Source organism: Arthrobacter sp. UYEF20, assembly GCF_040546335.1.
In the GTDB taxonomy this organism is placed as follows: Bacteria; Actinomycetota; Actinomycetes; order Actinomycetales; family Micrococcaceae; genus Arthrobacter.
Window position 1 is genome coordinate 1 of record NZ_JBEPNP010000026.1, and the last position, 48095, is coordinate 48095.

The following is a 48095-nucleotide window of genomic DNA, read 5'->3' on the forward strand; positions in this document are numbered from 1 at the left end:
CAATCCATATAAATAAATTGGTATCAACAAACTTGGCACACTATTGAGTTCTCAAACAACAGACACATTCGAATACTTGCCGAAACAATCCATTTGAATTTCAATGAATTCCGTGTTTCGCTTTTCTTCGCTGCGATATCTAAAGCTTATTTCATTCATTTCCACTTTGCAAATCCGGGATATTCACTCGAAATTTACCAGTGGAACGAATCCGCCCAGCAAAAGGTGAAGCAATTCCTGATATCTGCGCCAATGCGTAGAAAAAATTGCTTCTCTATTTAGTGGGGGTTGGTCGCCACTCAGCGGCGGCGACTCAGAAAACAATACACGCTCCTCCCCTGCCTTGCAACTTGGCGGGGAAGGAGCGTGTAGGTGACATTTCAGGGCTCGGACTAGGAAGCGGAAACTTCCACGGTGGCCAGGTTCTTCTTACCACGGCGCAACAGCAGGTACCGGCCATGCAGCAACTGGCTGGCCTCAATGACAGCCTCGGGATCAGACACCTTGGTGTTGTTCACGTAAGCACCGCCTTCCCCCACCGTTCGACGGGCCGCCGACTTGCTCTCCGAGAGCCCCGACGCCACCAGCAGTTCGACGATCCCAAAGGAAGCGGCGTCGACGGTGGCGGAGGGCAGTTCAGAGGTGGCCGCCTTGAGCGTCGCCTCGTCCAGGACCGTGAGGTCGCCGTTGCCGAAGAGCGCAGCGGAGGCGGCGATAACCTTCTCCGTGGCGTCCACACCGTGGACGAGGGAGGTCACTTCGTACGCCAGCTTCCGCTGTCCCTCCCGGGCAAACGGCCGTTCCGCAACGGCAGCCTCCAGGGCTTCGATCCCGGAACGGCTCAGGAAGGTGAAGATCTTGAGGCGTGCCGCGACGTCGGCGTCCGCCGTGTTAAGCCAGAACTGGTAGAAGGCGTACGGGCTGCACATCGCCGGATCCAGCCAGATCGCGTTGCCCTCGCTCTTGCCGAACTTGGTGCCGTCCGAGTTGGTAATGAGGGGCGTGCCCAGTGCGTGGACATGCTTGCCCTCAACCTTGCGGATGAGCTCGGTGCCGCTGGTCAGGTTGCCCCACTGGTCCGAGCCGCCGGTCTGCAGCGCGCAGCCGTAGTCGCGGAACAGCTGGAGGTAGTCCATGCCCTGCAGGATCTGGTAACTGAACTCCGTGTAGCTGATGCCCTCGTCGGAGCCAAGGCGGGACGCGACGGCATCCTTACGCAGCATGGTGCCAACACGGAAGTGCTTGCCGATGTCGCGCAGGAAGTCGATGGCGCTCAGCGGCGCCGTCCAGTCCAGGTTGTTGACCATCCGGGCGGCGTTGTCGCCCTCGAAGCTCAGGAAACGACGGACCTGGGCCTGCAGGTACCCCACCCACTCCGAAACCGTGTCCTTGGTGTTGAGGGTGCGCTCCGCCGACGGGCGCGGGTCACCGATCAAACCGGTGGAACCACCCACGAGGCCCAGGGGCTTGTGGCCGGCCAGCTGGATCCGGCGCATGAGCAGCAGCTGCACCAGGTTGCCCAGGTGCAGGCTCGGCGCGGTGGGATCGAAGCCGCAGTAATAGGTGATCGGATCGCCGGCGAGCAGCTTTTCCAGCTCCGCCTCATCCGTGGAGACGTGGACGAGGCCGCGCCATTTCAGCTCCTGCCAGATATTGGCGAAGCTGGGGTCATTCTGCTGGGAACGGAGATCATTTAGCTGGGACACGCAATCTAAGGTAGCAGGATCAGGACCCGCCCAGCGCGTGTGACCGTCAGGCGACGCGGCGTCCCCTGCAGCGCCGCCCCCGCAGCGCCGCCTGCAAGGAGCGGCCGACGGCGGCAGGTTCAGTCCTCGATGCCGGCCGGGACACCGGCGGCGGCGATCAGCCGCAGCCGCTGGGTGGGCCGGGTCATAGCCACATAGAGGTCGCCGACGCGGCCGTGCTCATGGTTGAGCATGGCCGACGGCTCCAGCACCACCACGCCGTCGAACTCCAGGCCCTTGGCCTCGCGGGGGCTGATCACCACAATGTCCTGCACGTAGCTGCCGGCATCCGTGCCGACGCGGCGGCCATAGACCGCGCGCAGCGCGGCGGTGGCCTCCGGGAGGAGGTCCCCGTCGGCGATCACGGCCAGCAGACCGCCGTCGAGGGCGTCCAGTTCCTGCGGCAGCACCTCCACGAGCTTGCTGACGATCCGGCCCGGCTCCACACGGTCGATGATCGGCGACCAGCGTCCCTCCCGGACAGCCTTGGGCGCGGACACAACCAGCCCGGCCGCGTTGGCCATCCGGGCGGCCGCTTCGGCAATCTGGGACGGCGTCCGGTAGTTGACGGTGAGTTCCTCGAGCTGCCAGCGGTCCCCGAACATCGGGGCGAGGGCGCCCTGCCAGGAATTGGCGCCAGCCACGGAACTGGTCTGGGCAATGTCCCCCACGATCGTGAAGGACTTCAGCGGGCAACGGCGCACCAGCAGGCGCCACTGCATCGGCGAGAGCTCCTGCGCCTCGTCCACCACGATGTGCCCGAAGGCCCAGCTGCGGTCGGTCGTGGCGCGCTCCGCCGCGGTCAGCCGGGACTCGCGCTCCTGGTTCTGGTCCACGAGGTCCTCGGCGGAGATGAGGACGTCCACGCCGGCGGTTTCCATGTTGACCAGGGTCTGCTTGGCGTTGGCGAGATCGCGGGCCCGGTCGTGTTCCTGCTGTGCCAGTCCCCTGCCGGCTGCGGCGTCAAGCTCGCCGAGCAGCTCGGCGGCCTCATCCAGCAGCGGCACGTCGGCTTCGGTCCACGGTGAGTCGGCGGGCCGGAGCAGCAGGGCGCGCTCGGCCGGGCTGAGGTTCGGTGTGCATGCCGCCAGGATGGCCGGCTTGCTCAGGAGCTCCCCCACGAGCTTCTCGGGCGTCATCGGCATCCAGCACAGGTTCAGGGCGATGCGGACGTCCCGGGCGGAGCGGACGTCCTCGGCCAGGTAGGAGCGGTCGGCGTTGTTGCCGATGCTTCCGGCCTCCACCAGTTCGGTCAACTGTTCGGTCAGTTCGCGCAGCAGGATCTTCACGAACGAGACCCGGGCCTCGTTGTGCGGTTTGCCGGCGGCGCGTGCCTTGTCCCTGGCCCGGCGGACCTGCCGCGGGGTCAGGAGCAGCTTGCGCCCGTCGACTTCGAGGACCCTGTTCCCGGCGGGGATGCGCTGCCGGTTGGCCACGGCATTCGCGACCACCTGGGCCATCTCCAGCCGGCCTTTGATGGCGGCAACGGCGGATTCCGGCTCAGCGACGGCATGGATGCCCGGCATCAGCCGGCCCACACTGGCCATCACGACGCCGGTCTCGCCGAGGGAGGGCAGCACCCGCTCGATGTACTTCATGAACGACGACGACGGCCCCACCAGCAGCACGCCGGCGGTCTTGAGGCGGTCCCGGTGGGTGTACAGCAGGTAGGCGGCGCGGTGCAGGGCGACGGCGGTCTTGCCGGTGCCCGGGCCGCCCTGGACGACGAGGGCGCCGGAAATCGAGGAGCGGATGATCCGGTCCTGCTCGGACTGGATGGTCCCGACGATGTCCGACATCCGGCCGGTCCGCTTGGAGTTGAGGGCTGCCAGCAGGGCGCCCTCGCCCTGGAGCGATTCGTCGTCGGCGAGCAGGTCGGCGTCGAGCACGTCATCCTCGATCGCCTTGACCTCGCGGCCCTGCAGGATCAGGTGCCGGCGCCGGCGGACTCCCTGCCGGTCGAAAGCGGTGGCCTGGTAGAAGTGGCCGGCTTCCGGCGCGCGCCAGTCCACCATGAGGCGCTGGAGGTCCTCGGTGGCCAGGCCGATGCGGCCGATGTATTGCGCCTCCCCGGAATCGAGGTCCAGCCGGCCGAACACCAGGCGGTCGTCGACGGCGTCGAGCTGGGCGAGGCGGTCCTCGTACAGCGCCGCGAACGCGTCACGCTCGGAGACATTCTGCATGGTACCTACCGCACCGGCGCGGCGGACCTGGGCCAGCTGGGCGCGCTTTTCCGCCCGCAACTCATCGAGCCGGGCGTAGAGGCCGGCTACATAGTCGCGTTCATGGGCCAAATCAGCGTCGTGCATCGGGCGTTCCCCTATCGAAAAAGACAGACCAACCATTCTACAGCCATTCCGGTCTCCCGGCGGCATGCGTCCGTTTTTGCAGGCATTCTACCGAGAAGTCGGGAATCGTCCAGCTATGCGCGCAGCAGGAACCTGATCTGGTGGCCGTCCGGGGCCGAGCGACCCCGCCTTGCAGACCTGCCTACCTGATGGTCGCCGGAGGCTCGGCATCGTCTGTCGGTACACCTGGGGACCGCAAAAGGTCATTCGCGAGCCCGTACCTGACAACTTCAAGCGCCTTTCTGAGCGCGCGCTCCGCGTCGAACCGTCCGGCCGCTACGGCACTCATCCGGGCGTAGTCGCGGGCCCAGCCGGAACGGTGGAACCTGTCGGCGTCGCCATGCAGGAGCCGTCCATAGAGAACGTCCTCGAAAAGGTCGTGCTCATCAAATGGGGCAGGTCCCGACATCACCGCAGGACGGTCCAGAACCATCTCGTCGGTGAAGAGACTGGCCACTTCTTCGGCGCCGTCCGCCACTTTCCGGTCCCCCGTGTAGTTGCATCGGCGCAGGGCCCTCACCACCAGCTTGAGCGAAACGTGTTCATCACGAACGATGAATTTACGCAGCAGCGCCGCACGGAAGAGCTCCACCCAGTGTCTGCGCTCCCCCTCGACGGAGTTCGCGGCCACCGGTCCTCCACCAGGTTTGAACAGCTCGACCATTCGGAAGTACTCGGTGGCCAGCGGCTCAAAAATCTGGAGCCTTTCGAGCTCGCTGGCTGGTTTTCCGCGTTTACCCTCGCCCATAAGGCTTCATCATCCCCCAACGCCGGTGCTCAGGACCCAGGTTGCCCACTCAGCTACCCCGTCCGCGCCTTCGCGGCCTTGTAGCGGGAGACGGTCGGATCGCCGGTGAGCCAGAAGCGCCAGGGATAGTGGTGCGTGCCGCCGGCCCCGGACACGCCAACCCGCGGCCCGGAGCTGATGTCCGTGGCAGGGGTGTCCGGCAGCTCGAGCCGGAACGGGGCTTCAAGCGCATCGCGGCCGCTGTCCGCCGTCGTCAGTCCGAGCGCGGTGGCGAGCCGTGCGGGTCCGCTTGCCAGGTCCTTGGGGGACTTCGACGCCGGACGCCGGGCGAGTGCCAGCTCCTCCCCCTCGATGACTTCGCCGGCGCGCAGCAGCAGCGCCGAGGCCACGCCGTCCGGGCCGCAGACGATGTTGGCGCAATGGTGCATGCCGTAGGTGAAGTAGACGTAGAGGTGCCCGGCGGGGCCGAACATCGGTGCAGTGCGGGCAGTCGCGCCCCGGAAGGTGTGCGAACCGGGGTCGGGGTGCAGGGAGTCATGCGGGCCCATGTAGGCCTCCACCTCTGTGATCCGGACCGAGACCGTGCCGTCGCATCCCTCATGCGTCAGGACCGCGCCGAGCAGCAGCGGCGCCACCTGCCGGGCATCGGCGGACAGCAGCTCCCGCAGGCCCGCGGCAGGCACGGCACCGGCAGGCACGGCACTTCCAGGCGGCGGGTTGGACGTCATGGTCCGACTTTAACAAAAACCCCGCGCGCCGCTCCACGGCCGTGTCCGATTTCCGCTAGCAGCTGCACCGGGAAGCTGGCAGGATGAACTCATGGACTTCTGGCAGCGCTACCGGGCAATCGACGCCCGGGACACCCGTTTCGACGGGCAGTTCTATACCGCTGTCCGGACCACCGGCATCTACTGCCGCCCTTCCTGCCCCGCCCGGACGCCCAAAGCGGGCAATGTCACCTTCTACGAGACGTCCGCGGCGGCCCACGACGCGGGCTACCGGGCCTGTAAACGCTGCCTGCCGGAGGCAGTCCCCGGGACGCCGGCGTGGAACCTTCGCTCGGACCTCGCGGGCCGCGCCATGCGCCTCATCAACGACGGCGTGATCAACCGCGACGGCGTCGAAGGGCTCGCCGCCCGGCTGGGCTATTCCTCCCGACAGCTGAACCGGATCCTGAGCCACGAGCTCGGAGCCGGTCCGCTCTCGCTGGCCCGGGCGAGCCGTGCCCAGACGGCCCGGACCCTGCTCGTCTCCACATCCATGAAAGTGGCCGACATCGCCTTCGCCGCCGGCTTCAGTAGCGTGCGCCAGTTCAACGAGACCATCGGCGAGGTCTTCGCGATGACGCCCTCGGCGCTGCGGGCCACCGCCCGGCACCACCGGGCGCCAGCCTTGGCCGCGGTGTCGTCGACGGCGCTGACCCTGAACCTCCCCTACCGGGAACCGTTTGATCCGGGCGTCTTCGACTTCCTCGCCGTCCGCGCCATCCCCGGCATCGAGCAAGGAACGTCGCGTTCCTACGCCCGGACCCTGCGGCTGGCGAACGGGGACGCCCGGTTCCGGGTGGACTACGACGCCGGCGCCCCTGGCCGGCCGCTCGTGTTGACGATCGGGGCCGTTGACCTGCGGGACTTGCCCTCCCTGCTCAGCCGGGTCCGCCGCCTGCTGGATCTCGACGCCGACCCGGTCGCGATCGATACTGCACTGGCCGCGGATCTGCGGCTGGCCGCCAGCGTCGCCGACGCGCCCGGTATGCGGATGCCCGGGGCGGTGGACCCGCAGGAGCTGCTGGTCCGGGCCATGATCGGACAGCAGATCACCGTGGCTGCCGCCCGCACGGCCCTCGTCCAGCTGTCCCCGGCCGGGAGTGAAAGCCTGGTTCCCGCCGACGGCCTGCACCGGCTCTTTCCGACGGCGGCGCAGATTGCGGAGTCCGGTTTCGAACTGCTCCGGGGCCCGCAGCGCCGCATCGACTCCGTCCGCGGGGCGGCCGCGGCGATGGCCTCAGGGGACCTCGATTTCGGCTACGGCGACGACCTGCCCGGGCTCGAGGCCAAGCTGCTTCCGCTGGCCGGCGTCGGGCCGTGGACCGTCGGCTATGTCGGGATGCGCGTGATCGGCGCCCCGGATGTTTTCCTCGCCAACGATGCCGCCGTGCGGAACGGCATCCGGTCCCTCGCCCAAGGCAGGAATGGCCCGGAACTGAGCCCGGATTTCCGTGGGCTTAGCCCGTGGCGTTCCTACGCCACCATGCACCTCTGGCGCGCGGCCTCGGCTGCGCAGGCCGCCGCGCGCGCTGCAACGCTGTCCGTCTCGCGAACTGCAACACCGCCCGGCGCGCCGGCAAAGACCACCACCCTGAAGAAAGTGACGCAATGAAAGCCCAGCTGTTGACCATGTCCACCCCCGACGGCCCCTTCACCATCATTGCCCGGGAAGGGACGGTGCTGGCCTCGGGCTGGACCGCGGTTCCGGGGGAACTGACCGGCCAGATCCATCCGGAACTGCTCCCCGGCGAGTACCAGGCCGTCACGGAGCTCGGCGGGATCTCGGCCGCCGTCGAGGAGTTCTACGCGGGCAATCCGGCCCCCGCCATGGGCGTCCCGGTGTTGCAGAAGTCCGGCCCGTTCCGCAACCACGCGTGGGACATGCTCCGGACGGTGACGCCGGGGCACCCGGTGACCTACACGGAATACGCGGAGCTGTCCGGGAATGTGAAGGCGGTGCGGGCTGCGGCCAGTGCCTGCGCCTTCAACGCGGCGGCACTGTTCGTGCCCTGCCACCGCGTCATCCGGACCGATGGCAGCCTGGGCGGCTTCCGCTGGGGACTGGCCATCAAGGAAAGCCTGCTGGACCGGGAACACCAGGCGGCCCTGGCCCTCCCGCAGTCAGCGTCGAGGTGAGACTTCGCGCCCATGTCTGGAAGGATCATGGGCGCGAAGTCTCACCTCGCGTCAGTGTCAACGGGTGGTGTCAGCGGTCGACCGGGACCCCGGCGGGCCAGGGCAACAGTTCGGGGAGGTCGACGCCGTCGGCCGCGGCAGTGGCGCGCAGGCTGCCGAGGGTGGGGTTGCGGCCGGCGAGCCAGGCGGCAATGTCCGTCAGCATGCCGTTGATCACCGTCGATTTGCCGCCGGTGCCGATGGCCACCGGCGGGAGACCCAGCGGCTGGAGCACTAACCTTTCGCCCGCCGGCACCCGGGCGGCCAGGAAGTCGAAGAGGTGCTCGCAGAACGGCCGGCTCCAGGTCTCGGGACCACGTCCCGTGCCCAGGTCGGTGGCGTGGATGACGAGCTCGCGCCAGAGCGCCAGGCCGCCGTCGAACACCACTCCGCCGCGATAGGTAATCCGGGCCTGCCAGCCGGCGGCATCCAGTGCCCCGAAGGCGCGCAGGGCCCGCTCGAGGGCGGTCTCCACATCGGCGCGGTGTTCCTCGATGCCGTGGCCCGCGGCCATCTCGATGGCACGGGTGCGGCCTTCGAATCCGCCGTCGTAGAGCTCGGTGCTTTCGCCGCGGGCTGCGAATTCCAGCTGGCGGGCCATCGCGTTGGCGATGCCGGCGATATGCGCCAGCACGTGGCCGCGGGTCCAGCCCGGCAGCTCCGAGGGCGCCGGGACGTCCCGTTCGGTCAGTTTGGCGGTGACTCCGGCCACGACGTCGGCGGCGCGGCGGAGTTCTTCCAGAAGCTCTTGCGGGGTGATTTCGGTCATAGCGCCCATCCTAGCCGAGCTCCCGGATTAACCGGGATTAACTCAGCTGCTCCGGACCGAAGCGGTGGCGGATGTGCCGGCGGTCGTGCCGGGCCTGCCAGAATTCGATCTCGCGGGGCCGGACCGCGTAGAGCTGCCAGTCCGGATTGTCGCTGCCGTCCGCGCCGGGCCGGGCGTGCCAGTCCGCAGCGGAGGCCTCCGCGCCCAGCTCCGCCACCGGGCCCACGACGCGGACCTGCCGGCCCTGCTGCGGCCAGTAGAAGTTCAGCGCCGCGTGCGGGTTGGCCGTGAGCTCACGGCCTTTCCGGGAGGCCCGCGAGCTCGCAAAGTGCCAGCCGTCGTCGTCGATGTTCTTCAGGATCAGCATCCGGGCGGAGGGCCTGCCCTGCTCGTCGGCAGTGGCGAGGCTGCAGGCGTTGGGCTGCGGCACCCCGGCCTGCAGCGCCTCAGCCAGCCACTGGCGGAACAGCTCCGCCGGATCCGCGGGGGCCGCGGCCGGATCGAAGTCCGGGAGCTCCTCCGGGAAATCGGGCAGGGAGCGCAGGTACTGGCGGAAGGATTCGCTCATGGAACCACCTTAACCGCCGCGAGTTGGCATTTCACGGCAGTGTCGTTCGACAACATTGCCGCGAAATGCCATCTCGCGTGGGCTGTGGCGCCTCGGAGGCTGCTACCCCGCGTACGCACGCACGGCGGCGAGCTCGCCTTCGAGGAAGAGCAGCTGGCGCTCGACGGCGGCCGGGGCGGTGCCGCCCTGGGAGTTCCGGCTGTTGAGCGAGCCCTCGGTGCTCAGGACGGTGCGGACCTCCGGCGTCAGGTGCTCCGAGATGGCGGCGTATTCCGCATCCGTCAGGTCCCAGAGCTCGACGCCGCGGCTTTCGGCCTGCTTGACCGCGGCACCCGAGAGCTCGTGCGCCTCGCGGAACGGAACACCCTGCCGGACCAGCCATTCGGCGATGTCCGTGGCCAGCGCGAAGCCCTGCGGGGCCAGCGACTCCATCCGTTCGGTGTTGAACGTCAGCGTGGCGATCATGCCGGACACTGCCGGGAGCAGGACCTCCAGCGTGTCGGCGGCGTCGAACACCGGCTCCTTGTCCTCCTGCAGGTCGCGGTTGTACGCGAGCGGCAGGCCCTTCAGCGTGGCGAGGAGCCCGGTCAGGTTGCCGATCAGCCGGCCGGCCTTTCCACGCGCCAGCTCCGCCACATCCGGGTTCTTCTTCTGCGGCATGATCGAGGAGCCGGTGGAGTAGGAATCGTGAAGGGTGACAAAGGAGAATTCCTTGGTGGCCCACAGGATCACTTCCTCCGAGACCCGGGAGAGGTCCACGCCGATCATGGCCGTGATCCAGGCGAACTCGGCGAAGACATCGCGGGAGGCGGTGCCGTCGATCGAGTTGTGCGTGGCGGAGTAAAAGCCCAGCTCGGCGGCCACGGCTTCCGGATCCAGTCCCAGCGAGGAGCCCGCGAGGGCACCCGAACCGTAGGGCGAGACGCCCGCGCGCTTGTCCCAGTCCTGGAACCGCTGCACATCGCGCAGCAGCGCCCAGGCGTGGGCCAGCAGGTGGTGGCTGAGCAGGACCGGCTGGGCGTGCTGCAGGTGCGTGCGGCCGGGCATGGCCACCCCCCGGTGCGCCTTGGCCTGGTCCACCAGTGCGCCGATCGTGGCGAGCACGCCGCGCGCGATGATCCGGGCGTGGTCGCGCAGGAACATCCGTCCCAGCGTGGCCACCTGGTCGTTGCGGGACCGGCCGGCGCGGAGCTTGCCGCCGAGCTGGGTGCCGGCGCGCTCGATCAGGCCGCGCTCCAGCGATCCGTGGACGTCCTCATCCGACTCCGCCGGCAGGTAGGCGCCGGAGGCGACGTCCTCATCCAGCTGCGTCAGGGCGTCGAGCATGCCTTCGAGCTCGGCGTCGTCCAGCAGCCCGGCCTTGTGCAGCACGCGGGCGTGCGCCTTGGACCCGGCGATGTCGTAGCGGGCCAGCCGCCAGTCAAAGTGGGTGGACTTGCTCAGGGCCGCGAGGGCGTCCGCGGGGCCGCCGGCGAACCGGCCGCCCCACAGCGCACCTTCATTCGTCCCCGAGCGCACCCCCGGCTTCGTGGTTTCGGACTCAGCCACCGGGGCTACTTTCCGGCGACGCGGAGGTCACGGCTGGAGGCAACCTTGGCGGACATACCCCACAGCTCGATGAAGCCGCGCGCCATCGACTGGTCGAAGGTGTCGCCGGTGTCGTAGGTGGCGAGGTCGAAGTCGTAGAGCGAGGTTCCGGAGCGGCGTCCGTTGACGATCGCCTGGCCGCCGTGCAGCACCATGCGGATGTCGCCGGTGACGTACTTCTGGGTGTCTTCGATGAAGGCGTCGAGCGAGCGCTTGAGTGGGGAGAACCACTGGCCGTCGTAGACCAGCTCGGACCAGCGCTGGCCGACGGTCGCCTTGAAGCGGGCCTGCTCGCGTTCGATGGTGATGTCCTCGAGGTGCTTGTGCGCGGTGATGAGCGCCATGGCGCCCGGTGCCTCGTAGATCTCGCGGGACTTGATGCCCACGAGGCGGTCCTCGACGACGTCGATCCGGCCGACGCCCTGCGCGCCGGCGCGGCGGTTCAGTTCCTTGATGGCCTGCAGCGGGGTGACCTTGACGCCGTCGATCGCGACCGGGACGCCGGCTTCGAAGGAGATGGTGACCTCATCCGGGGCCGGCGGGAATTCCGGCGTGGCGGTGTAGTCGTAGATGTCCTTGGTGGGGGCGTTCCAGATGTCCTCGAGGTAGCCCGTTTCGACGGCGCGGCCCCAGACGTTCTGGTCGATCGAGTACGGGTTCTTCTTGGTGGTCTCGATCGGCAGTCCCTTTTCCTCGGCGAAGGCGATGGCCTTGTCGCGGGTCAGGGCGAGATCGCGGACCGGGGCGATGCACTTCAGGTCCGGGCCGAGGGTCTGGATGCCGACCTCGAAGCGGACCTGGTCGTTGCCCTTGCCGGTGCAGCCGTGGGCCACGGTGGTGGCGCCGAATTCGCGGGCTGCCTTGACCAGGTGCTTGACGATCACCGGGCGGGAGATCGCGGAGACCAGCGGGTAATGGCCCTGGTAGAGGGCGTTGGCCTTCAGTGTGGGCATGCAGTACTCATTGGCGAACTCGTCGCTCGCGTCGGCCACATAGGCTTCGACGGCGCCGCAGCCCAGGGCACGCTGGCGGATCGTCTCCAACGACTCGCCGCCCTGTCCGACGTCGACCGCCACGGCGATGACCTCGGCTCCGGTGGCTTCACCGATCCAGCCGATGGCTACGGAAGTATCCAGGCCACCGGAGTAGGCCAGCACAATACGCTCAGTCACTTCAAATGCTCCTTAGTTGTTTGGTGATGCTGTAAGTCGGGGAAAAATTTGTCTGCTGAAAGCCTGTCACAGGACGGCGGCAGGGCCAATCGTTGAAAGCCTGCGGGCTACTGGCTGGGGCCGGCTTCCTCGGCGAACTGGAGGAAGCGCGCCGCGAGGGCCGCACCACCGAGCGGATCGCGGGTGACCAGCAGGACGGTGTCGTCCCCGGCGATGGTGCCAAGGATCGAAGGCATCACCGAGTGGTCGATCGCGAGGGCCAGGAAATTGGCCGCGCCCGGCGGCGTCCGCAGGACCACGATGTTCGCGGAGGCTTCGGCCGTGACGAGGAGTTCCCCGCACAGCCGGGCCAACCGGGCGTCGAGGATTTCCTGGGTGACGCCGCTCCTGGCCGCACGTTCCCCGCCTTCCCCCGGCACCGCGTAGACCAGCACGCCGTCCTTGCCGCGGACCCGGACCGCGCCCAGTTCCACGAGGTCCCGGGACAGGGTGGCCTGGGTGACCTGGACGCCGTCGTCCGCCAACAATGCCGCCAGTTCCGCCTGCGAGCGGACCGACTCACCGGTGAGAATCGCAGTGATCCGCGCCTGCCGGGCCGTCTTGGTGGCCGGGCTGGCCCCCGGGGAGCTCGGCTGGACGGACACTAGCCGAGCCCGTCAACAACGGCCAGGCCGGAGCGGTGCATGAGCCAGGCCATCAGCGCCTTCTGGGCGTGCAGCCGGTTTTCGGCCTCGTCCCAGACCACGGACTGCGGGCCGTCGATGACCCCGGCGGCGATCTCGTAGCCCCGGTAGGCCGGCAGGCAATGGAGCACGACGGCGTCCGGCGCCGCGAGCTTCATCGCCGCTTCGTCCACGGCGTAGCCGCGGAACAGCCGCAGCCGGGCTTCCTTCTCGTCCTCCTGGCCCATCGACACCCAGGTGTCGGTGGCGACGACGTCGGCGCCCAGCAGCGCTTCGGCGGCGTCGACGGTGACGAGCACCGAGCCGCCGGTTTCCTCGGCGCGGTCCTCGGCGGCGGCGATGATCTCCGGGGACGGCAGGTAGCCCTCGGGGCCGGCGATACGCACGTGCATGCCCGCCGTGACGCCGGCGAGCAGGTAGGAGTTGGCCATGTTGTTGGCCGAGTCGCCGAGATAGCTCATGGTGAGGTCCTTGAGCCCGCCCTTGTGTTCCTTGATGGTCAGCAGGTCGGCGAGCAGCTGACAGGGGTGGTAGTCGTCGCACAGGGCATTGATCACCGGAACCTTGGAGTTTTCCGCCATGGCGACGAGTCCCGAGTGCGCGCCGGTGCGCCACACGATGGTGGAGACCATGCGCTCGAGCACCTTGGCGGTGTCCTCGACCGACTCCTTGTGCCCGATCTGCGCCTCGCCCGGGTTGATGATCAGGGCGTTGCCGCCCATATCCGCCACGCCGGTGGCGAAGGAGACCCGGGTCCGGGTGGAGGTCTTGTCGAAGATGACAGCGACGGTCTTGCGGCCGCTGCCTTCGGCCGCAAACGGCTGCACGCTGTAGGGGGCGGCTTTCATCCGGACGGCGAGCTCGAGGACTTCGGCCTGCTCGGCGGGGCTGAGGTCGGTGTCCTTGAGGAAGTGGCGGGTCTGGGCGGTGTTCTGGGAAGAGGTGCTCGGAGCGGTCACTGGGCGTCCTTTGCGGTCTGGAGGAGGGCGGGCAGCGCCGCGAGGAAGCGGTCGGCCTGGCCGGTGCTGAGGATCAGCGGCGGCGCGAGGCGGATGGTGTGCGGGCCGGGGCTGTTGACGATGAAGCCCGCCTCGAGACCGGCGGTGACAATGCCTGGGCCGACGTCGGCGTCGAGGTCGAAGCCGATCAGCAGGCCTTCGCCGCGGACTTCGGTCACGCCGTCGATCCCGGCCAGGCCGGCGCGCAGGTGCTCCCCCACCTCCCGGACGTGGGCCAGGACCTGCTGGTTTTCGAGGACATGCAGGGTGGCCAGCGCCGCGGCGGTGGCGACGGGGTTGCCGCCAAAGGTGGTGCCATGCTGGCCGGCGGACAGGAGCGATGAAACCTCGGGCCCGAACGTGACGAGGGCGCCGATCGGGAAGCCGCCGCCCAGGCCCTTGGCGAGCGTCACGGCGTCGGGCACTATCCCGGCGTCCTCGCTGGCGAGCCATTTGCCGGTGCGGCCGATCCCGGTCTGCACCTCGTCCAGGATCAGCAGCGCGCCGGCCGCGCTGGTGGCCTCCCGGGCCGCCTGCAGGTAGCCCGCGGGCAGCGGACGGACGCCCGCCTCGCCCTGGATCGGCTCGAGGAACACCGCGGCTGTGGTCTCGTCCACCGCGGCGCGGAGCGCGTCGATGTCGCCGAAGGGGATGTGCACGACGCCGGCCGGCAGCGGCGCGAACGGCGCCCGGTAGGCCTCTTTCGCGGTCAGCGCGAGGGCGCCCATGGTGCGGCCGTGGAAGGCCCCTTCGAGCGCGATGATCTTGGTGCGGGGCCGTTCGGTACCGTTCGGGCTGGCGCCCGTGTTGCGGCGCGCCAGCTTGAACGCGGCCTCGACGGCCTCGGTGCCGGAGTTGGCGAAGAACACCTTCGAACCGGCCGGCGCCTTGGACAGTTCCAGCAGCTTCTCGGCCAGGGCGATCTGGGTGGGGCTCGTGAAGAAGTTGGACACGTGGCCCAGGGTGGCGAGCTGGCTGGAGATCACCGAGGTGACGAAGGGGTGCGCGTGGCCCAGTGCGTTGACCGCGATCCCGCCGAGCAGATCCAGGTATTCCTTGCCGTCGGCGTCCCAGACGAGGCAGCCGGAGCCGCGGACCAGGACGCGCTGCGGGGTGCCGAAGACGCCCAGCAGCGCGGAGGAGTAGCGGGACAGCCACTGCGCGCCGGTGGCGTGGCCCTTGGTCTCGATGATTTCAGTAAGCTCTGGTGACTTTGCGATCTGGTTCATGCCTTTACTTCCTCGTCCGGGACGACCTGCGTGCCGATGCCCGCGGTCGTGAAGGTTTCCAGCAGCATCGAGTGCGGCAGCCGGCCGTCCACGATGTGCGCGCGTTCCACGCCGCCCTCGACGGCTTTGAGGCAGGCTTCCATCTTGGGGATCATGCCGGACTCCAGGCGCGGCAGCAGCTCGCGCAGCTCGGAGGCCGTGAGCGAGGAAATCAGCGAGGAGCGGTCCGGCCAGTTGGCGAAGAGGCCCTCGACGTCGGTCAGGATCACCAGTTTCGAGGCGCCGAGGGCTTCGGCGAGGGCCGCGGCGGCCGTGTCCGCGTTGACGTTGAGCACCTGGCCGGTGGTCTGCGCCTGCTTTGTTCCTGCGGCAAGACTTCCATCGTCAAAGATTTCCGGGGCAACCGTGGAGATCACGGGGATCCGGCCGGCCGCGATGATGTCCAGGATGCCTTCGGGGTTCACGCCGACGACTTCGCCGACGAGGCCCAGGTCCACTTCCTCGCCGTCGACGACCGTGCCGGTGCGGACGGCGCGGAGCAGGCCGCCGTCCTCGCCGGACATGCCCACGGCGTAGGGTCCGTGGGAGTTGATCAGGCCTACGAGTTCCCGGCCGACCTGGCCGGTGAGGACCATGCGGACCACGTCCATGGCCTCGGGCGTGGTGACGCGCAGGCCGCCCTTGAACTCGGATTCGATGCCGAGCCGGCTGAGCATGGCGTTGATCTGGGGGCCCCCGCCGTGCACCACGACGGGGTGGATGCCGACGTGGTGCAGGAAGACGACGTCCTCGGCGAACGCGCGCCGGAGTTCATCGTTGACCATGGCATTGCCGCCGTACTTGATCACCATGGTGCTGCCGGCGAAGCGCTGGATCCAGGGCAGTGCCTCGATCAGCGTGCCGGCCTTGCTCTGGGCGTCGGACATGGACGTGGTCTCGCGCGTCTGGGTGTTCATGCTGTTCGTCCTTCCAGGAAGGGCCTAGCTGGAGTAGGCGCTGTTTTCGTGGACGTAGTCGTGCGTGAGGTCGTTGGTCAGGATGGTGGCTTCGGCGTTGCCGGCCTGGAGGTCAATCTCGACGAGGACCTCGCGCGGTTCCAGGTCCACGAGGCTGCGGTCATCGCCGATGCTGCCGTTGCGGCAGATCTGGACGCCGTTCATGGAAACGTTCAGCTGCTCGGGTTCAAAAACGGCATCCGTGGTGCCGACTGCCGAGAGCACGCGGCCCCAGTTGGGGTCCTTGCCGAAAATGGCGGTCTTGAAGAGGTTGGAGCGGGCGACGGAGCGGCTGACGGTTTCCGCATCCCGCTCGCTGGCCGCGTTAAAGGTCCGGATCGCGATGTCATGGCTGGCGCCTTCGGCGTCCCCGATCAGCTTGCGGGCCAGCTCCGCGCAGACCTGCGTGAGGCCCTTGCCGAATTCGACGGCGGACGGCACGGCACCGGACGCACCGGACGCAAGCAGCACCACGGTGTCGTTCGTGGACATGCAGCCATCCGAGTCCGCCCGGTCAAAGGTGACCCTGGTGGCATCGCGGAGTTCCGCGTCGAGCATGTCCGGCTGGACGTCGGCGTCCGTCGTAATGACCACCAGCATGGTGGCGAGTCCGGGAGCGAGCATCCCGGCGCCCTTGGCCATGCCGCCGATCATGAATCCGGTTCCTTCAGCGTCCATGCCGCTGTACACAGCCTGCTTGGACACGGAATCGGTCGTCATGATCGCGGTGGCGGCGTTGGATCCGCCGTCGGCGTCTAGCGCTGACGAGGCGGCGCCGATCCCGGCAAGGATCTTCTCCATCGGCAGCTGTTCGCCGATCAGGCCGGTGGAGCAGACCACGACGTCCGTGGCGGAGACGCCGAGCGCTGCGGCGGTCTTCTCCGCGGTGGTGTGGGTGTTCTGGAAGCCCTGCGGACCGGTGCAGGCGTTCGCGCCGCCGGAGTTCAGGATGACCGCGTCCACGCGGCCGTCCTTGACCACCTCGCGGGACCAGTGCACCGGGGCGGCGGCCACCCGGTTGGAAGTGAAGACGGCCGCGGCGGCCTTGGAGGGTCCGTCGTTGACGACGAGGGCCAGGTCAGGGTTGCCGGAGGCCTTCAGGCCGGCGGTGACGCCGGCGGCACGGAATCCCTGGGAAGCGGTGATGCTCACGGTGCGACTCCCTGGAGGTCGAGGCCGGCGGTTTCCGCCAGGCCGAGGGCAATGTTCATGGACTGCACGGCGCCGCCGGCGGTCCCTTTGGTCAGGTTGTCGATGGCGCAGCACACGATCACGCGACCGGTGTGTTCGTCGAGTGCCAGCTGCATCACGGCGTGGTTGGATCCCTGCACCGACTTGGTGGAGGGCCATTGGCCTTCCGGCAGCAGGTGGACAAACGGCTCGTCGTCGTAGGCTTCGCTCCAGGCGCGGCGGAGTTCCCCGGCCGTCACACTGCGTCCTGGCTGGCGCCGGATCTTGGCCGTGGCCGTGGTGAGGATGCCGCGGCTCATGGGCGCCAGCGTGGGCGTAAAGGAGACGGTGACCGGACCGCCGGCGGCCTTGGACAGGCCCTGTTCGATCTCCGGCGTGTGCCGGTGGCCGCCGCCCACGCCGTACGGACTCATGGAGCCCATGACCTCAGCGCCGATCAGGTTGACCTTGGCGGCCTTGCCGGCCCCGGAGGTACCGGAGGCGGAGACGATCACGACGTCGTCCCTCTCCAGGAGGCCGTTGCTGAAGCCCGGGGTGAGGGCCAGCAGGGCCGACGTCGGGTAACAGCCGGGGACGGCGATCCGGGTGGCGCCGCGGAGCGCGTCGCGCTGGCCGGGCAGCTCCGGCAGGCCGTAGGGCCAGGTTCCGGCGTGCGAGGACCCGTAGAACTTCTCCCAGGCAGCCGGGTCCTCCAAACGGTGGTCGGCGCCGGCGTCGATCACCACCGTTCCGGCAGGCAGCTGGGCCGCGATCCCGGCGGAGGCGCCGTGCGGCAGGGCCAGGAACACGACGTCGTGTCCGGACAGGTTCTCCACCGTGGTGTCCTCCAGGATGCGGCTGGCCAGGCCATGGAGATGCGGCTGCAGTTCCCCTAGTCTGGAACCGGCGTTGCTGTGCGCCGTGATGGCGCCGATCGTAACGTCGGGATGACCGGCGAGGAGCCGCAGTACCTCGCCGCCGGCATAACCGCTCGCCCCTGAGACGGCAACAGAAATAGTCATAGCCACCACTATACAGCAAGAGTATGCATAGGTGCCGATATTTATGCATGCGCGGGAGTGTGCCCCGGCGTCATGCAGGCCGGTTCAGCCGAGAGCCGATCCCGTCCGGTCCGGGAGGCCGGCGAAGCCCCGGGCCGTATGCTTGGTAGAGGGTGATCCAGACCGTGCGGTCCGAGTGTCGGATGCAGCGTTACCCGAAACAGTTACGAGGCACGCCCTAGATGACCACTACCCTCCCCGCCGCTCCGACAACGCCGGAGCGGCCCAAATCGCGGGTCCGGCAGCCAAACGCCGTCGTTCTCAGCTATTCGGAGCTGCTCAAGAGCGTCAAGGCTGAAGGCCTCCTGGAACGCCGCGTCGGTTTCTACGTCACGGTCTTTTCCGTGCTGGTACTGCTGATGACCGCAACGTGGTTCGGTTTTGCGCTGATCGGTGACAGCTGGTTCCAGCTCCTGATCGCGGCCGCAGTGGGCATCCTCTGCACCCAGTTGAGCTTCCTGGCCCACGAGGCCGGGCACCGCCAGATCTTCGCGTCCCGCCGCGCCAACGACTGGTCCGCGAGACTGCTGGCCACCTCCGTGGCCGGCATGAGCTACTCCTGGTGGGAGCAGAAGCACGGCGCGCACCACAACCACCCCAACGTCATTTCCAAGGACCCGGACATCGCCACCGGCGCCATCGCGTTCCACCCCGAAGCGGCAGCCACCCGGCAGGGACGGTTTTCGTTCCTGACCCGCAAGCAGGGCTGGTTCTTCTTCCCGTTGCTGTTCCTCGTGGGCCTGGGACTTCAGATCGATTCGGTCAGGTTCGTCGTCCGCCGCGCCAAGGTCACGCACCGCTGGGTTGAAATCCCGATCCTCGCGGCACGGTTGGGCGCCCTCCCGGCACTGGCCTTCACCTTCCTGCCGCTGGGCATCGCGTTCGCCTTCATCGGCGTCCAGCTCGCCGTCTTCGGTTTCTACATGGGCGCCTCTTTCGCGCCGAACCACAAGGGCATGCCGGTCCTTCCCGCGGACAGCCGCGTTGACTTCTTCAGCCGGCAGGTCCTGACGTCCCGCAACATCTCCGGCGGCCGCTTCATGGACATCCTGCTGGGCGGCCTCAACCGCCAGGCCGAGCACCACCTCTTCCCGGACATGGCCCGCCCGCAGCTGGACAAGGCCGCCACGATCGTCCGCGAGTACTGCAAGAAGCACCAGGTTCCTTACACCGAAACCACGCTGCTGCAGTCCTACGGCATCATCGTCCGCTATCTCAATGACGTCGGGCTCGCAGCCGGGCGGCACTTCGAATGCCCGATGGCCACCGTGACGCGCCGCTTCTAGGCGGCACCAGGCGGCACTAGGCGGCCGTACCGCTACCGGCGTCCGCGCCGCTCCACGTGTTTGACCCGAAGTGACGGCCGGTTACCGGCCGTCACTTCGTCGCTGGCGCCGGTGTCCCTAGGATGGATCGAGGATCCGGACCAGGAAATCCCCGGCCGGAGAAGGAGACGCAATGATGCATGCAATCGTCGCCCGCCAAGCGGGGGGACCCGAGGTCCTGGAGCTGACCGAAGTGGAGCGTCCGGTACCCGGGCCCGGCCAGCTGCTGGTCAAGGTTTCCGCCGTCGGCGTGAACTTCATTGACACGTACAAGCGCAGCGGTGTGTACAAGGTGCCCTATCCCTTCACCCCCGGCTCCGAGGCGGCGGGCACCGTGGCGGAAGTGGGCGAGGGCGTCACGGGGTTTTCCCCCGGCGACCGGGTCGCCACGGCAGAGGGCGTCAACAGCTACGCCGGCTACGCCCTGGTGGACGAAGCCAAGGCGCTGCCGGTCCCGCCCGGCGTCGACGATTTCACCGCGGCCGCCCTTCCGCTGCAGGGCATCACCGCGCACTACCTGATCAACTCCTCCTTCCGGGTCGAGCCGGGCCACACCGTACTGCTCCACGCCGGAGCCGGCGGCGTCGGCCTGCTGCTGATCCAGCTGCTCAAGGCCAAGGGCGCCCGCGTCATCACCACTGTATCCACCGACGAGAAGGAACAGCTGGCCCGCGACGCCGGTGCCGACCACGTGCTGCGCTACGCAGACTTCTCCGCCAAGGTGCGCGAACTGACGGACGGAACGGGCGCGGATGTGGTGTACGACGGCGTCGGGAAGGACACGTTCGATGACTCCCTCGCCGCCCTGCGGATCCGGGGCACGCTGGTGCTCTTCGGCGCCGCCTCCGGCCCGGTCCCGCCGTTCGATCCGCAGCGGCTCAATGCCGGCGGCTCGCTGTACCTGACCCGGCCCACGATCAACCACTTCCTGCTCAACCCGCAGGAACGCCGCTGGCGCTCCGACGAGATCTTCGCGGCGGCCGCCAACGGGACCCTCAAGGTCCGGATCGGCGCCCGCTACGACCTCGCGGAGGCCGCCCAGGCCCACACGGACCTGGAGCAGCGCCGCACCACCGGCAAAGTCATCCTGGTCCCGTAGGGCCGGCAGGGATCCGGAAGGCCTGCCAGGGAACATCATGCGAACAGCGCGCCAACGGTGCAGGAAACGCTGCAGGAAAACACTGGACGAACAGCAGGCAAACCCTGACCCCTGCTGTTCATCTTGCCCGGAGACAATGCTCCCGTGACTGAGCAGCAACCGCACCGCAGCGATCTTCCGCCGTCCGCCGCAGGCGCCGCCGGCCCGGCCAGCCCGGTGTCCGTTCGTCAGGTTCATCGTGCACAGCTGCCGGGATCGCTGGCCGCGCCACCGGAGCGGACGCTGGTCGAGACCCTGCAGGAGACCGCCGCGCGTTTCCCGGACGCCTCGGCGCTCGACGACGGCCACGAATCGCTGAGCTACGCCCAGCTTCTGGCGGCAGTCCGGGCCAAGGCGCGGGAGCTGCACCGGGCCGGCCTCGGCGCGGGAGACAAGATTGGCGTCCGGATTCCGTCCGGCACCAACCAGCTCTACATCGCCATCCTGGCCGTGCTCATGGTCGGGGCGGCCTACGTTCCGGTGGACGCGGACGACCCCCACGAGCGAGCCAAGCTGGTGTTCGGTGAGGCGGCGGTGGCCGGAATATTGCGCGCCGGTGCAGAGATTGTGGTGGACCCCCGGCGGCCCCGGCCCTTTCCCGCCCCGAGGCTTCCCGGCCCGGACGACGACGCCTGGGTGATCTTCACCTCCGGCTCCACCGGGACGCCCAAAGGCGTCGCCGTGCAGCACCGCTCCGCGGCGGCCTTCGTCGACGCCGAGGCCCGGATCTTCCTGCAGGACGATCCGATCGGCCCGCAGGACCGGGTCCTGGCCGGCCTGTCGGTCGCCTTCGACGCCTCCTGCGAGGAAATGTGGCTGGCCTGGCGCCACGGCGCGTGCCTCGTCCCGGCTCCCCGCGCCCTGGTCCGGACCGGGATGGACCTTGGCCCGTGGCTGATCAGCCACGGCATCACGGTGGTCTCCACGGTGCCCACCCTGGCCGCCCTCTGGCCGGCGGAATCCCTGGAGAGCGTCCGGCTGCTGATTTTCGGCGGCGAAGCGTGCCCGCCGGAACTCGCGGACCGGCTCGCCGTCGAGGGCCGCGAGGTCTGGAACACCTACGGCCCCACCGAGGCCACCGTCGTGGCCTGCGCCGCACCGCTCGGCGGCCCGGGGCCGATCAGGATCGGGCTGCCGCTCGACGGCTGGGACCTCGCCGTCGTCGGCGCCAACAGCCTCCCCGTCGCCGAAGGCGAGGTGGGCGAGCTGATCATCGGCGGCGTCGGGCTGGCCCGCTACCTGGACCCGGCGAAGGACGCCGAAAAATACGCCCCGATGCCCTCCCTCGGCTGGGAGCGGGCCTACCGCTCGGGGGATCTGGTCCGCTACGAAGCCGCCGGGCTGATCTTCCAGGGCCGTGCCGACGAGCAGGTCAAGCTCGGCGGACGCCGGATCGAACTCGGCGAAATCGACGCTGCGCTGCAGGCCCTTCCCGGTGTTGCCGGCGCGGCCGCCACGGTGCAGACCACGGCCGCGGGCAACCAGATCCTTGTCGGCTATCTCGCGGCGGCCGCGGGCAAGCAGCTTGATCTGGCGGCCGCCCGGGAGCTGCTGGGCGCGAGCCTGCCGGCGCCGCTGATCCCCCTGCTCACGGTCGTTGACGCGCTTCCCACCAAGACCAGCGGCAAGGTGAACCGGCATGCGCTGCCCTGGCCGCTTGCCGGCGCCGGTGCCGCCGATGCGGCGAAGGCGCCATTGAACCTTCCCGAGGACGCCCAATGGATCGTGGCGCAGTGGACCGCGGTGCTGGGCAGCGCCGTCACCGACCTCGACGCCGATTTCTTCGCCTACGGCGGCGGTTCCCTCGCGGCCGCGCAGCTCGTCTCGGCCTTGCGCGTGCGCTACCCCACGATCACGGTGGCCGACATCTACGCGACCCCGCGGCTCGGCGCGCTCGCGGATGCCGCCCGCCAGTCGCTCCCCGAAGGCGGCGCCGGGCCCACCCCGGAACGCACCGTCCGCCCCACCGCCCGCAAGTCGCAGATCTTCCAGACCCTGATGGGTGTCCCGCTGCACGTCCTGGTGGGCATGCGCTGGCTGAGCTACCTGATGGCGGCGAACAACCTGCTCTCCGCCCTTGCCGGTTTCAGCGCCGCCCCCACGGTGTCCTGGTGGTGGGTGGGCGCCTCCTGGCTCGTCTTCGTCAGCCCCCCGGGCCGGATGCTGATCTCCGTGGCCGCCGCCCGCCTGCTGCTGCGAAGGGTAACGCCGGGAACGTATCCCCGCTCCGGCCGCGTGCATCTGCGCCTCTGGCTCGCCGAGCAGATCCAGGACCTCGCCGGCGCGATCAGCCTGGCGAGTGCCCCGTGGGTTCCCTACTACGCCAGGGCGCTCGGGGCGAAGATCGGCAGCAACGTCCAGCTCCACTCGCTCCCGCCCGTCACCGGCCTGCTCTCCCTCGGCAGCGGCTGCAACGTCGAGCCTGAAGTTGACCTCTCGGGCTGGTGGATCGACGGCGACCGGGTCCACATCGGCGCCATCCACATCGGCGCCGGCGCAACAATCGGCGCACGGAGCACCCTGATGCCCGGCGCCATGATCGGCGCCGGGGCCCAGGTGGAGCCGGGCTCGGCCGTGCTGGGCAAGGTCAAGGCCGGCCAGCTCGTGGCGGGATCCCCCGCGGAGCGGCGCGGCAAAGCGAAGCACTCCTGGCCGGACACTCCCCCGGAGCATCCCCTGACCGGCCGGCTCTGGTTTGCCGGCTTCGCTGCCGCGTCAGCGGTGCTGGCCCTGATCCCCCTGCTGTCCGCGGCCGCCGCCGCCCTCGTGGTGTTCCTCTTCATCCGCGGCAGCGCATCCCTCTCCGCCGCGCTGCCCCAGCTCCTGCTGTCCCTGCCGCTGGCCGCGCTGGTCTGGTTCCTGGCCAACCTCCTGCTGATCCTCCTCACCACGAGGCTCCTCGGCGTGGGGCTGGCCGAAGGCTATTACCGGGTGCGCAGCCGGATCGGCTGGCAGGTCTGGGCCACCGAACGCGTGCTGGACCTGGCCCGCGACGTGCTGTTCCCGATCTATGCCAGTCTTTTCACCCCGGTCTGGCTGCGCCTGCTCGGCGCCAAAATCGGCCGGAACGTCGAGGCCTCCACGGTCCTGCTGATCCCCAAGATGACCACCGTGGGCGAAGGCGCCTTCCTCGCCGACGACACCCTGGTGGCGTCCTACGAGCTCGACGGCGGCTGGCTGAGGATTGCCCCGGCGAAGATCGGCAAGCGTTCCTTCCTGGGGAATTCCGGCATGACGGGCGCGGGCCGCAACGTGCCCAAGAACTCCCTCGTCGCGGTGCTTTCGGCGACGCCGGCGAAGGCCAAATCCGGGACCTCGTGGCTGGGCAGCCCGCCGGTCAGGCTGCGGCGCACCGCGATCGCCTCCGACGACACGAGGACGTACCAGCCGCCGCTGAGGCTCAAGCTCGCCCGGACACTGTGGGAGCTGGGCCGCTTCGTGCCGGTGGTGGCGACCGTGGCGATCGCCGCTGGGGTCCTCCTCGCCCTTGACTGGCTGGCCGCGACGTTCAACTACGGGGTCGCCGCGGCACTGGGCGGCGTCGTGGTCCTGCTGGCCGGCGCCGTGGCCGCGGGCAGCGCCGTCGTGGCCAAATGGGTCCTGGTGGGGCGGATCCGCCCGGGCGAGCATCCCCTGTGGAGCTCGTTCATCTGGCGCAACGAGGTGGTGGACACCTTCATCGAGGTGGTCAGTGCCCCCTGGTTTGCCCGCGCGGCCACCGGGACGCCGGCGCTTCTTTGGTGGCTCCGCGCCCTCGGCGCGAAGATCGGCGCCGGCACCTGGTGCGAAAGCTACTGGCTCCCCGAGGCGGACCTCGTGACCCTGGGCCGGAACTCCACCGTCAACCGCGGCTGCGTGGTCCAGACGCACCTCTTCCACGACCGCGTCATGAGCATCGACACTGTTACGCTCGAAGACGGAGCCACCATGGGACCGCACGGGGTCATCCTCCCCCAGGCCCGGATCGGCAACGGCGGCACAGTGGGCCCGGCATCGCTCGTCATGAGGGGTGAAACGGTGCCGGCCGCGACATACTGGATGGGCAATCCCGTCAGCCCCTGGGGCGGACCGGGCCAGCCGGCCCCCAAGCCCAGGTAGCCACGCTCCGCACGGCCAGTCCCCCGCCCCCGCCATCCCGAAGGCCCGCTCCGATGACCCACAGCCGCATGAATCCCTGCGTATGAGTTCCACCCCCATGAGTCCCACTGCAGCTGCCGGCACCGGGCGTGCCCTGCCCTCGGGGGGAGCGGCCGGCGCACCGGATCCCTACCTGCCCGGCCACGGCACCAACGCGTACCGCGTCACGCGCTATGAACTCCAACTGGACTACAGGCTCAGCAGCAACCGCCTGACCGGTCGGGCGGTCCTGCATGCGGTCGCGCAGTATCCGACGTCGGCGATCGTGCTGGATCTGACCGGGCTGCGGGCCACCAAGGTGCAGTTAAGCGGCCGGAAGGTGCGCAAGTTCAGCCAGCGTGCCGATCAGCTCGTCGTCGTCCCGGATGCTGCCCTGCTGGCAGGCGAGCAATTCACCCTGGACATCCGGTACGAAGGCAACCCGGTTCCGCGCCGCGGCCTCTGGGGCGATGTGGGCTGGGAGGAACTCACCGACGGGGCGCTCGTGGCCGGCCAGCCCAACGGCGCGGCCTCCTGGTTCCCCTGCAACGATCACCCGCGGGACAAGGCCAGCTACCGGATGACCGTGACCACGGACGCCAACTACCGGGCCGTGTGCAACGGGGTGCTGCTCACGCACAGCAGCCGGTCCAGCCGCGAAACCTGGGTCTACGAGCAATCCGAGCCCATGTCCACCTACCTCGCGACCGTCCAGATCGGCCGCTATGAGCTCGTGGCCCTCACTCCGTCCCGCGCGACCGGACAGGTGCCGCAGTTCGTGGCGGTGCCGCCGGAACTGGCGGGCGCTGCCCGCGAGGGCCTGGCGCGACAGCCGGAGATGATGCGCACGTTTACGAACTGCTTCGGACCCTATCCGTTCCCGGAGTACACGGTGGTAGTGACGGAGGACGAGCTGGAGATCCCGCTCGAGGCACAGACCCTGTCCATCCTGGGCCGCAACCACCTGGGACCGGAGTGGGAGTCCCAGCGGATGATGGCCCATGAGCTCGCGCACCAGTGGTTCGGGAATTCGTTGACGGCTGCGTCCTGGAAGGACATCTGGCTGCATGAGGGATTCGCCTGCTATGCGGAATGGATCTGGTCCGAGGAAGCCGGCGTCCTGCCGCTCGAGGACCGCGCCGCGGCCGCCTGGCGGAGGCTCGACGCCGGCAGCCAGGATCTGCTGGTGGGTGATCCGGGGCCCGAGCTGATGTTTGATGACCGTGTCTACAAGCGCGGCGCCCTCGCGCTGCACGCGTTGCGGCTGCGCTGCGGCGACCTGGCCTTCTTCGCGCTGCTGCACGACTGGGCGGGCCGCTTCCGCCACGGCTCCGTGTCAACAGCCCAGTTCATCCTCGCCGCGAACCGGGCGACCGGCCTGGACACCGAGGCCCTGCTGCACCCCTGGCTGTACGAGGAAGCACTCCCGCCGCTGCCGGCCGGCGGTTCGTAGGCATTTTCGTTAGTTCGCCGGGGGTTCAGGTCCAGGCAGCGGGGTGGTCGGGCTCAAGCGCCCCGCGCACCCCTGCCGTGACGTTCCTCCCCGGTTGCTTAGGCGCCCCGCGCAAACCGCCCGCGGGAATCCGGGGTCCGCCACGGCCGGCAGGCGGTTCGGCGGCAAGCAACCGGGAAGGAGCGCCCCGCTTACTGCCCGCGTCCACGTGCCCGGCTTCCGGTCCCACTAGCCAGCGACGGCAAGCGCGGCGACAAAGCCTGCGGGAAGGCCCAGGGCAACCCTGTCCAGTTCAACGAGGACAACGCCCTCGGTGGGCTCCGCGAAGGCGTCGACCGAGGCCGGATTGACCCGCAGTCCGGTGCCGTGGGCCTTCAGTAGGGCTTCCTTGCGCGCCCACGCGGCTGTCCGCCACAGGGTAGCCTGATCCGGCGGCACGGCGGCGAGCAGCTGCCGTTCTGCAGGGGTGAGGGCGACGTCGTCGAACCCGGGGAACCCGACGCCGGAGCTGTGCTCCAGGTCGATTCCGACCGTTGCCTCAGGTTCCCGGGCGCCGCCGGCAGCCAGCAGGGCCCAGCCGCGGCTGCGGGAGAGGCTCAGGATAAGGCCGGCGGGGGCACCGTGAAGCCGGTAGCCGGGCCGGCCGTGGTCAAGCTCCGGTCCCGTTCCGCAGTCCGGGCACGAATAGGCGGCCGTCAGTTCCCCGGGGCGCACGCCGAGGATCCCGGCGGTGAAACCACGCAGCGCGATCCGGCCGGCCAGGAAGTCTCGCCGGTTTGCCGGATCCTTGATGCCCGCGGCGCGCACGCGTTCCGCGGGATCAAGGAAGGTCCCGCCGTCCGGTCCGACGTCGGCAAGACGAACGGACCGGACGGTGATTCCGGAAACGGCGAGTGTTCCCCCGAGGTCTACCGCTGGACCGCTCCGAAGCGCACGTGGGCAACCGCCACGGCGCTTTCGCGGGCGGCGGACGCTTCGTCAGCCGTCAGCGTGCGGTCCTCGGCACGGAACCGCAGGCTGAACGCCAGCGACTTCCTGCCTTCTTCGATGCCCTTGCCCGCGTACACGTCGAACAGGGCGACGTCTTCGAGGAGTTCGCCGGCACCCTCGCGCAGGGCGGCGAGCACCTCTTCAGCGGGAACCTCCTGCGGCACCACCAGGGCGACATCCTGGGTTGCCACCGGGTAGGTGGAGATGTGCCGGGCGACGATCACGTCCGCGGCGGCCTCGAAGAGGGCGTCCGCGTTGAACTCGACGGCTACCGAGCGCGCCGGCATGTCATGCGCGGCCAGCAGCTTCGGGTGCAGTTCGCCGGCGTAGCCCAGGACCTCGCCGGTGCGGAGCGCCAGCTGCGCGGCCCGTCCCGGGTGGAAGGCCTGGTGCTGGCCCTGGCTGATGACGATCTCGACGCCCAGCACGTCGCCGGCGAGCCGGGCGATGTCCAGTGCGTCCGCCCAGTCCCAGGCCCGGGGCGTGTGGCCCGCGGCAGCCGGTGAGTCATGTCCGGTCAGCACGGCGGCGAGATACAGCGGCTGGTTCGGGACGCCGTCGTACAGGGCATCCAGCACCTCATCGCTGGGCTTGGCGCCCAGCGGCGGGATCGTGGCGGTGCCGAGCGTGTCACCGGGCAGGAACACGAGTCCCGCCTCGAACAGTGCCAGGTCGCGGAATCCGCGGGAATGGTTGCGCTTGGCCACCTCGATCAGGCCCGGCAGGATCGAGGTCCGCAGGTAGCCCTGCTCCTCGCTGATGGGGTTGGCGAGCTTGAGCGCCTTGCGCGCCCCGCCGGCCGTGGCCACCCCGAAGGTGTCGTTGGCGGCCTTGGAGACGAACGGGTACGCGAGGACCTCGGTGAGGCCGGCCGCGGCCAGGGACTGGACCAGGCGCCGGCGCTGCTGCTGGACGCGGGTCAGGCCGCGGCCCGGCGGCGCCACCGGAAGGCTCGCGGGGATCTTGTCGTAACCGACCAGGCGCGCGATCTCCTCGGAGAGGTCTTCCTTCGTTTCCAGGTCGTTGCGCCAGCTCGGGGCCGTGACCGTCCAGCCGTCGTCGGATTTCACCACGACGGCGCCCAGGTCCTCGAGCGAGGTGACAATCTGCTCGTCGCCGAAGTTAATGCCGATCCGGGCGGCGGCAAAGCCGGCCGGAAGGGCGATGGTCACGGCGTCCGGCGCGGTGCCGACGTCGGTCCCGGCCTCGTCGGCCTTGCCCCCGGCAAGTTCCACCAGGAGGTCGACAACGCGCTGGGCTGCAACGTTGGCGACGTGCCAGTCGACGCCGCGTTCGAAGCGCTTGGACGCCTCGGACGGGAGCTTGTGCCGGCGGCGGGAGCGTCCGATGGACACCTCGTCGAAGTGCGCCGCTTCAACCAGGACGTTCGACGTCGAATCGCTGACCTCGGTGGCGGCACCGCCCATGACGCCGGCGATGCCGATCGCACCGGAGCCGTCGGTGATCAGGAGATCCTCGACGTCGAGCTTCCGCTCCTTGCCGTCCAGGGTGGTGATCTTCTCCCCCGCCACGGCGCGGCGGACCACGATGTCGCCGGACAGCGTGTCCAGGTCGTAGCAGTGCGTGGGCTGGCCGAGTTCCAGCATGACGTAGTTGGAGATGTCCACGGGCAGGGAGATGGAGCGGATGCCGGCAAGACGCAGCCGGGACGTCATCCACGGGGGCGTCGGCCGGGTGGCGTCGACGCCGCGGACGGTCCTGGCCACGAAGCGGTCGCAGCCGGGCTTGCCGTAGATGGGCGCGTCGTCGTTGAGCTTGACGCCGTGTCCGCCGGACAGTTCAGCCGGTGCCGTGACCTTGGACGCGGGGTCGGTGAAGGACGTGCCGGTGGCGTGCGCGTATTCGCGGGCGACGCCGCGGATCGAGAACGCATAGCCGCGGTCCGGGGTGACGTTGATCTCGGCGGCCTCGTCATGAAGGCCTAGGAGTTCCATGGCGTCGGTGCCGATTTCGGGATCGAGTCCGATCCTTGCGAGCACCAGGATGCCGTCGTGGTCCTCGCCGATGCCGAGTTCGCGCACGGAGGCGATCATGCCGGCGGACAGGTGCCCGTAGGTCTTCCGAGCCGAGATGTGGAAGTCTCCCGGCAGCACGGCGCCGGGAAGGGTGACCACCACCTTGTCGCCTTCAACGAAGTTGTGGGCTCCGCAGATGATGCCCTGCACGCCGGAGGGATCGATGCCGTCTCCGGTGAGGCTCTGCTGCTGGCCTTCGGGGACCACCCGCACCTGGCACCAGTTGATGGTCTTGCCGTTGGTCTGGGGTTCCTTGACGATGCTCAGCACCTGGCCCACCACGACGGGGCCCTTGAGGGTGTCCGCGGGGCGGTGGACCGCCTCTTCTTCAAAGCCGACCTTGACGAGCTCCGCCATGACGTCTTCGGCCGTTGCTCCGGCCGGTACCTGCGCGAATTCACGCAGCCAGGAAAGTGGGATACGCACGGTTAGATCTCCATCCCGAAGTGCTCGCTGAAACGTACATCGCCTTCGATCATGTCGCGCATGTCGCCGACCTCGTTGCGGAACATAAGCGCCCGCTCAATGCCCATGCCGAAGGCAAAACCTGAATAGATGTCCGGATCGATGCCGGCGGCCCGGAGCACGTTGGGGTTGACCATGCCGCAGCCGCCCCACTCGATCCAGCGCGGGCCGCCCTTGGCCCCCGGATGCCAGATGTCCAGCTCCGCGGAGGGTTCAGTGAACGGGAAGTAGTTGGGGCGCAGCCGGATCTGCGCCTCGTCGCCGAACATCTGCCGGGTGAAGTGCTCCAGGGTGCCCAGCAGGTCCGCCATGCTGAGCTTCTTGTCGATGGCCAGGCCCTCGAACTGGTGGAAGACCGGGGTGTGCGTCGCGTCCAGCTCGTCGGTGCGGAACACCTTGCCCGGGCACAGCACGTAGATGGGCAGCTCGCGTTCCAGCATCGAACGGACCTGCACCGGGGAGGTGTGGGTGCGCATCAGCAGGTGGGCCTCGGGCGGCTCCACGAAGAACGTGTCCTGCATTTCGCGGGCGGGGTGGTCCGGCTTGAAGTTCAGCGCATCGAAGTTGAACCACTCGGACTCGACCTCGGGGCCCTCGGCGATTTCCCAGCCCATGCCGACGAAAATGTCCGCCACCCGTTCCTGCAGGGTGGACAGCGGGTGGCGCGCACCGGCACGACGGCGGCGCGGGGCCACCGTGACGTCGACCGTCTCCTCGACCAGGATCCGCGCGTCGTTCTCGGCTTCGAGCTCGGCATTGCGGTCCGCGAGCGCCTTGTTGACGCGTCCGCGGGAAGCGCCCATGAGCTTGCCGGCCGCAGCCTTCTGGTCCTTCGGCAGTCCGCCGATCTCACGGTTGGCGAGGCTCAGCGCGGACTTTTCGCCGGTGTGCGCGAGACGCACTGCCTTCAGTTCATCGAGCGTGGAGGCGGCGGCTATGGCGGCAACGGCCTGGTCTACGGCGGCGGTGATGGCGGCTTCATCCAGGGGATTCGGGACGGCGCCCGGCAAAGTTTCAGTCATCTACTGTTCTTAGCTACGAGTCGGTTCATGCCAACGGCACGGAGCCATGAACAGTGTCATGTCACCGGGCATTGACAACGGGCTGTGACAACGGGCTTTGACAATGGGCATTGACAAAGGCTGTGACGAAGGGCAGGGCACGCCGAAATCGCTCCAGCGGGCACTCGCCTCCAGTCTAGTTGACGGCACCGACGTGCCCGAACGTGACGGTGCCGCTCTTTTCCTGAACTGCAGGGATCCCTGAACTGCACAGATCCCTGACCGGTAGGGATCCCCCCGGGCTAGCATGGCCTCATGACGTCCGGACAACGGCTGCGCCAGATCGCGAACGTGCTGAATGCTTCGACCCCGCTGGGGTTGCTCCTCGCCGCCTGCGCCCGCGCCTCCGTCCGCCGCGGACCCCGCGGCCTGCTGATCGCCACCGGCTACCGCTGGCGGCTGCCCTTCGCCGGCGCGTTCACGGTCGGCAATGTGGTGCTGTTCCGCGCCGGACCGGACGAGGCCCTCGGCAATCAGGTTCTGCTGGGCCACGAGGAGCGTCACAGCACCCAGTACGCCTGGTGCCTCGGTGTGCCCTTCCTGCCGCTGTATTTTCTCGCGGCGGGCTGGTCCCGCTGGCGGACCGGCAACCCCGCCTCCCGCAATGTCTTCGAACGGCACGCCGGGCTCCGGGCCGGCGGCTATCCGGAGCCCGGGTCCGCGGAGATACGCCCTTCACAGTCCACCGGCATCCCGGGCTCCCCGGCCCCCGAGCGGAACGAGGCATGACATGACGGACAGCCCCAGGACCATTTCAGTGACCGGCTCCGGCAGTGCGGAGGCCGAGCCGGATCTGCTGACCCTCTCGATCGGCGTCGAATGCCGCCGGGAAAACGTCGGCGCTGCCTACGGCGACGCCGGAGGTGCCTCGGCCGCTATCACGGCCGTGCTCCGCGAACACGGCATCCAGGACAGGGACATCACCACCTCGGGGCTCAATGTCCGCGCCGAGCTCAACTGGCAGGAGGGCCGTGGGCAGACGGTGTCCGGCTACCTGGCCTCCAGCATGCTGAGTGTCCGGATCCGCGAGCTGGCAGCGTCCTCGGAGATCATCGCCGCGGCCGTCGCCGCCGGCGGCGACGACGTCCGGCTCAACGGGCTGGAGTTCGGCTTCGCGGATCCCGCCGCCGTCGCCGCGCGCGCCCGGGAAGCCGCATGGGCCGACGCCCTCGTCACGGCCGGGCACTTCGCGTCCCTCGCCGGCGCCGAACTGGGCAAGGTTGTCTCGCTTGCCCAGCTGTCCGGTTTCCCGGCGCCCATCCCGGTGGCCAGGATGCAGCGCGCCGTAGCGGTGGAATCGCTCACCGTGGAAGCCGGCGAGTCCAGCGTCAGCGCGACGGTGGGTGTGGTCTGGGAATTGCTCGACTGATTTCCAGCTGGTCATCCGCCGCTCGTCAGCGCACCGGTGGCGGGTTGCGTGGTGACGCCCGCCGGCGGGAGGCTTGACTTAAACTCGAACATACATTCGAATGTAGGCATGAGATGGGACGCACAAGCACTCAGCCCGGCCGTCAACAAACCTGCCGTCAACAAAGCGCCTGGCAACGGAGCGCACGGTGGAAGCAGCGGATCCCCGGCCGCCCCAGTCACCGATGCGCTGCTCCCGCTGCTAGGGCTGGTGCGTTCCGTTTCAACCCCCGAGTTTGCCGGGGTCACTTTCCATGAGGTCACCGCCAAATCGGTGCTCAACAAGGTGGTCGCGGGTTCCCGGATGCCGTTCGAGTGGACCATCAACCCGTACCGTGGCTGCAGCCACGCCTGCGTCTACTGTTTCGCCCGCAAGAGCCACACGTACCTGGACTTCGACGCCGGTCTGGACTTTGACAGCCAGGTGGTGGTCAAGATCAACGCCGCGGAGGTCCTGCGCAAGGAGCTGGCGAAGCCCTCGTGGGGACGGCAGCATGTTGCCCTGGGCACCAACACCGATCCCTACCAGCGGGCCGAGGGCCGCTACCAGCTGATGCCGGGCATCATCGGCGCCCTCGCCGATTCCGGCACTCCCTTGTCCATCCTGACCAAGGGCACCCTCCTCGCCCGGGACATCCCGCTCCTGAAGCACGCCGCGGCCCAGGTCCCCGTGGGGGTGGGCATCTCGCTCGCGATGACCGATGAGCGGCTCTCGGAAGCCGTGGAGCCTGGCACCCCTGGTCCCCGGGCACGGCTCAAGCTGGTCTCGCGGCTGCGGGAGGCCGGGCTGCCCTGCGGGGTCATGGCCATGCCCATCCTGCCGTGGCTCTCGGACAGCGACGAGGCCCTGGATTCCCTGTTCGGTTCCCTCTCGGCGGCCGGTGCCACCGGCGTCACGGCCGGCGCCCTGTACCTCAAGCCCGGAACGCGTGAATGGTTCATGCAGTGGCTTGCGAGGGAGCATCCGCAGCTGGCCGGCAAATACCGGCGCCTATACGGCAGCGGCTCATATGCCTCGAAGGAGTACCGCGCCTGGCTGGCCGGACGCATCCGGTACTTCAAGGCCCGGCATGGCTTTTCCGGCTCGCAGGGCTTCAGCCACCGGGAGCTCAACGGTGATACCGATGACTTGGATCCCCGGGAGGAAGAGGCCCAGTATCCGGCCGGCAGCATCCCCGGGACGGCCGGCCACTCCGGCCGGCATGGAAGCCCGGCAAAGCAAGCCGCGCAGCCCACGTTGTTCTGAAGGCAACTTCCGGCACCCAGGTTTCCGGGCCCGCCCCGATGCCGACTTCCACTGGCGGCCCCGGGTCACGTACGTTCGTATTGCAAGCGCATGACGTGGCGGATGGCATGGCCTGGAGCACACCTCGGCCTCCGTCGATGGTCAGCCGCGCAGTTACACCCTGCGGGCCACACAGGTGTATCGCCGCGAAGGCGGCGAATGGAAGGTAGCCCATCGGCATGCCGACACTGTGACCGAATGACGCGTCCCACCTGGTCGCCGAAGGGGCGCTGCGGATAAGGTCGGTCGGGTTTCCTTGACGGTGTCGAAGCCCCCACTTACTCAGAACGTGGGGGCTCCGGGCTCGGCGAGCGGGTGCTCGCGCCGGATCTGTGCGACCGTCGGATCGTTCTCGTCGGCGCCGTAGTCCGAGCTGCGGGTGATGTCCTTCCCCTCGGGGAGCTTCATTGCATGGAAGATCAGAGACAGGCCTGCGGCAACGATAAGGTTTATCGCAAACGCGACGACAGCGATGTAGACCTGTATGTCGGTGCCGGGGATGGCCGCGATGGAGCCGCCAAAGTTGGCTTTGGTGGCGGGGTTGACCACGTTATAGGCCGCGACAGTGCCATAGATGATTCCGGTTGCCCAGCCCCCGAAAAGCGCCCACCGGTGGAACCAGCGGGTGTATAGCCCTGCCACGATCGCCGGGAAGGTCTGCAGGATCCAGATACCGCCGAGGAGCTGCATGTTAATTGCTGCCGACTGGTCCATGGCAATAACGAAAACCAGTGCACCGAATTTCACCACAAGCGATGCGATCTTGGAGACGTTTGCTTCCTGCCGCGGATTGGCGTCAGGCTTGATCAGATCGCGGTAAATGTTGCGGGTGAACAGGTTCGCCGCGGCTATTGACATGATGGCGGCAGGGACCAGAGCACCGATGGCGATGGCGGCCAGGGCGATACCGGCAAACCAGTCCGGGAAGTGATCGAGGAACAGCTGCGGCACTACCAGCTGCGGGTTGACGGCGCCGTTCAAGTCGATGGGCTTGGTACCGGCGTATATGGCCGCGTAGCCCAGCAGCGCCAGGAACCCCAGCATCAACGAGTACAGCGGCAGCACCGCGGCATTCTTACGGATCGTATTCCTGCTCTTGCTCGCCAGGACGCCCGTGATCGAGTGCGGGTACATAAACAGCGCCAAGGCCGAGCCCAGAGCAAGCGTCCAGTAAGCGGAGTAACTGCCCGCGCCCGGAATGAAGACTCCAGCGGGTTTACCGGTAGCCGGGTTGACCGCACCCAGTTTCGTCTCGGCGGCGTCGAAGATGGCGCCCCAGCCCCCGAACTTGATCGGCAGGTAGATTACCGCAACGATCACCGCCAGATAGATCAGCAGATCCTTCACGACGGCGATCAGGGCCGGAGCCCGCAGACCCGACGTGTACGTATAGGCGGCCAGGACCACGAACGCGATGATCAGCGGCAGGTCCGTCAGCAGCACGTTCTCCGCACTTCCCAGGCCCAGCACCGTGAGCACGGCCTTTATGCCGACCAGCTGCAGCGCGATGTAAGGCATGGTCGCGACGATGCCGGTGACGGCGACGGCAAGGGAAAGCGCCCTGCTGCCATAGCGGCCGCCAACGAAATCGGCCGGCGTGACGAACCCATGCCGGTGCGAGACGGACCACAACCGGCTCATCAGGAGGAACACGATGGGGTACAGAACGATCGTGTACGGCACCGCGAAGAAACCGCTCACTGCTCCAGTGGCCCACATTGCAGCCGGAACGGCCACGAAAGTGTAGGCCGTATATAAGTCGCCGCCGAGCAGGAACCAGGTCACCCAGGTTCCAAAACCGCGGCCCCCGAGGCCCCACTCGTCCAGGCTGTGCAGCCCTGTCGCCTCTTCCCGGCGCCACCGCGCAGCAACGAACCCCAAGGCCGCCACCAAGACGAAGAGAATGATCACAATAGTGAGTGCAACGCCGCTAATGGGCCGGTCCGGAACCGCCAGCGGCACACTGGCCCCGCTCATCGCTCCTCCTCGGCGCTGGTCATGCCCCGCACGGATTCGCGCCGGCGGCGATCCTCCTTGCTTACCAGCCAGTAGGAGATCCCCACCAGGCCAACGGTGACCGGAATCCACATCATTTGATACCAGTAGAAGAACGGTATGCCGGCCAAGCGCGGCTCATCGACCGAATACGCGGGCACAAACAACGGAACCACAATGGCGACGGTCAACAGGATTCCGGTGATGATGTATGGACCGGATCTGGCCGGCCCGCGCGTTGGCACGTCAGGACTGGACATCGACGCCTCCTGATCGAGACGGCCCCGGAGCGGGAAGGCTTCCCGGGACGTGCCGGCGGCCTGTGGACCGTGTATCGCAGCGGTCTTTACAATAAGAATACACACTGGATTTATTGTCCAACAGGGCAATGCGCCCCGCGTTTGACGGCGGTTTTACGGGATTCTGATTTAGGCGGGGACGTAGAGGATGTTCTGGCCGTGGGCGAGGAAGAGGAGATCAGCAGCGCCCCGTCCCCCATGGTTCAGGTCATTTTCGTGTCAGAGGGCCTTCACCGCGCCCAGGACCTTGGTCAGCGAGTCCTTCGCATCGCCGAACAGGAGCGTGGTCTTCGGGTCGTACAGGAGTTCGTTCTCGATCCCCGCGAATCCCGGGCGCATGGAGCGCTTCAGGAAGACCACCTGGCCAGCCAGGGCCACCTCCAGGATCGGCATCCCGTAGATCGGAGCCCCGGGCGTGGACTTGGCCGCCGGGTTGACCACGTCATTGGCTCCCACCACCAGTGCGACATCCGTGTTCGGGAAATCGGGGTTGACTTCCTCAAGCTCCCTGAGCGCCTCGTAGGGCACGTTCGCTTCCGCCAGGAGCACGTTCATGTGGCCCGGCATGCGTCCGGCGACCGGGTGGATGGCGAAGACCACCTCGATGCCGCGGGCCTGCAGTGCGGTGGCGAGCTCGGCGATGGTGTGCTGGCCCTGGGCCACGGCAAGCCCGTAGCCGGGGACGATCACCACGCGCTGGGCGTAGCCGAGCTGGACGGCCACGTCCTCCGCCGAGGAGGAGCGCACCGGGCGGTCGCTCTGCACGGTGGAGCCCGCCGTCGATCCTCCCCGGAACGCCCCGAACATGATGCCCGCCACGCCCCGGCCCATGGCGGAGGCCATCACCTTGGTCAGGATGGTGCCGCTGGCCCCCACAAGCGTGCCGGCGACGACCAGCAGCACGTTGCCGAGCACGATCCCGGACGCCGCCACTGCGAGGCCGGTGAAGGCGTTGAGCAGTGAGATGACGATCGGCACGTCTGCGCCGCCAACGGGCAGCACCAGCAGCAGCCCGGCTGCCAGTCCCAGCACCAGCAGCGCAAGGGCCCAGCCGGTTGAACCGCTGATGATGACCACGACGCCGGACGCGATGGCGCCCGCCAGCGCAAGGGCCATTACCGCGGGCATGCCGGGGAAGAGCAGCGGGCGGGTGCTGATCAGTTCCTGCAGCTTGCCGACCGTCACCGCGGAGCCGGCGAAGGACACGGCGCCGACCAGCATGGTGAAGACCACTGCCAGGCGCACCCAGGGGTCCGCGCTGTGGGCGAGTTCCAGCACTGCCACCAGTGCGGCGGCCCCGCCTCCGACCCCGTTGAACAACGCGACGAGCTGCGGCATCTGGGTCATCTGCACGCGCCGGGCCACCGGGACGGCGACGGCGGAGCCGACGGCGATCGCGGCCAGGATCAGCGGGATATTCTCCAGTCTCGCGGAAAGGAAGACCGTGACCACGGCGACGAGCGCGCCCCCGGCGCCGATGGCGTTTCCGCGGCGGGCGGTCCGGGGCGAGCTGAGGCCCTTCAGCGCCAGGATGAAGCAGACGGCCGCCGCCAGGTAGAACAGGGCGGTCCATGCGGGGGCGAGGAGGCTCATGTGCCGTCCTCCCCTGCGCGGCCTTCAGCACGTGGCCTGGCTGGCTTCCGGCCGCCGAACATCTCCAGCATCCGGTCGGTGACAACGAATCCGCCCACCAGGTTGGCGGTTGCCAGAATCACGGCGAGCAGCGCAATCGTGAGCAGCCACGGATCGCTGGCCTGCCCCGCCACGAGGATCGCGCCGACAAGGATGATGCCGTGGATGGCGTTGGCCCCGGACATCAACGGCGTATGCAGTTTGCTGGTCACCTTGGAGACGACTTCGAAGCCGACGAAGACAGAAAGCACCACTACTGTCAGCAGCGTGATCGGATCCATCATTGCAGCGTCTCCATTACGTCCGGGTCTCCATCACTTCAGGCTTCATCACTGCAGCGCCTCCATCACTTCAGCGCCTCCATGGCCTCGGAGGTCCCCGCGTGCCGGACCGAGCCGCCGTGGGTCAGGCAGGCTCCGGCAACCACCTCGTCGTCGAAGTCCGGACTGACCTGGCCGTCCGTAGTCATCAGGGCGAGCAGATTGGCGACGTTCTTGGCGAACAGCCGGGAGGCATCGGACGGCATCGCGGAGGCTGCGTCCTGCAGCCCCACCAGGGTCACGGACCCGCCGTCGACGGGTACCTCGATGTCCCGGCCGGCAATGACACCTTCGACGTTTCCGCCGGATTCGGCGGCAAGGTCGACGACGACGGATCCGGCCCGCATGCCGGCCACCATGTCCAGGGTCACCAGCAGGGGTGCCGCACGGCCGGGGATGGCTGCCGTGGTGATGAGGACATCCGCCGCCGCGACGTGGGGTGCGAGCAGGGCACGCTGGCGCTCGGCCCGGTCCTCGCCGAGCTCGCGTGCATAGCCCCCGCTGCCTTCCGTGCCGGCGTCCGCATTTCGACTGTCCAGGTCCAGGTGGATGAAGGTGCCGCCCATCGAGGCGACCTCGTCCGCCGAAGCCGCCCGGATGTCATTGGCGGAGACCCGGGCGCCGAGGCGTTTGGCGGTGCCGATGGCCTGGAGTCCGGCGACCCCGGCCCCGAGGACCAGCACCCGGGCGGGCGGAATGGTGCCGGCGGCGGTCATGTACAGCGGGAAGAAACGGGGGTAGCGCAGGGCGGCCTCCAGCACCGCCCGGTAGCCCGAGACGAGGGACTGCGAACTGAGCGCATCCATCGACTGTGCCCGGGAGATCCGCGGCACGAGTTCCAGCGCGAAGGACGTGACCCCGGCGTCGGCAAGGGCCCGGACCGTGGACAGTTCGGAGGCGGGCGAGCCCAGGCCTACGGTGATGGTGCCCGGCCGCAGCCTCGCAGCGATCTCCGGTGTGAGCGGCCGGACGTGCAGGAGCACATCCAGTGATTCGGGTGGCAGCTCCGGAACGACGGTGGCCCCTGCCTGGGCGAACGCGGCGTCCGGGAAACCGGCCTCGTTCCCCGCCCCGCACTCCACCGCGACGTCCAGGCCGAGAGCGGTCAGCTGCTGCACCGTCTCAGGTGTGGCCGCGACGCGGCGTTCCCCCGCTCGCTGCTCCCGTTTGACACCGACCCGCACGGACGTCTCCTCTCGATTCGCTTCAGAGTAGTCACATGCTTCACGCTTTGGCGAGAGGCAGGGGGCAGGCCGGGTGATCTGGCCTATGGGGACTTAGCCCTGGAACACCGACGCGGGCCAGCACTGTGCCCGAGTGGAGTAGTGCCTTCTGCTTCAGGCCACCAGCGGGTCGTTGAGCCGGATGCGTTTTAGGATTTTGACCTTTGCGTGATGCCGGAGTTCGCGCCGGTGGCGGGTCTGGCCATGGAGGGTGCCGGGGAGCGGGGGCGCCGTGGATCGGTAGGTGTGGCCGGTGGGGGTGGTGAGTTCGAGGGTGTGCCGGGGGCCGGGCCTCGGCCTGGCTGCCCAGCCGGGGATTTCCTTCGTGTGGTTGCAGGCTTCGCAGAGAGCGGATCCGTTGATGTGGCTGGTGGCGCCGCCGTCGTGCCAGGGAACGATGTGGTCCAGGTGCCGGATCGGGGCGTCGCAGTACGGGGTGCGACAGGTGTCATCGCGGGCCGTCAGGAAGCGGCGCAGCCCGGCCGGGAAGAACCGGGCCCGGGAGTCCATGGCCAGCAGGTCCCCGGTCCCAGGGGCGGTGTGAAGCCGCCGCAGCCACATGGCGAACGCCGGCTGGGCGCCGCCACCGGCTGTGCCGCCGGTGAGGACACCGCCCTCCAGTGCCCCGCCGTGTGCCCCGCTGCTGCCGGGCTCGCCCCCGGCCTCACCGTGATCCGTTGCGCCGCCGCCGGCCGGGGAAGAGGCACAGGCGCGGACCGGGCCGGGGGTGAGGAGGGTCCGGGCCCAGGCGGCGGGGACGATGCCGTAGCCGGGGAGCCGGGCCGGTTCGCTTTCGCCCTGGAACAGGGTCCGGTCGGTCATGACGAGCTGGATCTCGACCCCGGTGATCCCGCCGGGGGTCCCGGTGACCCGCTCGACCAGTGCATCGGCCATGAGCTGCCCGCGGGAGCGGGGGTCCCCGCCGGAGCGGAGGGTCCCGGCGTGCCCGTTCAGGGCCGTGTAGACCGCGACGCCCTCCCTGGCCGGGAGCAGCGCGGTCAGGTACGTCATCGTGTCCGGTGCCGGGCGGAGGCTGACGTGCCGGTCGGTGGCGGCGTGGGCGGCCCGGTCCGCGACCGGGCGCGGGTCCATCCGGTACGCCGCGGCGCGCGCCGCGGCGGTGACGGCCCGGTCCCCGGCGCCGGCGAACGTGCCGGTATCCGCGGCTAGCTCCCCGTCGACCGCGGACCGGTCCGCGGCGGACAGGCAGGCCGTCTCGCGGACCAGGAGCGTGGCGCGCCATTCGTTCAGGTCCCCGGTGGCCAGCGCCGCCAGGGTGCGGGGCATCTCCGCCACGAGGGCCCTGGCCAGGCCCAGCAGCCGGCCCCCGCGAGACGGGGACTCCCGCCTGGCCAGGGCGATCTGCGCCCCGACGCCTTTTCCCAGCTCCGCCGCGGGCACCCCGGCGGCGGCCTGGGCGCGGCGCTCCAGGCTATAGAAGGCCACGGCGATCCGGGCTTGCGCCGCGGCCGCGGCGGACTTCAAATCCTCCAGCTCCCGCAACTGCGAGATCAGCCCGGCACCGTCCCCGCATGGCCGGACGCCGGCCAGGGAACCGATCAGGTTTTTGACCGCCATGCCTTCCGTTACTGCCGGAGCCGCTTCCGGCTCCTGATTGCCGTTCATGAGCCAAGTCAATCAGGCACCTACGACAGTGAGAGACCAATGTCACGGTGGCGGAGAAAGGGAGTCACGGGAAACGACGGACGGCCCGCCGGACCTGCCCGACGCGATTTGTCAGGGGTCCGGCGGGCTGACCGGCCGCGGCTCCGCACGGCGTCGGAACCGCTTCGGCCGGGGCAGACCTGGCCGTAGTTCCGCAGCCTACCCGGGGCGTCGGCCGCCTTCGGAGGGGCTGATCCCCGCGGCCCTAGCCAGGCTAAGGGGCCGGAGGCAGGGCCGGAACCGGGCGGATCATGTCGCCGGCGTTCCCGTGGAGACCGGAACCGCACCCGGGACTGCACCCGATCCGAAGTGAAAAGCCTGAAGCGCGCCAAGGAGTGCCTCGACGATTGGCAGGTCCGCCGGGATCCATGGCAGGCCCAGTACTTCTTCGCGGTTCCCGAGGTCCATCCAGCGGAGCTCATCGTGGTCCTGCAGAGGCCGGGGCTCGCCGTCGAGCAGCTCCGCAAACCAGACCCGCATGGCGGCGCGCTCGTTCAGCGGCCAACCGGAGGCGGACGCGGCCTGGAGCTCGGCGCCCAGCCGGACGTTGACGCCCAGCTCTTCGAGCAGTTCGCGGTGCAGGGCCTGTTCGGCCGTTTCCCCGGACTCCACCTTGCCGCCGGGAAACTCCCACATGCCGGCAAACTGCGGGGGCGCGGTCCTCCGCGCCACGAGCAGCCGGCCCGGGTCTGCCAGCGAATCCAGTACCGCGCCGCCAACGACGTCAATGAGTCCAGTCACGTCACCAAGTCTAGGGCGGCAGCCGCGTAGGGAAGAATGGAGGCAGCCGTCCTCCTGTTTCCGCGGAATACCGGACGCGCCCCAGTCGTTACATAAATCAGATTTAAGATGCCGCTTTCTCCTGGCCATCGGCCCGGGACTTTCTCGAAAAGCAGACGAATGACAACCACTCAACAAGCCCCAGCGACGCCGAAGACCGGCACCCGCCACGTTGCCCTGGCCATCATTTCCCTGGCCATGGGCGGATTCGGCATAGGCACCACGGAATTCGCCATGATGGGCCTGCTCAAGGAAGTGGAGCAAGGCCTCAACATCAGCACTCCGGAGGCCGGGCACCTGATCTCGGCCTACGCCCTCGGCGTGGTGATCGGCGCCCCGCTGCTGGCCGCCGTCGGCGCCAAAATGCCGCGGAAATACCTGGCCCTGGGGCTCATGCTGTTCTTCAGCATCGCCAACCTCACGTCCTTCATCGCCCCGGACTACGGCACCATGCTCGTCTCCCGCTTCGCGGCCGGGCTGCCGCATGGCGCCTTCTTCGGCGTCGCGGCCGTCATTGCGGCCTCCCTGGTGGCCCCGACCAGGCGCGGATGGGCGATTTCGATGGTGATGGCCGGTCTTACCATCTCCAACGTCATCGGCGTGCCTTTCGCCACCTGGATGGGCCAGGCGTTCGGCTGGCGGCTGCTTTTCCTGCTGGTGGGCCTGATCGGAACCATCACGCTCGCGATGCTGTGGAAATTCCTGCCCTTCCAGAAGCCCCACGCCGATGCCAGCATCCGCCGAGAACTTGGGGCCCTTAAGCGGCTCCAGGTCTGGCTGGCGCTCCTGATCGGCGTGGTCGGCTTTGGCGGCTTCTTCGCCACGTACACCTATATTGCCCACACCATGACCTCCGTAGCGGGCATCCCCTCTGCCTGGCTGCCGCTTGTTGTCGCGCTCTACGGACTGGGCATGGTGGCGGGCAATATCGTCGGCGGCCGCCTCGCGGACAAGTCGGTCATGGGAACCATCTACTGGGTGCTGCCCGCAATTGCCGTGGCGCTGGTGGTCTACGCCGTGGCAGTGCACTGGCCGTGGTCTGCCTATGTCATGGTTTTTGTGGTGGGCGGCGCGGGATCCCTGCTGGTCCCGGCCCTCCAGACCCGGCTGCTGGATGCCTCCCCCGACGCGCCGTCGCTGGCCTCCTCGCTCAACCATGCCGCGCTCAACGTCGCGAATGCCCTGGGAGCCTTCCTTGGCGGCCTCGTCATCGCCTGGGGCTGGGGCTATGTCGCCCCGGCGCTCGTCGGCGCCGTCCTGGCCCTCCTGGGCCTCGGCGTCGCTGCCATCAGCGGACTGGTGGAACGCAGGAGGCCGCTGAGACCGTAGCCGCGATGGCGACGGCCCAACGGCCTCCGGGACGTGGTGTCGGACAGTCTCTCAGCAGGGCACCGCTCAGGGTGTGCTGACGCGCTGGACATCCGGCTCAAGGTAGATGACCCGGGCAATCGGCACGGCCTCACGGATCCTGGCCTCGGCGTCGTCAATCACCTTGGCGATTTCCTGGCCCGTGTCCGCCCGGCCGATGCTGATCTTGGCAGCCACCAGCAGTTCTTCGGGGCCCAGGTGCAGGGTCTTGAGGTGGATGATGCCGGTGCCGTCGGCCCCGATGGCGGCATGGATCTTCGCCACGTCATCCTTGGTCGCGGATTCGCCCAGCAGCAGGGACTTCGTCTCAACGGCCAGCACGGCGGCGATCGCGACGAGCAGCAGCCCGATCATGCCGGTGCCCAGCGCGTCCCAGATGCCGTTGCCGGTGAGGAGCGTCAGGCTCACGCCAAAGAGCGCGAAGACCAGGCCCAGAAGGGCGCCGAAGTCTTCCAGCAGGATGACGGGAAGTTCGGGCTGTTTGGCGGTTCGGATGAATTTGACCCAGCTCTGCTTGCCCCGGACGTGGTTGGACTCGATGATCGCGGTCCGGAAGGAAAAGGACTCGGCGATGATGGCGCCGATGAGCACCGCGAGCGGCACCCACCAGAAGTCGCCCTCGATGGCGTGCGGGTGCTGGATCTTTCCCCACGCTTCATACAGCGCAAAGAGGCCGCCGACGCTGAACAGCACGATCGAGACGATGAAGGCGTAGATGTAGCGCTCGCGTCCGTAGCCGAAGGGGTGTTCCGGGCTCGCCGCCTTCTGGGCGCGCTTGCCGCCCACGAGCAGGAGGATCTGGTTGCCGGAGTCCGCCAGCGAGTGGATGGCCTCCGCGAGCATCGAGGAGGACAGCGTCAGGAAATACGCGACGAACTTCAGGACGGCGATGGTCAGGTTGGCAGCTAGCGCCGCAACAATCGCCTTGTTACCGCCATGTGCAGCCAAGTGAGCTTCTCCTTAGGGTGTTCTACCGGGGTGTTGGCGGGCACCGGAATCCGCCCATCCCCGCAAGGAATACCGTACCCGGTGGACCGTGCTGCCGCACCGCGCAATGCCCGGGCACATGCCGATCTCACGGCCGGATGCCGGTAGGTAACAATTGGAGGTGATCCTGCTGACATTTAATGCCGCAGGTGTTAGCTTGAAGCCATACTCGGGATTCATAATTTGGATGCCGACGAATATGTAGGAGGAGACATGGGCTTTCTAGGCTGGATCATTCTCGGACTCATAGTAGGTGCAATCGTCAAGGCAGTCATGCCTGGCAAGGTGGGCGGCGGCTGGGTCACCAGCCTCGTGCTCGGCGTTGTCGGTGCCATTGTCGGCGGCTGGATCGGCGACCTGCTGTTCGGCGGCGGCAAGATGGAATTCTGGAACCTCGGTTCCTGGATCCTGGCCATTGTCGGCGGCCTCGTGGTTGCCGGCATCTACGGCGCCGTTACCGGACGCAACAAGACGACAACCTGATCGACTAGGCGCCAATTGCACTGACGCTGAGGTGCACAAACGTTACGGTGCACAGATACGACGGCGGGAGCCCACCATTCGGTGGACCCCCGCCTTCTCTATGTCCAGCCGCCGTGGCCCGGCCGGCCGGCTCACCAATGGGCTAGTGCCCCGACGCGCCGTCCTGCTGTGAGCGGGCGCTGGCGTAGAGGCAGACCGTCGCGGCGGTCCCGAGGTTGAGGCTTTCGGCTGCTCCGTACACAGGCACGGCCACGCGGTGGTCCGCCAGCGCGAGTTCTTCCTCGGACAAGCCCCGGGCCTCATTGCCGAACAGCCAGGCCGTGGGCTTTTCCAGCGCGTAGCCGGAGCCGGCGGCGGAGGCCCCCAGGCGGCGGGCCGCGTTCTCGTCCTGGAGCCGGTCCAGGTTCAGCTGGCCGTCGCCGTCGGCGGCCAACACACCGATGCCGCGTTCCTTGCACCGAGCCACGAGCTCTTCCAGTTCGGCGCCAAGGACGACGGGCAGGTGGAAGAGGGACCCCGCCGTCGAGCGCACAGCTTTGGGGTTGTAGATATCCACGCTGGAGGCGGTCAGCACGACGGCGTCCGCGCCGGCAGCGTCCGCTGCCCGCAGCACGGTGCCGGCGTTCCCGGGGTCGCGGACCTGGCACAGCACGGCGATCAGCCGGGGGCCGGCGTCGAGCACCGCATCGATACTCACGTCCAGGAACCCGCAGACCGCGAGAATGCCCTGCGGGGTGACCGTGTCCGCCATGGCGGCCAGCACTTCGTCGGTGGCGAGGTATGCGGTGGTGCCCTCCGCGAGTGTCTTCAGATCCGGGTGCCGGTCGAGGCAGGCCTCGCTCGCGTAGACCTCATAGACAATGCCGGGCTCCCCCGCGGCAATCCTTTTCTGGTGCAGGAGCAGGGCCTCCCGGACAGCCTGCGGGCCCTCCGCCAGGAACTCGCTGCGCTTTAAACGGGCCGGGCGCCCGGCAAGTTGTGCCACCTTCCTCACCCGATCAGCTCGAGGATTGGAAAGTGGAAAGTCTTGCGGGCGCCCGGTTTCGTTCATATAAGAACCTTAGTTGCTTTCGCAGCCGGTGCTTGAACGACGTAGTTTTTGAGGACTACGGAACTACTTAGCAGCCGCGTCAGCGGCAACCTTCTTGGCAGCAGGCTTCTTGGCGGCCTTGGCCTTCGGAGCCGGCGCAGCCTCGGCCGGAGCGGAGGTGTCGGCGGGCAGAGAGTCCTTGGCGATCTTGACCAGCGCAGCGAAGGCGTTGGCGTCGGAAACGGCAAGCTCGGCCAGCATACGGCGGTCAACCTCGACCTCAGCGGCCTTCAGGCCCTGGATCAGACGGTTGTAGGTGAGGCCGTTGGCGCGGGATGCAGCGTTGATGCGCTGGATCCACAGGCGGCGGAAGTCGCCCTTCTTCTTTTTGCGGTCGCCGTAGCTGTATACAAACGAGTGCAGCAGCTGCTCTTTGGCCTTGCGGTACAGGCGTGAACGCTGTCCACGGTAGCCCTTGGCGCGCTCAAGGATAACCCGGCGCTTCTTGTGGGCGTTTACCGCCCTCTTCACACGTGCCACGTGCGTACTCCTTCGAAATTCTGATCCCAAGCGTCTACTGCCGGATCAACCGGCTGGCCTGAGAAGCCTTTTTGGTAGTTGACTGCTGCCAGGTGGCAATCAGTCAGAGAACTTGGAACTTAGATGCCGAGCATCTTCCGGATGACCTTGGCGTCGCCCTTGAAGACGATCTTGTCGCCGGCGAGGCGGCGGGTCAGCCTGGAGGACTTGTGCTCGAGGTAGTGGCGGCGGTTGGCCTGCTGGCGGCGCAGCTTGCCGCTGCCGGTCAGCTTGAAGCGCTTCTTAGCACCACTGTGGGTCTTCATCTTCGGCATGGGAACCGATCTCCTTACGTATCCGCAGACAGGGTCTGCAGTCTTTCGTGCAGCCGCCCCTGCGGGCGGCGTGCTGGTTGCTTGCTGCCGGACATTGCTGTCCGGCAGCCGTGAACTAGTTGGTCTTCTTGGTGCCCGGCTTGGCGGCCGCCCTCGGAGCGGCAGGCCGGACAGGAGGCTTCGGCGCCGCGGGGCGCGGCACCGGCTTCGGAGCAGCTACCGGCTTCGGTGCTGCTGCCGGAGCGGCCGTTTCAGCCTCGGGTGCTTTCGCAACCTCAGGCGCTTTCGCAACCTCAGGCGCTTTCGCAACCTCGGGCGCTTTCGCAACCTCGGGCGGCTTGGCAGCCTCAGGGGCCTTGGCGGCTGCGGCCTTGGGCTCAGCCGGAGCCTTGGCAACTGCCGGCTTGGAAGCGGCCCTCGGAGCTTCACGCTTCGGAGCGGCCTTGGGGGCCTCCTGCTTGGGCGCTTCCTGGACGGGAGCCTTTTCTGCCGGCGCTTCCTGTACCTTGACCTCGGCGGCGGGGGCCTCCGTGGCTACGGTTTCTTCGACTGCTTTGTCCGCGACCGCGTTGTCCGAGGCAGCGGCCTCGACGACGGCGGGAGCTGCTTCCGCGGCCGGAGCCTCCGTCTTGATCTGGTATCCCTCCGGAAGGAGGTCGGCCAGGGTCTGCGTCAACGGCGCACTGTCGTCGCCGGAAACGTCCACGCGGCCCGGGGCCCCCGAGGCCTTGGCTTCGTTCTCAGCCTTGGCCTCTGCGCGCTGCGACGCGCGGCGCGCCTCCGCCTTGGCCTCGGCCTTGTTCTTCAGGGGACCCACCACCATGACCATGTTGCGGCCATCGATACGCGGGCTGGACTCCACCACGCCCACTTCGGCGACGTCGTCGGCAAAGCGCTGCAGCAGGCGAATGCCCATCTCGGGGCGCTGCTGCTCACGGCCGCGGAACTGGATCATGGCCTTGACCTTGTCGCCGGCACCGAGGAACCGGAGCGCGTGGCCGCGCTTGGTCTCATAGTCGTGGGTGTCGATCTTCAGGCGGAAGCGGATTTCTTTCAGAACCGTGTTGGTCTGGTTCTTCCGGGCCTCGCGTGCCTTGACCGCAGCTTCGTACTTGTACTTGCCGAAGTCCATCAGCTTGCACACCGGAGGCTTGGCCTGCGGTGCAACTTCAACGAGATCAAGATCGGACTCGGCAGCCAAACGCAGGGCATCCTCAATACGGACAACTCCTACTTGTTCGCCTGCAGGGCCGACCAGCCGCACCTCGGGGACGCGGATACGCTCATTGATTCTTGGCTCGCTAATGTTAAAGCTCCTGTGTTCGTGAGTGGCATTCCACCGGCAAATAGAGAAGGCCCCCAATTGCCGGAGCAATCGAAGGCCTCGAAGATCGGAATTGCCTGCCTCGTAGGAGGCGGCATGCGTTCCCGCCAGGCTGACGCCTCAGGGAAATGCCCGACCAGGTACCCGGCAACCTTGCTTCTTCCGAAGCTTCCCGAAGGGAAGCGGCTGACGCGGGTGGGAGAGAACTCCGCTTGCAAACTGAATCCCAATCCTACAGAAAGATACCCGTTCAACGCACATTTGCGTCACCGGGTCTCCCGCAGCAAAATAACGACATCCAGTCGGTCTGTGACAAGCTTACCAGCATGAGCACTTCAGACAGCAATTCACACGTTTATGAGCCAGCCGGCACCCAGGCCGACGTCTCGCAGCAGATCCGCGACATCTCCGAGGTCCCCGCGATCGAAGTCATCACCACCGCAGCAGTGCACCTGATGAGCGCAGCAGCAGTCAAGCTCGGCCTCGCCGCCGAGGAGAACGCAGAAGAGCTCAAGGACCTGGACGAGGCCCGCAAACTGATTACGGCCCTTGCCGGCCTGGTCACGGCTGCGGCCCCCGAGATCGGCTCTCAGCACGCCGGTCCGTTGCGTGACGGACTGAGGTCCCTCCAGCTGGCGTTCCGCGAGGAGTCCGTCCTTCCGGACGCCCCGGGCAAAGGCCCGGGCGAGAAATACACCGGACCGGTCAACTAGGCACCGGGCACAAGCTACTCACTCCGCGGCGGGGGGGGGGGGGGGGCGGGGGGGCCCCCCCCCCCCCCGGGGGGGGGGGGGGGGGGGGGGGGGGGTGTTGCCGCGCCGGGGGTTGTAGGGCCCCCGCGGGG

At 68.3% G+C, this 48095-nt stretch carries 42 protein-coding genes; 13 read left to right on the top strand and 29 right to left on the bottom strand.

Annotation, left to right across the window (positions count from 1 at the left end; genetic code table 11):
• Positions 1-392: 392 nt before the first annotated feature.
• From tyrS to ABIB26_RS20565, 4 genes are all read right to left on the bottom strand, one after another.
• Positions 393-1706 carry a tyrosine--tRNA ligase gene (gene tyrS, locus ABIB26_RS20550; RefSeq protein ID WP_354247488.1) on the bottom strand — a complete coding sequence of 438 codons (1314 nt, stop codon included), beginning with the start codon at positions 1704-1706 and terminating at the stop codon, positions 393-395.
• Positions 1707-1825: 119 nt separating this feature from the next.
• Positions 1826-4054 (bottom strand): HelD family protein, encoded by a 2229-nt coding sequence (locus ABIB26_RS20555; protein WP_354247490.1) that lies wholly within the window; start codon positions 4052-4054, stop codon positions 1826-1828.
• Between the two features lie 181 nt (positions 4055-4235).
• The gene (locus tag ABIB26_RS20560; protein WP_354247493.1) at positions 4236-4841 is read right to left on the bottom strand and encodes a hypothetical protein; all 606 of its coding nucleotides are present in this window, start codon (positions 4839-4841) and stop codon (positions 4236-4238) included.
• A gap of 53 nt (positions 4842-4894) precedes the next feature.
• Positions 4895-5569: a DNA-3-methyladenine glycosylase gene (locus tag ABIB26_RS20565; protein WP_354247496.1), complete on the bottom strand. Its 675-nt coding sequence runs from the start codon at positions 5567-5569 to the stop codon at positions 4895-4897.
• A gap of 91 nt (positions 5570-5660) precedes the next feature.
• On the opposite strand from ABIB26_RS20565, the gene ABIB26_RS20570 reads away from it, so the two are divergent.
• Both ABIB26_RS20570 and ABIB26_RS20575 read left to right on the top strand, forming a co-directional pair.
• Positions 5661-7220 (top strand): AlkA N-terminal domain-containing protein, encoded by a 1560-nt coding sequence (locus tag ABIB26_RS20570; RefSeq protein WP_354247498.1) that lies wholly within the window; start codon positions 5661-5663, stop codon positions 7218-7220.
• Positions 7217-7744: a methylated-DNA--[protein]-cysteine S-methyltransferase gene (locus tag ABIB26_RS20575; RefSeq protein WP_354247500.1), complete on the top strand. Its 528-nt coding sequence runs from the start codon at positions 7217-7219 to the stop codon at positions 7742-7744. Before ABIB26_RS20570 ends, ABIB26_RS20575 begins: the two co-directional genes overlap by 4 nt.
• Positions 7745-7814: 70 nt before the next feature.
• Here the strand turns inward: ABIB26_RS20575 and ABIB26_RS20580 are convergent, their stop codons facing one another.
• From ABIB26_RS20580 to argC, 10 genes are all read right to left on the bottom strand, one after another.
• The gene (locus tag ABIB26_RS20580; protein ID WP_354247503.1) at positions 7815-8552 is read right to left on the bottom strand and encodes a maleylpyruvate isomerase family mycothiol-dependent enzyme; all 738 of its coding nucleotides are present in this window, start codon (positions 8550-8552) and stop codon (positions 7815-7817) included.
• Positions 8553-8589: 37 nt separating this feature from the next.
• On the bottom strand, positions 8590-9120 hold the full coding sequence (locus ABIB26_RS20585) for a pyridoxine/pyridoxamine 5'-phosphate oxidase (RefSeq protein WP_354247506.1): 531 nt from the start codon (positions 9118-9120) through the stop codon (positions 8590-8592).
• Positions 9121-9222: 102 nt separating this feature from the next.
• The gene (gene argH / locus ABIB26_RS20590) at positions 9223-10668 is read right to left on the bottom strand and encodes an argininosuccinate lyase (RefSeq protein WP_354247509.1); all 1446 of its coding nucleotides are present in this window, start codon (positions 10666-10668) and stop codon (positions 9223-9225) included.
• Between the two features lie 5 nt (positions 10669-10673).
• Positions 10674-11879 carry an argininosuccinate synthase gene (locus tag ABIB26_RS20595; RefSeq protein ID WP_354247512.1) on the bottom strand — a complete coding sequence of 402 codons (1206 nt, stop codon included), beginning with the start codon at positions 11877-11879 and terminating at the stop codon, positions 10674-10676.
• A 107-nt stretch (positions 11880-11986) separates the two neighbouring features.
• The gene (locus tag ABIB26_RS20600) at positions 11987-12523 is read right to left on the bottom strand and encodes an arginine repressor (protein ID WP_354247514.1); all 537 of its coding nucleotides are present in this window, start codon (positions 12521-12523) and stop codon (positions 11987-11989) included.
• Positions 12523-13521, bottom strand: a complete 999-nt coding sequence (gene argF, locus ABIB26_RS20605; RefSeq protein ID WP_354247517.1) for an ornithine carbamoyltransferase — start codon at positions 13519-13521, stop codon at positions 12523-12525. The genes ABIB26_RS20600 and argF overlap by 1 nt, the downstream gene beginning before the upstream one ends.
• Positions 13518-14789, bottom strand: coding sequence for an acetylornithine transaminase (locus tag ABIB26_RS20610; protein ID WP_354247519.1), 1272 nt, complete (start codon positions 14787-14789; stop codon positions 13518-13520). Before ABIB26_RS20610 ends, argF begins: the two co-directional genes overlap by 4 nt.
• Complete coding sequence (gene argB / locus ABIB26_RS20615; RefSeq protein WP_354247520.1) at positions 14786-15745, bottom strand: acetylglutamate kinase; 960 nt, start codon at positions 15743-15745, stop codon at positions 14786-14788. Before argB ends, ABIB26_RS20610 begins: the two co-directional genes overlap by 4 nt.
• A 24-nt stretch (positions 15746-15769) precedes the next feature.
• Positions 15770-16936 carry a bifunctional glutamate N-acetyltransferase/amino-acid acetyltransferase ArgJ gene (gene argJ, locus ABIB26_RS20620; RefSeq protein ID WP_354247523.1) on the bottom strand — a complete coding sequence of 389 codons (1167 nt, stop codon included), beginning with the start codon at positions 16934-16936 and terminating at the stop codon, positions 15770-15772.
• On the bottom strand, positions 16933-17976 hold the full coding sequence (argC, locus tag ABIB26_RS20625) for an N-acetyl-gamma-glutamyl-phosphate reductase (RefSeq protein WP_354247526.1): 1044 nt from the start codon (positions 17974-17976) through the stop codon (positions 16933-16935). The genes argJ and argC overlap by 4 nt, the downstream gene beginning before the upstream one ends.
• Positions 17977-18197: 221 nt before the next feature.
• Here argC and ABIB26_RS20630 point away from each other — a divergent pair, with 221 nt between their 5' ends.
• From ABIB26_RS20630 to ABIB26_RS20645, 4 genes are all read left to right on the top strand, one after another.
• Positions 18198-19301 carry a fatty acid desaturase family protein gene (locus ABIB26_RS20630; RefSeq protein WP_354247529.1) on the top strand — a complete coding sequence of 368 codons (1104 nt, stop codon included), beginning with the start codon at positions 18198-18200 and terminating at the stop codon, positions 19299-19301.
• Between the two features lie 172 nt (positions 19302-19473).
• Complete coding sequence (locus ABIB26_RS20635) at positions 19474-20439, top strand: quinone oxidoreductase family protein (RefSeq protein WP_354247532.1); 966 nt, start codon at positions 19474-19476, stop codon at positions 20437-20439.
• Positions 20440-20655: 216 nt separating this feature from the next.
• Entirely contained in the window at positions 20656-24576 is a 3921-nt protein-coding gene (locus ABIB26_RS20640; RefSeq protein WP_354247589.1) for a Pls/PosA family non-ribosomal peptide synthetase, read from the top strand.
• Between the two features lie 97 nt (positions 24577-24673).
• Complete coding sequence (locus ABIB26_RS20645) at positions 24674-26047, top strand: M1 family metallopeptidase (protein ID WP_354247535.1); 1374 nt, start codon at positions 24674-24676, stop codon at positions 26045-26047.
• Positions 26048-26275: 228 nt separating this feature from the next.
• Here ABIB26_RS20645 and ABIB26_RS20650 read toward each other — a convergent pair whose 3' ends face one another.
• The 3 genes from ABIB26_RS20650 to pheS all read right to left on the bottom strand — a co-directional run bounded on the left by ABIB26_RS20650 (position 26276) and on the right by pheS (position 30560).
• Positions 26276-26854 (bottom strand): 4'-phosphopantetheinyl transferase family protein, encoded by a 579-nt coding sequence (locus tag ABIB26_RS20650; RefSeq protein WP_354247537.1) that lies wholly within the window; start codon positions 26852-26854, stop codon positions 26276-26278.
• A gap of 101 nt (positions 26855-26955) precedes the next feature.
• Positions 26956-29499 carry a phenylalanine--tRNA ligase subunit beta gene (pheT, locus tag ABIB26_RS20655; RefSeq protein WP_354247538.1) on the bottom strand — a complete coding sequence of 848 codons (2544 nt, stop codon included), beginning with the start codon at positions 29497-29499 and terminating at the stop codon, positions 26956-26958.
• Positions 29500-29501: 2 nt separating this feature from the next.
• Entirely contained in the window at positions 29502-30560 is a 1059-nt protein-coding gene (gene pheS, locus ABIB26_RS20660) for a phenylalanine--tRNA ligase subunit alpha (protein ID WP_354247541.1), read from the bottom strand.
• A gap of 294 nt (positions 30561-30854) precedes the next feature.
• Between pheS and ABIB26_RS20665 the strand changes: the two genes are divergently transcribed.
• From ABIB26_RS20665 to ABIB26_RS20680, 4 genes are all read left to right on the top strand, one after another.
• Positions 30855-31328, top strand: a complete 474-nt coding sequence (locus ABIB26_RS20665; protein WP_354247543.1) for a hypothetical protein — start codon at positions 30855-30857, stop codon at positions 31326-31328.
• A gap of 1 nt (position 31329) precedes the next feature.
• Complete coding sequence (locus tag ABIB26_RS20670; protein ID WP_354247546.1) at positions 31330-31968, top strand: SIMPL domain-containing protein; 639 nt, start codon at positions 31330-31332, stop codon at positions 31966-31968.
• Positions 31969-32076: 108 nt separating this feature from the next.
• The gene (locus ABIB26_RS20675) at positions 32077-33252 is read left to right on the top strand and encodes an Rv2578c family radical SAM protein (RefSeq protein WP_354247549.1); all 1176 of its coding nucleotides are present in this window, start codon (positions 32077-32079) and stop codon (positions 33250-33252) included.
• A 112-nt stretch (positions 33253-33364) separates the two neighbouring features.
• Positions 33365-33493, top strand: coding sequence for a nuclear transport factor 2 family protein (locus ABIB26_RS20680; RefSeq protein WP_354247592.1), 129 nt, complete (start codon positions 33365-33367; stop codon positions 33491-33493).
• An 80-nt stretch (positions 33494-33573) separates the two neighbouring features.
• Here the strand turns inward: ABIB26_RS20680 and mctP are convergent, their stop codons facing one another.
• From mctP to ABIB26_RS20715, 7 genes are all read right to left on the bottom strand, one after another.
• Entirely contained in the window at positions 33574-35268 is a 1695-nt protein-coding gene (mctP, locus tag ABIB26_RS20685) for a monocarboxylate uptake permease MctP (RefSeq protein WP_354247552.1), read from the bottom strand.
• Positions 35265-35546 carry a DUF3311 domain-containing protein gene (locus ABIB26_RS20690; protein ID WP_354247555.1) on the bottom strand — a complete coding sequence of 94 codons (282 nt, stop codon included), beginning with the start codon at positions 35544-35546 and terminating at the stop codon, positions 35265-35267. The genes mctP and ABIB26_RS20690 overlap by 4 nt, the downstream gene beginning before the upstream one ends.
• Before the next feature lie 258 nt (positions 35547-35804).
• The gene (locus tag ABIB26_RS20695) at positions 35805-37178 is read right to left on the bottom strand and encodes an NAD(P)(+) transhydrogenase (Re/Si-specific) subunit beta (protein ID WP_354247557.1); all 1374 of its coding nucleotides are present in this window, start codon (positions 37176-37178) and stop codon (positions 35805-35807) included.
• Positions 37175-37498: an NAD(P) transhydrogenase subunit alpha part 2 gene (locus ABIB26_RS20700; protein WP_354247594.1), complete on the bottom strand. Its 324-nt coding sequence runs from the start codon at positions 37496-37498 to the stop codon at positions 37175-37177. Before ABIB26_RS20700 ends, ABIB26_RS20695 begins: the two co-directional genes overlap by 4 nt.
• A gap of 65 nt (positions 37499-37563) precedes the next feature.
• Positions 37564-38721, bottom strand: coding sequence for a Re/Si-specific NAD(P)(+) transhydrogenase subunit alpha (locus ABIB26_RS20705; protein ID WP_354247560.1), 1158 nt, complete (start codon positions 38719-38721; stop codon positions 37564-37566).
• Positions 38722-38874: 153 nt separating this feature from the next.
• Positions 38875-40386 carry an HNH endonuclease gene (locus ABIB26_RS20710; RefSeq protein ID WP_354247563.1) on the bottom strand — a complete coding sequence of 504 codons (1512 nt, stop codon included), beginning with the start codon at positions 40384-40386 and terminating at the stop codon, positions 38875-38877.
• 288 nt (positions 40387-40674) lie between these two features.
• The gene (locus ABIB26_RS20715; protein ID WP_354247566.1) at positions 40675-41166 is read right to left on the bottom strand and encodes a (deoxy)nucleoside triphosphate pyrophosphohydrolase; all 492 of its coding nucleotides are present in this window, start codon (positions 41164-41166) and stop codon (positions 40675-40677) included.
• 159 nt (positions 41167-41325) lie between these two features.
• Here ABIB26_RS20715 and ABIB26_RS20720 point away from each other — a divergent pair, with 159 nt between their 5' ends.
• On the top strand, positions 41326-42534 hold the full coding sequence (locus tag ABIB26_RS20720) for an MFS transporter (RefSeq protein ID WP_354247569.1): 1209 nt from the start codon (positions 41326-41328) through the stop codon (positions 42532-42534).
• Between the two features lie 66 nt (positions 42535-42600).
• Here the strand turns inward: ABIB26_RS20720 and ABIB26_RS20725 are convergent, their stop codons facing one another.
• Complete coding sequence (locus ABIB26_RS20725; protein ID WP_354247572.1) at positions 42601-43521, bottom strand: cation diffusion facilitator family transporter; 921 nt, start codon at positions 43519-43521, stop codon at positions 42601-42603.
• A gap of 252 nt (positions 43522-43773) precedes the next feature.
• On the opposite strand from ABIB26_RS20725, the gene ABIB26_RS20730 reads away from it, so the two are divergent.
• Complete coding sequence (locus ABIB26_RS20730; RefSeq protein WP_354247576.1) at positions 43774-44043, top strand: GlsB/YeaQ/YmgE family stress response membrane protein; 270 nt, start codon at positions 43774-43776, stop codon at positions 44041-44043.
• A 142-nt stretch (positions 44044-44185) separates the two neighbouring features.
• Here the strand turns inward: ABIB26_RS20730 and ABIB26_RS20735 are convergent, their stop codons facing one another.
• The 4 genes from ABIB26_RS20735 to infC form a co-directional block, all read right to left on the bottom strand.
• Positions 44186-45094 (bottom strand): TrmH family RNA methyltransferase, encoded by a 909-nt coding sequence (locus tag ABIB26_RS20735; RefSeq protein ID WP_354247579.1) that lies wholly within the window; start codon positions 45092-45094, stop codon positions 44186-44188.
• 63 nt (positions 45095-45157) lie between these two features.
• Positions 45158-45613, bottom strand: coding sequence for a 50S ribosomal protein L20 (rplT, locus tag ABIB26_RS20740; RefSeq protein WP_354247582.1), 456 nt, complete (start codon positions 45611-45613; stop codon positions 45158-45160).
• A 119-nt stretch (positions 45614-45732) separates the two neighbouring features.
• Complete coding sequence (gene rpmI / locus ABIB26_RS20745; RefSeq protein ID WP_009358635.1) at positions 45733-45927, bottom strand: 50S ribosomal protein L35; 195 nt, start codon at positions 45925-45927, stop codon at positions 45733-45735.
• Positions 45928-46042: 115 nt separating this feature from the next.
• Positions 46043-47191: a translation initiation factor IF-3 gene (infC, locus tag ABIB26_RS20750; RefSeq protein ID WP_502913725.1), complete on the bottom strand. Its 1149-nt coding sequence runs from the start codon at positions 47189-47191 to the stop codon at positions 46043-46045.
• Between the two features lie 386 nt (positions 47192-47577).
• On the opposite strand from infC, the gene ABIB26_RS20755 reads away from it, so the two are divergent.
• Positions 47578-47964, top strand: a complete 387-nt coding sequence (locus ABIB26_RS20755) for a DUF1844 domain-containing protein (protein ID WP_354247586.1) — start codon at positions 47578-47580, stop codon at positions 47962-47964.
• Positions 47965-48095: the final 131 nt, after the last annotated feature.

Coding starts and splice junctions, on each gene's coding strand:
- ABIB26_RS20555 (WP_354247490.1), bottom strand. CDS start 4,054: ATGCACGACGCTGATTTGGCCCATGAACGCGACTATGTAGCCGGCCTC.
- ABIB26_RS20560 (WP_354247493.1), bottom strand. CDS start 4,841: ATGGGCGAGGGTAAACGCGGAAAACCAGCCAGCGAGCTCGAAAGGCTC.
- ABIB26_RS20565 (WP_354247496.1), bottom strand. CDS start 5,569: ATGACGTCCAACCCGCCGCCTGGAAGTGCCGTGCCTGCCGGTGCCGTG.
- ABIB26_RS20570 (WP_354247498.1), top strand. CDS start 5,661: ATGGACTTCTGGCAGCGCTACCGGGCAATCGACGCCCGGGACACCCGT.
- ABIB26_RS20575 (WP_354247500.1), top strand. CDS start 7,217: ATGAAAGCCCAGCTGTTGACCATGTCCACCCCCGACGGCCCCTTCACC.
- ABIB26_RS20580 (WP_354247503.1), bottom strand. CDS start 8,552: ATGACCGAAATCACCCCGCAAGAGCTTCTGGAAGAACTCCGCCGCGCC.
- ABIB26_RS20585 (WP_354247506.1), bottom strand. CDS start 9,120: ATGAGCGAATCCTTCCGCCAGTACCTGCGCTCCCTGCCCGATTTCCCG.
- ABIB26_RS20610 (WP_354247519.1), bottom strand. CDS start 14,789: ATGAACCAGATCGCAAAGTCACCAGAGCTTACTGAAATCATCGAGACC.
- argB (WP_354247520.1), bottom strand. CDS start 15,745: ATGAACACCCAGACGCGCGAGACCACGTCCATGTCCGACGCCCAGAGC.
- argC (WP_354247526.1), bottom strand. CDS start 17,976: ATGACTATTTCTGTTGCCGTCTCAGGGGCGAGCGGTTATGCCGGCGGC.
- ABIB26_RS20630 (WP_354247529.1), top strand. CDS start 18,198: ATGACCACTACCCTCCCCGCCGCTCCGACAACGCCGGAGCGGCCCAAA.
- ABIB26_RS20635 (WP_354247532.1), top strand. CDS start 19,474: ATGATGCATGCAATCGTCGCCCGCCAAGCGGGGGGACCCGAGGTCCTG.
- ABIB26_RS20645 (WP_354247535.1), top strand. CDS start 24,674: ATGAGTCCCACTGCAGCTGCCGGCACCGGGCGTGCCCTGCCCTCGGGG.
- pheS (WP_354247541.1), bottom strand. CDS start 30,560: ATGACTGAAACTTTGCCGGGCGCCGTCCCGAATCCCCTGGATGAAGCC.
- ABIB26_RS20665 (WP_354247543.1), top strand. CDS start 30,855: ATGACGTCCGGACAACGGCTGCGCCAGATCGCGAACGTGCTGAATGCT.
- ABIB26_RS20670 (WP_354247546.1), top strand. CDS start 31,330: ATGACGGACAGCCCCAGGACCATTTCAGTGACCGGCTCCGGCAGTGCG.
- ABIB26_RS20675 (WP_354247549.1), top strand. CDS start 32,077: ATGAGATGGGACGCACAAGCACTCAGCCCGGCCGTCAACAAACCTGCC.
- mctP (WP_354247552.1), bottom strand. CDS start 35,268: ATGAGCGGGGCCAGTGTGCCGCTGGCGGTTCCGGACCGGCCCATTAGC.
- ABIB26_RS20690 (WP_354247555.1), bottom strand. CDS start 35,546: ATGTCCAGTCCTGACGTGCCAACGCGCGGGCCGGCCAGATCCGGTCCA.
- ABIB26_RS20695 (WP_354247557.1), bottom strand. CDS start 37,178: ATGAGCCTCCTCGCCCCCGCATGGACCGCCCTGTTCTACCTGGCGGCG.
- ABIB26_RS20700 (WP_354247594.1), bottom strand. CDS start 37,498: ATGGATCCGATCACGCTGCTGACAGTAGTGGTGCTTTCTGTCTTCGTC.
- ABIB26_RS20710 (WP_354247563.1), bottom strand. CDS start 40,386: ATGAACGGCAATCAGGAGCCGGAAGCGGCTCCGGCAGTAACGGAAGGC.
- ABIB26_RS20720 (WP_354247569.1), top strand. CDS start 41,326: ATGACAACCACTCAACAAGCCCCAGCGACGCCGAAGACCGGCACCCGC.
- ABIB26_RS20730 (WP_354247576.1), top strand. CDS start 43,774: ATGGGCTTTCTAGGCTGGATCATTCTCGGACTCATAGTAGGTGCAATC.
- ABIB26_RS20735 (WP_354247579.1), bottom strand. CDS start 45,094: ATGAACGAAACCGGGCGCCCGCAAGACTTTCCACTTTCCAATCCTCGA.
- rpmI (WP_009358635.1), bottom strand. CDS start 45,927: ATGCCGAAGATGAAGACCCACAGTGGTGCTAAGAAGCGCTTCAAGCTG.
- ABIB26_RS20755 (WP_354247586.1), top strand. CDS start 47,578: ATGAGCACTTCAGACAGCAATTCACACGTTTATGAGCCAGCCGGCACC.